Source organism: uncultured Peptoniphilus sp. (assembly GCF_946998875.1).
Classification (GTDB): domain Bacteria; phylum Bacillota; class Clostridia; order Tissierellales; family Peptoniphilaceae; genus Peptoniphilus_A.
Window position 1 is genome coordinate 1 of record NZ_CAMQAY010000012.1, and the last position, 41,246, is coordinate 41,246.

Annotated in this window: 41 protein-coding genes, 1 tRNA gene, 1 other RNA gene and 1 pseudogene; 7 read left to right on the forward strand and 37 right to left on the reverse strand. The window is 34.5% G+C overall.

From position 1 onward, the window contains the following. Positions 1-245 precede the first annotated feature (245 nt). From bioB to Q0U74_RS04935, 14 genes are all read right to left on the reverse strand, one after another. Complete coding sequence (gene bioB / locus Q0U74_RS04870; protein WP_297392985.1) at positions 246-1,211, reverse strand: biotin synthase BioB; 966 nt, start codon at positions 1,209-1,211, stop codon at positions 246-248. Between the two features lie 61 nt (positions 1,212-1,272). Continuing rightward, a complete protein-coding gene (gene trmB / locus Q0U74_RS04875) occupies positions 1,273-1,914 on the reverse strand; it encodes a tRNA (guanosine(46)-N7)-methyltransferase TrmB (protein ID WP_297392987.1) in 642 nt (213 codons plus the stop codon). A gap of 136 nt (positions 1,915-2,050) precedes the next feature. After that, complete coding sequence (locus tag Q0U74_RS04880; protein WP_297392988.1) at positions 2,051-2,794, reverse strand: DNA/RNA non-specific endonuclease; 744 nt, start codon at positions 2,792-2,794, stop codon at positions 2,051-2,053. Between the two features lie 115 nt (positions 2,795-2,909). Beyond that, positions 2,910-3,431 carry a HutD family protein gene (locus tag Q0U74_RS04885; protein ID WP_297392989.1) on the reverse strand — a complete coding sequence of 174 codons (522 nt, stop codon included), beginning with the start codon at positions 3,429-3,431 and terminating at the stop codon, positions 2,910-2,912. Beyond that, positions 3,432-4,448, reverse strand: a complete 1,017-nt coding sequence (fni, locus tag Q0U74_RS04890; RefSeq protein WP_297392990.1) for a type 2 isopentenyl-diphosphate Delta-isomerase — start codon at positions 4,446-4,448, stop codon at positions 3,432-3,434. Between the two features lie 45 nt (positions 4,449-4,493). After that, the gene (gene yvcK / locus Q0U74_RS04895) at positions 4,494-5,462 is read right to left on the reverse strand and encodes a gluconeogenesis factor YvcK family protein (RefSeq protein ID WP_297392991.1); all 969 of its coding nucleotides are present in this window, start codon (positions 5,460-5,462) and stop codon (positions 4,494-4,496) included. Next, the gene (rapZ, locus tag Q0U74_RS04900; protein ID WP_297392993.1) at positions 5,447-6,313 is read right to left on the reverse strand and encodes an RNase adapter RapZ; all 867 of its coding nucleotides are present in this window, start codon (positions 6,311-6,313) and stop codon (positions 5,447-5,449) included. Before rapZ ends, yvcK begins: the two co-directional genes overlap by 16 nt. Positions 6,314-6,325: 12 nt before the next feature. Continuing rightward, the gene (gene murB / locus Q0U74_RS04905) at positions 6,326-7,219 is read right to left on the reverse strand and encodes a UDP-N-acetylmuramate dehydrogenase (protein WP_297392994.1); all 894 of its coding nucleotides are present in this window, start codon (positions 7,217-7,219) and stop codon (positions 6,326-6,328) included. A gap of 134 nt (positions 7,220-7,353) precedes the next feature. Continuing rightward, complete coding sequence (locus tag Q0U74_RS04910; RefSeq protein ID WP_297392995.1) at positions 7,354-8,214, reverse strand: MerR family transcriptional regulator; 861 nt, start codon at positions 8,212-8,214, stop codon at positions 7,354-7,356. Between the two features lie 223 nt (positions 8,215-8,437). Further along, positions 8,438-10,303: an AbiA family abortive infection protein gene (locus Q0U74_RS04915; RefSeq protein WP_297392996.1), complete on the reverse strand. Its 1,866-nt coding sequence runs from the start codon at positions 10,301-10,303 to the stop codon at positions 8,438-8,440. A gap of 15 nt (positions 10,304-10,318) precedes the next feature. After that, the gene (locus Q0U74_RS04920; RefSeq protein ID WP_297392997.1) at positions 10,319-13,741 is read right to left on the reverse strand and encodes a type I restriction endonuclease subunit R; all 3,423 of its coding nucleotides are present in this window, start codon (positions 13,739-13,741) and stop codon (positions 10,319-10,321) included. A 3-nt stretch (positions 13,742-13,744) separates the two neighbouring features. Then, a complete protein-coding gene (locus tag Q0U74_RS04925; RefSeq protein WP_297392998.1) occupies positions 13,745-14,845 on the reverse strand; it encodes a restriction endonuclease subunit S in 1,101 nt (366 codons plus the stop codon). Continuing rightward, positions 14,832-16,490: an N-6 DNA methylase gene (locus Q0U74_RS04930; RefSeq protein ID WP_297392999.1), complete on the reverse strand. Its 1,659-nt coding sequence runs from the start codon at positions 16,488-16,490 to the stop codon at positions 14,832-14,834. Before Q0U74_RS04930 ends, Q0U74_RS04925 begins: the two co-directional genes overlap by 14 nt. 1 nt (position 16,491) lies before the next feature. Further along, positions 16,492-16,722 (reverse strand): DNA-binding transcriptional regulator, encoded by a 231-nt coding sequence (locus tag Q0U74_RS04935; protein WP_297393000.1) that lies wholly within the window; start codon positions 16,720-16,722, stop codon positions 16,492-16,494. A 376-nt stretch (positions 16,723-17,098) separates the two neighbouring features. Here Q0U74_RS04935 and Q0U74_RS04940 point away from each other — a divergent pair, with 376 nt between their 5' ends. Further along, positions 17,099-17,263 (forward strand): hypothetical protein, encoded by a 165-nt coding sequence (locus Q0U74_RS04940; RefSeq protein WP_297393001.1) that lies wholly within the window; start codon positions 17,099-17,101, stop codon positions 17,261-17,263. Beyond that, positions 17,229-17,564 (forward strand): DUF4368 domain-containing protein, encoded by a 336-nt coding sequence (locus Q0U74_RS04945; protein ID WP_297393002.1) that lies wholly within the window; start codon positions 17,229-17,231, stop codon positions 17,562-17,564. The genes Q0U74_RS04940 and Q0U74_RS04945 overlap by 35 nt, the downstream gene beginning before the upstream one ends. A gap of 97 nt (positions 17,565-17,661) precedes the next feature. On the opposite strand, the gene Q0U74_RS04950 is transcribed toward Q0U74_RS04945, so the two are convergent. The 9 genes from Q0U74_RS04950 to Q0U74_RS04990 form a co-directional block, all read right to left on the reverse strand. Next, the gene (locus tag Q0U74_RS04950) at positions 17,662-18,144 is read right to left on the reverse strand and encodes a ferritin (protein ID WP_297393003.1); all 483 of its coding nucleotides are present in this window, start codon (positions 18,142-18,144) and stop codon (positions 17,662-17,664) included. Positions 18,145-18,240: 96 nt separating this feature from the next. After that, positions 18,241-20,238 (reverse strand): S9 family peptidase, encoded by a 1,998-nt coding sequence (locus Q0U74_RS04955; RefSeq protein ID WP_297393004.1) that lies wholly within the window; start codon positions 20,236-20,238, stop codon positions 18,241-18,243. A gap of 132 nt (positions 20,239-20,370) precedes the next feature. Beyond that, positions 20,371-21,264, reverse strand: coding sequence for a stage 0 sporulation family protein (locus Q0U74_RS04960; protein WP_297393005.1), 894 nt, complete (start codon positions 21,262-21,264; stop codon positions 20,371-20,373). Further along, positions 21,261-22,199: a DNA polymerase III subunit delta' C-terminal domain-containing protein gene (locus Q0U74_RS04965; protein WP_297393006.1), complete on the reverse strand. Its 939-nt coding sequence runs from the start codon at positions 22,197-22,199 to the stop codon at positions 21,261-21,263. Before Q0U74_RS04965 ends, Q0U74_RS04960 begins: the two co-directional genes overlap by 4 nt. Then, the gene (locus Q0U74_RS04970; protein WP_297393007.1) at positions 22,199-22,489 is read right to left on the reverse strand and encodes a cyclic-di-AMP receptor; all 291 of its coding nucleotides are present in this window, start codon (positions 22,487-22,489) and stop codon (positions 22,199-22,201) included. The genes Q0U74_RS04965 and Q0U74_RS04970 overlap by 1 nt, the downstream gene beginning before the upstream one ends. An 8-nt stretch (positions 22,490-22,497) precedes the next feature. Next, complete coding sequence (locus Q0U74_RS04975; protein WP_297393008.1) at positions 22,498-22,824, reverse strand: cyclic-di-AMP receptor; 327 nt, start codon at positions 22,822-22,824, stop codon at positions 22,498-22,500. Beyond that, entirely contained in the window at positions 22,821-23,429 is a 609-nt protein-coding gene (gene tmk, locus Q0U74_RS04980) for a dTMP kinase (protein WP_297393010.1), read from the reverse strand. Before tmk ends, Q0U74_RS04975 begins: the two co-directional genes overlap by 4 nt. After that, complete coding sequence (locus Q0U74_RS04985; RefSeq protein ID WP_297393011.1) at positions 23,426-24,778, reverse strand: aminotransferase class I/II-fold pyridoxal phosphate-dependent enzyme; 1,353 nt, start codon at positions 24,776-24,778, stop codon at positions 23,426-23,428. Before Q0U74_RS04985 ends, tmk begins: the two co-directional genes overlap by 4 nt. Positions 24,779-24,830: 52 nt before the next feature. Beyond that, the gene (locus Q0U74_RS04990) at positions 24,831-25,817 is read right to left on the reverse strand and encodes a biotin--[acetyl-CoA-carboxylase] ligase (protein WP_297393012.1); all 987 of its coding nucleotides are present in this window, start codon (positions 25,815-25,817) and stop codon (positions 24,831-24,833) included. 59 nt (positions 25,818-25,876) lie between these two features. Here Q0U74_RS04990 and Q0U74_RS04995 point away from each other — a divergent pair. Both Q0U74_RS04995 and ffs read left to right on the forward strand, forming a co-directional pair. After that, positions 25,877-25,966, forward strand: a tRNA-Ser gene (locus Q0U74_RS04995). 3 nt (positions 25,967-25,969) lie between these two features. Beyond that, positions 25,970-26,234: signal recognition particle sRNA large type (ffs, locus tag Q0U74_RS05000), an RNA gene on the forward strand. Positions 26,235-26,241: 7 nt separating this feature from the next. Here ffs and Q0U74_RS05005 read toward each other — a convergent pair. From Q0U74_RS05005 to Q0U74_RS05015, 3 genes are all read right to left on the reverse strand, one after another. Then, positions 26,242-27,000, reverse strand: a complete 759-nt coding sequence (locus tag Q0U74_RS05005; RefSeq protein WP_297393013.1) for a hypothetical protein — start codon at positions 26,998-27,000, stop codon at positions 26,242-26,244. After that, positions 26,978-27,823, reverse strand: a complete 846-nt coding sequence (ispE, locus tag Q0U74_RS05010; RefSeq protein ID WP_297393014.1) for a 4-(cytidine 5'-diphospho)-2-C-methyl-D-erythritol kinase — start codon at positions 27,821-27,823, stop codon at positions 26,978-26,980. The genes Q0U74_RS05005 and ispE overlap by 23 nt, the downstream gene beginning before the upstream one ends. Positions 27,824-27,956: 133 nt before the next feature. After that, positions 27,957-28,223: a Veg family protein gene (locus Q0U74_RS05015; protein ID WP_297393015.1), complete on the reverse strand. Its 267-nt coding sequence runs from the start codon at positions 28,221-28,223 to the stop codon at positions 27,957-27,959. A 312-nt stretch (positions 28,224-28,535) separates the two neighbouring features. Here Q0U74_RS05015 and mnmA point away from each other — a divergent pair, with 312 nt between their 5' ends. Together mnmA and Q0U74_RS05025 are read left to right on the forward strand one after the other, a co-directional pair. Then, the gene (gene mnmA, locus Q0U74_RS05020; protein WP_297393016.1) at positions 28,536-29,597 is read left to right on the forward strand and encodes a tRNA 2-thiouridine(34) synthase MnmA; all 1,062 of its coding nucleotides are present in this window, start codon (positions 28,536-28,538) and stop codon (positions 29,595-29,597) included. A 15-nt stretch (positions 29,598-29,612) separates the two neighbouring features. Then, positions 29,613-30,251 carry a 50S ribosomal protein L25 gene (locus tag Q0U74_RS05025; RefSeq protein ID WP_297393017.1) on the forward strand — a complete coding sequence of 213 codons (639 nt, stop codon included), beginning with the start codon at positions 29,613-29,615 and terminating at the stop codon, positions 30,249-30,251. Positions 30,252-30,362: 111 nt separating this feature from the next. Here the strand turns inward: Q0U74_RS05025 and Q0U74_RS05030 are convergent, their stop codons facing one another. The 9 genes from Q0U74_RS05030 to Q0U74_RS05070 form a co-directional block, all read right to left on the reverse strand. Then, on the reverse strand, positions 30,363-31,067 hold the full coding sequence (locus Q0U74_RS05030) for an HAD family hydrolase (RefSeq protein WP_297393019.1): 705 nt from the start codon (positions 31,065-31,067) through the stop codon (positions 30,363-30,365). After that, positions 31,040-32,353 carry a CehA/McbA family metallohydrolase gene (locus Q0U74_RS05035; protein ID WP_297393020.1) on the reverse strand — a complete coding sequence of 438 codons (1,314 nt, stop codon included), beginning with the start codon at positions 32,351-32,353 and terminating at the stop codon, positions 31,040-31,042. The genes Q0U74_RS05030 and Q0U74_RS05035 overlap by 28 nt, the downstream gene beginning before the upstream one ends. A gap of 57 nt (positions 32,354-32,410) precedes the next feature. Continuing rightward, entirely contained in the window at positions 32,411-33,715 is a 1,305-nt protein-coding gene (locus Q0U74_RS05040; protein ID WP_297393021.1) for an ABC transporter substrate-binding protein, read from the reverse strand. 34 nt (positions 33,716-33,749) lie between these two features. Then, on the reverse strand, positions 33,750-34,571 hold the full coding sequence (locus Q0U74_RS05045) for a carbohydrate ABC transporter permease (protein ID WP_297393022.1): 822 nt from the start codon (positions 34,569-34,571) through the stop codon (positions 33,750-33,752). Further along, positions 34,568-35,461, reverse strand: coding sequence for a carbohydrate ABC transporter permease (locus Q0U74_RS05050; protein WP_297393023.1), 894 nt, complete (start codon positions 35,459-35,461; stop codon positions 34,568-34,570). The genes Q0U74_RS05045 and Q0U74_RS05050 overlap by 4 nt, the downstream gene beginning before the upstream one ends. Beyond that, positions 35,451-36,527 carry an ABC transporter ATP-binding protein gene (locus Q0U74_RS05055; protein WP_297393025.1) on the reverse strand — a complete coding sequence of 359 codons (1,077 nt, stop codon included), beginning with the start codon at positions 36,525-36,527 and terminating at the stop codon, positions 35,451-35,453. The genes Q0U74_RS05050 and Q0U74_RS05055 overlap by 11 nt, the downstream gene beginning before the upstream one ends. A 160-nt stretch (positions 36,528-36,687) precedes the next feature. Further along, positions 36,688-37,455, reverse strand: coding sequence for a hypothetical protein (locus Q0U74_RS05060; RefSeq protein ID WP_297393026.1), 768 nt, complete (start codon positions 37,453-37,455; stop codon positions 36,688-36,690). Then, complete coding sequence (locus Q0U74_RS05065; RefSeq protein ID WP_297393027.1) at positions 37,455-38,141, reverse strand: ABC transporter ATP-binding protein; 687 nt, start codon at positions 38,139-38,141, stop codon at positions 37,455-37,457. Before Q0U74_RS05065 ends, Q0U74_RS05060 begins: the two co-directional genes overlap by 1 nt. Further along, entirely contained in the window at positions 38,141-38,497 is a 357-nt protein-coding gene (locus Q0U74_RS05070) for a GntR family transcriptional regulator (RefSeq protein ID WP_297393028.1), read from the reverse strand. The genes Q0U74_RS05065 and Q0U74_RS05070 overlap by 1 nt, the downstream gene beginning before the upstream one ends. Positions 38,498-38,802: 305 nt before the next feature. On the opposite strand from Q0U74_RS05070, the gene Q0U74_RS05075 reads away from it, so the two are divergent. Then, the gene (locus Q0U74_RS05075; protein ID WP_297393029.1) at positions 38,803-39,933 is read left to right on the forward strand and encodes an antiporter; all 1,131 of its coding nucleotides are present in this window, start codon (positions 38,803-38,805) and stop codon (positions 39,931-39,933) included. A 92-nt stretch (positions 39,934-40,025) separates the two neighbouring features. Here the strand turns inward: Q0U74_RS05075 and Q0U74_RS05080 are convergent, their stop codons facing one another. Together Q0U74_RS05080 and Q0U74_RS05085 are read right to left on the reverse strand one after the other, a co-directional pair. Further along, positions 40,026-40,661 (reverse strand): V-type ATP synthase subunit D, encoded by a 636-nt coding sequence (locus Q0U74_RS05080; RefSeq protein ID WP_297393030.1) that lies wholly within the window; start codon positions 40,659-40,661, stop codon positions 40,026-40,028. Continuing rightward, positions 40,651-41,246: pseudogene (locus Q0U74_RS05085) on the reverse strand (V-type ATP synthase subunit B); the annotation flags it as partial. The pseudogene Q0U74_RS05085 and the gene Q0U74_RS05080, both read right to left, overlap by 11 nt.

Sequence of the window (41,246 nt, forward strand, 5' to 3'; positions counted from 1 at the left end):
TGTCAAGCTTTTTTTACAATTTTTTCAAATTGTTTTTACTCGACCTTTACAAAAGCCAAGCTGTCTCTGTAAGACAACTATTATAGTTTATCATCTTACTAACTTAATGTCAACTGCTTTTTATTTTTTTAATTGATTTATTCTTTTTTAAAAAAATAACAGCTGCATTTGTTACAGCTGTTTAATATTACTATTTTTATCTATCTTTGTCAAGTATTTTTTATTAAATATTTTGACGAATTTCTTTACACCGCTTTTACAGTATAGTCTAGCTTTTTAAATCTTTCCATGTCTTCTTCTATGCTTGCTCCCTTTGTTGTTAGGAGGACTCCAGATATTGCTGCATTTGCTCCTGACTTAAAGGCTGATAAGCCAAATCCTTCCATTAAAGATCTTCCTCCAGCCAGTCTTATTAGTGCTTTTGGAAGTATAAATCTAAAGCTTGCACAAGTTCTATTTACTTCTTCCATGGAAAGGGGATCGTTGTTTTCTAGGGGCGTGTTCTTTATTGGGTTTAAGAGGTTTACTGGAACTGAATGTACATCAAGTTCTCTTAGTTGTAGTGCCATGTCAATCCTATCTGTAAAGTCTTCTCCTAGTCCTATTAATCCGCCTGAGCAAATTTCCATTCCTGCTTTTTGAGCTGCCTTTATTGTGTCAATCTTTTGGTCATAAGTATGGGTAGTGCATATTTCTGGGAAGAAGTTTCTTGATGTTTCTAGGTTGTTGTGGATTCTTGTTATGCCTGCATCCTTTAATTTTTCAAAGGATTCTTCGGAGATTATTCCTCCTGATATACAAACTTTCATTTCTGGTGCTTTTTCATGAATTTTTCTAGTTATGCTGCAGATTTTGTCAATGTCTTTTGCTGTAAGGCCCTTGCCACTAGCTACCATTGAGTATCTAGGTATGCCTCTTTCGTATTTATCTAGCGCGTCCTTTACTATTGTCTCTTCATCTAAGAGGTCATATTCTTTTATATGTGTGTTGTAGTGGGCTGATTGTGCACAAAATTTGCAGTTCTCGGAACACTTTCCACTTTTTGCATTTATAATAGTACAAACATCAAAGTCATTGCCACAGAAATATTCTCTAAGTTCATCTGCAGCTTTAGTCAAGGTGTCGTAATCGCTCTTGTATAATTCTATGGCTTCCTCTCTTGTTACAGAGTAACCATTTTTTACTTTTTCTTTCAATTCAATAATATCCATGTCTTCAACTCCTGAAATAATTATATATTTCCCATGGTTTATTGTCAATCAAAAGAATATTTTAGTTAACATAGTATTCAAAGACGCCAAATTTTATTTTTTGATTTAATTTTCTAAACTTTCTCTCGTATTCCGTAACTATATTGTCTGGATAATCATCTAATTTCATGTCAAATTCTTCTACTAGCGTTGAAAAGCCGCAGTCACTAAAGTAGATCAAACTTTCCTCAAAAAGTTCTAAGTCATCAGTCTTAAAGTATATTTGTGATTTTGGCTTTAAAATGACCTTATACTTTTCTAAAAACCTTGGGAAAGTAAGCCTTCTCTTCTTATGCTTTAACTTTGGCCAAGGATTGCAAAAGTTGATGTAAATTCTACTTAACTCATTTTTGTCGAAATAATCCAAAATATTTTCCGCATTAATTGGCATTGCCCTCACATTTGTAAGCTCTTCATCTAGGATTTTTCTAGTGGCATAAATTAGTGCATTAGTTTCAATGTCTACCATAATATAATTAATATCTTTATTTCTCTTTGCTGATTCTATAGTAAAAGTGCCCTTGCCTGCGCCAATTTCAAGATAAATTGGATTGTAGTTGCCAAAAATATCCTTCCATCTTCCCTTATTTTCTTCACCATTAAAAAATACATAAGGATTTTCGCGCATTTCTGGAATTGCAAAATGTTTTTTTCTAAGCCTCATATTACTCTCCTTTTTTTGCTTTAAGCATTATAACACAAGTTGAGTAAGAGTCAACAATTCTTGTGATTTTTATTTAAAATTTATTTCAAAAAAATAAAAGCCCTTTAGCTTTTACCTTTAGCTTATTTCATTTACCTTATTTATTGAAGAAATTACCCCTATCAAGGCTAGTCCTTCCCGTTTTATAATCAATCTTAACGCCTTCTTCAATATTTCTCACAAAAACTCTGAAGTTTATCTTTTTGCCACCATCCTCAATGCTGTATGCCTCCATAATTACACCTCTTGCCACTAGCTCGTCATCAAGAAAAATTGGCGTCACCCTGTATCTCACCTTTTTGCCAGTGTCCCTAATATAGGTTGCCACAGAATTTTCAAAGGGCAGCATACCTTTGGCATTAAAAGACCTGGTGCCCGTCATTAGATTTTTCCAGTTATCATTTTCGCCAGTAAGCTGATAGGCAATGAGGTGACACCTGTTGTAGACAGCTTCGCCCTCCACAAAATCATAAAACCTTTGATGCCAACCAGTGGGATAAACCTTTGAAATGTCGCCTCTTGGCTTCTTTGGCAGGGAGTCAGGGCCAATAAGAGCATTGGCAGGACCAACCCTGTTAAGATGGTCTAAATCAGAAAAGTAGGAAAAGTCGGGCCCCATTTTCAAATCATCAGAAGAAAACTGTGGTGGATTTTTATCTATTTTATAGTAGGGACTTTTCTCAGTGACCTCATAATTATTTCCAAAAATATTTTCAATTTTATTTAAAAAGCTATTATTGTACTTATTTTTGCCATGGCTCAAAGGATCTTGACTTAATAAAAATCCAAGGCCAATGACAAAAACAAGAGCAAGCACTTTTAAACTTCTATTTCTCTTCAATAATTCCACAACCTTTTAACAGCTATAAATTTAACACTATTTACTATTATATAGGATTTACAATAAAAAAACCTCCCTACTTTTTTTAAGTAAGGAGGTCATATTCTAAATAATATTAAAATTCGCAAATTATTATTTTTCCAAGGCCTTCTATGTTAATCTTTTCTTTTTCAAGGTATAATGCTGAAAATTTTTCAAATTCTTTTCCGTCTACTTTTAAGTCAGCGTCGTAATTAAAAATCACTGCGCGAGATTTTGCAAAATATTCAAAGTTATTTATGTTAAGGGCATACATCTTTGCGTCAAGTCCCTTTTTGTAAATCAAATTGAAGTCTCTCACATCGCCAGAGGATTTTGTCTCGTCATCGCCATTAAAAAATAAAACTTCATATGGAGCTAAGACAAATTTTTCTCCTGCTGTTTCTATATTCATGACATTATTTATTGGGGCGATGTATCTGTTAAAGCCCTTGTAAGGTGTGTAGTTTGAAATTTTTTCATTGCAAGTTGCAGTAGAAATTCTAAAATCGAAGTTTTTCTCGCCAACAATTGCGCCTTCTGGATAAATAAAGACTTCTGTTGTTACTCCTGCAGACCATTTTGAATCTTTAAAGTCATCTTTTTTTATAAATTTCATTTAATCACCTAATAAATCCTTTAATTTTCCAGTGACTTTGTAGTCAATTTTTTTAAGTTCTTCTATGTTTTTGACACCTGAAAGCATCATTAGCATTTTAGTCTTTTCGATTAGTCCCTCAATGTATTTTAATGTGTATTCATAACCGCCGCGCACAATATAAGATAAGATTTCGCCGCTAATTGCTGTCATTGATGCTCCTGCTGCTATGCTCTTAACTATGTCCATAGAATTTTTTACGCCACCAGCAGAAATTATATAGAGATCCTTTAACTTTAGTCTATCTGCTTCAATCAAGGATAGGGCAGTAGGTATTCCCCAAGAAAATAAATCTGATATATCTGAGTTTGGGTCTCTAAGATTTTCTATTTCAAAAAAGTTTGTGCCGCCGTATCCTGATATGTCAACATATCTAACGCCAATGTCGTATAGTTTTTTTACAGTCTTTGGTGACATGCCAAAGCCAACTTCTTTTACTATAACTGGCACTTCAGATTTTTTTACTATTTCTTCTACATTTTTAAGTATGCCACAGAAGTTTCTCTCGCCTTCAACTTGCACAAGTTCTTGGGCAGGATTTAGGTGGATTTGAATTGCATCGGCAGACAAAAGCTCTACAGCTTTTTTTGCATCTTCAGCTGTAGAAAATCCATTTAAGTTTGAAATTACAATGCCATCTTTAATTATTTCCCTTACAATTTCAAAGGATTTTCTTGAATCTTCATCTTCAAGGGCAATTGCCTGTGAGCCAACAGCCATGGGCAAATCAAATTCCTTTGCCACATTGGCAAGATTTCTATTTATTTCCTCTGAAAGATTGCTGCCACCAGTCATGGCATTAATCATAAGTGGGAAGTTTACTTTTTTATTTAAAAAATTTACGCTTGTATCAATTTCGTCGTAATCTATTTCTGGAATAGAGTCATTATACAAAAAGATATCAGAAAAAAGTGTATCGCCAACATAAGTTGTGCGAAGAAAATTTTCTATATGCTCTGTCTTTCTATATTTCCTCATTGCATCCTCCTTTAACAAGTAAATAATATCATTTTATAAATTTTTTTACAATAAGGCTTCCTTAAAAATACTTGCTCCAATTTTATCGCCGTCATGCCTGATGAAGCCATCCTTTATGTCGATAAATTCGCCCTCTGTAAGCTTTACTTTTTTCTCTATAAAATAAGCTCTGTCTTCATCACTAACAAAAATTGGAAGGGACTCATCCTTATTGTAATAATTTTCATAGACATCATGGCTTGCCCTAAAATCATTGGCAATGACTTCGTCTATAAATTCGTAGTTTGTGTGTTTTAAAATTGCATCAAAGTGGTCTTTTAGGGAATAATTTTTGGTCTCCCCCTTTTGGGTCATGGCATTGGCAATGTAGATGACATGTGCCCTAGTATCTCTTAGGGCTTCATTTATTCCTGCTATTAAAAAATTTGGAATAATAGAAGTGTAAAGAGAACCTGGACCAATTATAACTATGTCGGCATCTAAGATTGCCCTTAGGGCATCATCATTTGCCCTTGGATAATGAGGAATCATGCTCATTTTTTCTATTTTCGTATTTAATCTATAACACATTTTTGGAATGTAGGACTCGCCAACCACCTTGTCCTTAGAGGCAAATTCTGCAACGAGATGGGTTTCATCTAAGGTTACTGGTATGATTTTTCCTGTTACATTAAAGACGCTACTCATTTCTATTAGAGCCCTGTCAAAAGACCCAAAAATATCTGTTAAGGCAGCGATTAAAATATTTCCCACGTTTTGATTTTTTAAGGTCCCTGAATTAAATCTGTAGTTTAAAAGTTCCTTTAAGGTTTCATCAGTGTTGGATAGGGCAATTAAACATCTCCTGGCATCACCTGGTGGGAGAATATTTAATTCCTTCCTGAGGATGCCGCTGCCTCCACCGTCATCGGACATGGAGACCACAGCAGAAATGTCCTTTGTGTAATTTTTTAGCCCACGCAAAATAGTGGAGATTCCCGTACCTCCACCAAGGACTGCTATCTTTTTTTCCATAAATTTTTCTCCATATCCCTGTGAGTGACATAAGTTGACTTGTATTCTTCCTTTAGAATCCTGCCAATCTCTTCGGCAATAGTCACTGACCTGTGAAAACCACCAGTGCAACCAATGCCAATAGTCAAAACTCTCTTTTGCTCTGCCATATAATTAGGAATCAAAAATTCAAGCAAATCAATGGTCTTGTCAATAAAAGTCTTTGTCACATCCCACTTCATCACATAATTTTTGACTTCTTCAGTCTTTCCATTTAAATCTTTTAGCTCCTTAATATAAAAAGGATTTGGCAAAAATCTAACATCAAAGACAAGGTCGGCATCCATTAAAATTCCGCTCTTGTAACCAAAACTTGTAACTTCAATGGCAAAATTGTCCTTCTCATCGTAGGAGACAAAGGCCATAAGTTGTGTCCTCAAATTTTTTGTAGAAAGTCCACTTGTGTCAATGACAAAATCAGCATTGTCCTTTACCTTTGAAAGAGTCTCTTCCTCAAACTTGTAGCCCTCAACTATGGAGGAATTCATTGGGTGAGGGCGTCTTAGCTCCTTGTACCTTGCCACAATAGTTTCCATGTCGGCGTAGAGAAATAAAAGTCTCGTCTTTACATTCATTCCCTTTAAATCTTCATAGCTAGAGAAAAAGGAATTGAAAAACTCGCCACTTCTTAAGTCTACAACCACAGCAACCTTGTCAAAATTTTTGCTCTTGGCATCAAGTGCCATCTCGCAAAACTTTGGAAGAAGAGCAGGCGCAAGATTGTCCATGGCATAATAGCCCAAGTCTTCAAAAACATCTAGGGCATAGGACTTGCCTGAGCCACTCATTCCAGTAATAATTATAAGTTCCATAAAATCACCAAATTAATCTCCAATAATTTTAACTTCTCTCTCTAAATTTACGCCAAACTTGTCATGGACAACCTTTTGCACAATCTCAATAGTTTCAAGGACGTCACTTGCAGTGGCCTTATTTTTATTTACAACAAAGCCGCAGTGTTTCTCGCTAATGCCTGCCCCCTTGTGAGTAAAGCCCCTAAGACCTGAGTCATCAATTAATTTGCCAGCAAAATATCCAGTGGGTCTCTTAAAGGTAGAGCCAGCAGAAGGCATATCGAGAGGTTGCTTTTCAGCTCGTCTCCTGTCAAATTCTTCATACTTTTCTCTTATTTCATCCTTATTTCCAGGATTTAAAGAAAAAGTCGCGCCAAGGACAATTAAATCTCTCTCTTGCACAAGAGAATGTCTGTAAGAAAAATTCATATCTTGGCAGGGCACTTCTATCACTTCATAATTTTCGTCTAAAAGTCTCACGCTCTTAATGACATTTTTCATCTCTCCATCATAGGCACCAGCATTCATTACAACGCCGCCGCCAAGAGAACCTGGTATGCCGTGGGTAAACTCAAGTCCAGTAAGAGAATTTTCCATGGCAAACTCGCTGACTTTCTTTAGGCTAGCACCTGCTCCTGCATAAATTTCTGTGTCAGAAACTTTTTTCACTTCATTTAATTTATTTTTAAGCTTAATAATAATTCCATCAAAGCCCTTGTCTCTCACAATAATATTTGTGCAATTGCCAAGGATATAAAAATTGTAATTATTTTTCTTAATTTCTTTTAAAATTTCAATGAGAGACTCCTCGTCCTTAGGTTTTATGAGAAGATTAGCCGGTCCACCTACGCAAAAAGAAGTGTGGTTTGTCATAAGCTCGTCATAAAAAAAATCTCCAAAATTTTCATTTATATTAAATTTCATATAACACCTCGAAATATTATTACTATAATTATATCATTAAAGGCGATAAATATTAACTTCTCTATTATTTAAAAAAATATAATAAAAAACTCCATTCTCTTAGTAAAAGAATAGAGTTTAATGTAGTTTTAAATTTAATTTTCCTTAAAATCCACTTGTCTTAAAAACTTTTCATTGCTTTCTAAAAGTTTTTTGTAATAGTCATCATAGGCTGGGCTCATTTTTCTAATTAGTGGTAAGGCAACTTCATAATAATTACTTTTTATCATATAATTTTTTATCTTGTCCCTAATTGTTTTTACTGGGCTATTTTTATACTCCTCGCTTTCTAAAAATTTTTCATAGGTTTTTACATTGTTTTCATTTTCCCTTAGCCAGTCTTCTATGTTGTAAGCTGCCCTTATTTTTTCATTATTTATTTTTTCCAAGTCTTCATTTTTAAAATCACTAGTCAAATTTTCGATATAACTCTTTTCCTCTTCTGTAAAATCAATTTCGGGAAGGCTGTCCAAAAAATTTACATACTCGTTAAAGGCTTCTTCTTCATCCTCTTTTAATTTTTCTTTTAAAAAGGGTTTGTAGGTCATAAAAAAAGCTTGACCAAAATATCCTGGAAAAATTCTTGTAAGTTTCTCGTAAATGCTCTCTTCCTTTTCCAAAGTATTTAATTGGTCGGTGATTTCTATTAAATCATCGCCCCTAATTATTCTTTCCAGCAAATTCTTTTTGCTTTTTTCTAGTTCAATTTTATAGTCTCGGTCCCTTAAAATTTTTCCAATTTCCTTATTATTAGAATCTAAAATATTTTTTATTTCACTTACATTTAGTCCAAGCCTTCTATAAAGGGAAATTTTTATAAGTCTATTAAGGTCTTCTTCTGAATAATTTCTGTAATTATTTTCCTCAATGGCAGGCGAAATCAACTCCTTCTCTTCATAATATAAAATTGCCTTCCGCCTAAGTCCAGTAATTTTTTCCACTTCGCTTCTCTTCATAATCCACCTCCACCTATAGTCTAAGCCTGTCCCTTGGGTTCAAGTCAATATAAGTTTATAAAAAAAGATACCCCTAAGGGGCGTTTAGTTAGGGATTGTAAGAAAAAAATTTTTTGAGTGACATCTTCGAGCGGTGACAAAAGAAATATCGACCATACAAGAGTAGGAATAGTCCTGTGTGGTCGTTTTCTTATGCTCAAGGGCGAAATGTTATGTGAGATTATCAGCGATGTATAGTTATATAATTATCAATGAGCGAATTCAAATCATCAATACACTTTTTTAAATCATTTGATGTAGTTGATTTATCAATTAATCCTGCTGATGAATGAGACAACGGATTTGCATTTCTTAAATAATGTGCGCGCTTAATTATTTCTTCAGAACCATCTATCTCTTTATAAAATGTTTTAAACGCTGGCTCTTTGTAAAAACCTTTGTAATTTGTTTTTTTACAAGTTGGATCATAATTATAATAAAATGCTAAATCAGCTGTAAAACGGTCAAAGTAGTTTTTATAAAATGCATATTCCGCCAATGTATTATGTCTTTTTTTCTCCACCCAATACATGAAATATAGGAAGTATGCTTTCCAGTCTTTATCAATAATGTGTAGATAATCATTAATCCTCTTATTACGAAGTGTGGATAAAAAGCTATTTTTACAACAGTAATAGTAATAATTCTTAAGATTTGTACTATTCTCATTTAGAGCATCGAGCAAATCAATATGTCTAAACTCACTCTGAATTAAATAGGATATGGCAATTGATGTGTCATATGAATTCCAAAGTCCTTTTCGATTACGTTGAAACAACTGATTAAGCAAAGCTTTGATAGCAGATGGACTTTTGGTCTTCATTATCATTATAGATAAACGTTTTGGGTCTAAACTAATAAAAGAAACATCTGTGTTAATCAATTTACATATTGTGGATATTACTTTGCTGTCTTGAATTACTTCCTCGCATTCGTAAATATAATGGTTATAAACTTCTGTTGGCGTAAACTCAATATCATCACTGCTAAAGTGATGTTCAATCAATGAATTGTAGTGTTCAACATCGATATAATCTTCTTTAAGTGATGATAATAACGAATTCAAAAACTCTTGGAACTTCCCTTCAAATAATTCCTCAATATCATGCTGAATGCCATTGAAATATTCATCATATATTGACTTTTTCAGTTCATCATTGATTTCTATTGCAGGCTTTAAACAACACTTTTTTGTATTAAGAGACAATCCATATTCTTTTAAAATAGAAGAATACTCATTTCTAATCTGGTTATAAGCATCGTGCAACATAACAATGTCATGAGAAGAATTAATCAAGATATACATATCATCAACATATCGAATAATCTTAAAATCACTTATGCAGTTGATTTTTTCTTTAATAAATTGATATATACGATTATCTATCTCATCTGTATACACGATTGTCGCTAAATATGAAGATGCAGTGCTATTTTCTATTATTGGAAATTTTCCAGCTCCGCAATACAACAACAATTCTTTGATCATCTTCAATTGAGTAGGAGTGAAGCAAATGCCTTCTAAATTACTTCTTTTATCAATTTGATTAATAAGAATATCAAGGTTTATATTGGGAAAGAAGTTAGTAACATCGGTTTTAATAAAATACTGGCAGTCTGAAATGTTAGCATTTATCAGTTTGAAAAACTCATCATAATCCTGTTTATACTTCGCACGCATATAGTCATAGTTTCCTGCATAAAAAGCATCAATATTCACATTTCTTACCGGTTGATAATGATTAGATATTTCCTTGCCTATAGCTTGTAATACTAAATACAAAATCGGTGATAAGAGACTTGAATCTCTAAAGCTCCCGTCTCCCTTTTGAAGAAAGTTTTCGGATTGATGCATTGCTTCCGGAAACAATACAAATGCAGCTTTTCTTATGTATTTTTCAAAGAACTCTTCACTAGCAATGTATTCTTCCTCATCTACAGTGATTTTTGAAAAAGGAAACCACTGCAAATAGGACTTTTTACTACCTTCACTTAACTTAAAATACATTTGGCATGTCTGCTTCCATGTATCATGTGTAATTCCAAACATACCTTACCTCTCTGCTTATTTTTTTTTCTTCCCATAAGGAGCAGGTTCTTCTGCAACCTTTAAAGTAGTATCAACAGGAGCATACTGATAGAGATTTGCATTTCCACTCGTACCAGCTGTGCCCATATCAGAATTCTCTTCGAAGTTTTCAACCTGTTCCATAACCTTATTGAATACTACAGGACTGTATTGTGGCGGATAGCCATTTTTGACAAGACAAATCTTAATGTCAAGTTTTAATTGATTACGCACATTCTGATTGTTAAGCCAATCTGCAAAAGATGATTTTGTGTCGATAATTTCTTTAACCTTCTTAGCTAAAGTCTTGCACTTGTCATTAACAACCACACCATCTATTTCCTTGTCAGTTCCATACTCAAAGTTAAACTGGTCACGCAATGAAATCAGTATGTCATAGAATGCTTTTTCTTCAAAAGTTAAACCAATTTTTCGGAAACTTTCTCGATTTTCATTCATCTGATGTAAGATTGCAAGTGCCTGTTCCGTAGCAGCCTTAATAATGTCTTCAGATGCCTGTTCTTGAGTTGCTCCGGCTTCTTCAGCAGTAAGGTGCTTACGTCTTTCGTGATATTCTTCAATGGTCTTTTCAAGCATCTCTTGGAATGTCTTTGCGGCAATCTGATTTACTTTTGCGTATTCTTTAATCTGCTTACGAAGCATTTTGATAAGAAGTTCAAGCTTTGTTGCAGGCATTTTAACATCAGACAATTTCTCGAAATATTCAGGAGAGAAGATATCTTCTTCCTCGCCACTTTCAAGAACACTTTCAACTTGATTGTATTTAAGAGCCTCTTCAACCATTTTTGATACGGCACGATTCATTGTATCTGCATCAACATCACTTGTTCCACTCATTTTGCGAACGAATCCGGCAATAGCCATAAAGCACTGTGCAAGTGCTGATTCTTCTTCTCCAAGTTCACCAGAAGGCTGACAAATATCAAAAGCAGTTCGCATTCTTTTCACAGTTTGCAAGAAATATGTCTTGAATGATACCTTTCCCTTTTCACTGCTTAATTCCTGTGTTGATGCAAATACAAATTCAGCAGCCTTTGCAAGCAACATATAACGCTCTACAGGGTCACAATCAGGGTTGAGGAATGGCGCTAAATCATAATCAGTAAAGAGCGTTTTAAGAACTTCAAGTTCTTCTCTGAAAATCATAGTAGCTTGTTCTACATCATCTGAAGTTGGAGCAACAGATGTATTGCCACCATAAATTTTCATAGCTTCACGCATATTGTCACGAATACCAATGTAGTCGATAATCATCCCATGGTCTTTTCCCGGGAATTTTCTATTAACACGGCTAATTGTCTGAATAAGCAAATGTTTCTTAAGTGGCTTATCATTATACAGAAATGTAAGCGAAGGAACATCAAATCCTGTAATCCACATATCAACAACGATAACAATGCGGAAGTTAGATTTTTCCTGTTTGAACGATGCGTCAAGTTCTTCTGAACGCTTGTCATTCTTAACACCACCAAGATAGTTGTACATTTCCGGTTCATCGTTACTTCCAACACTTGAAACCATAGCTATAAATGGCATAGGCTTTAATTTTTTTAATTCCTCATCAGACACAACAACACCATCTGGAACTTTCTTTTCTTCAAACCATTCAGGATATTTATCCTTGAATTTAAGAAGAAGTGCATAGGCAATTGCTCTGCTTGAACATACAACCATAGCTTTCTGTGTTCTGTCAGGGTCCTGGTCACATGCAGAAACATAGTGGTCATGGATATCAACAGCAAGTCTTTCAAGTCTTGATGGTTCACCAAGGATAACCTCCATAGAACTCATTGCACGTTTGCTTGCCTCAATGTCATCATATGTTGCACCATCATCGGCACATTTTTTATAGTAATTTTCAATCTCTGCTGCCTTTTTTTTGTCAAGTAATACCTTGGCAATACGAGGGTGGTACTTGATAGGCACAGTAAGTCCATCGGCAACAGCCTGATCCATTGTGTAACGGTCAATTTCTTCACCGAAGGTCTGATAGGTTTCAGCTATAGGTGTTCCTGTAAAGCCTACAAATGTAGCCTGTGGAAATGCCTCTTTTAACACTTTCGCATAAGGCTTGGACACCATAGCTTTCATATTTTCGTCAGCATCTTTGCTAAACTGAATTTTCTTTGAATGTTCAAGTTGTGTTCTATGAGCCTCATCTGAAAAACATATAATATTCTTTCGGTCATTGATGAGACCGATTTTATCATCTTCACGGTCGCAGAACTTCTGAATGGTACAGATATAGAATCCGCCACTCTGTCTTGCTCCAAGTTCTTCTCTTAATTGTTTTCTATTCTTAACAACAGATACTTCGCCAAGGTTCAAGAACTCTTTGCTCTTTGTAAAAAGTTTTGCACCTTGCTTTTGCAACTCCTCACGGTCAACGATAAGAATAATTGTTGGTGAACCAATAGCAGGTATATCAGTACAGCGAAGTGCAAGCTGGCGAGCAAGGAAAGCCATTGTGTAAGTCTTTCCACATCCTGTCGCACCGAAATAAGTACCACCTTTACCAGTTCCATCAACGATGGAATTCACAATACTTTGTTTCAATAGCTTGGATGCAAAGAACTGTGGATATCGACATACGATTTCAACCTCTTCATGGTCATAAATAGTATCCTGAAAATAAATATAATCTCTGAACAATTCAAGGAAACGTGCAGGACTATAAACTCCCTTAATCATTGTTTCTGCTTCTGCAAATGGCATAGTGGATACTTCATCACCATCATTAACTTTACGCCAAGCATAGAAATGCTCATAAGGAGTGCGAACTGTTCCAAGCCTTGTCTTTACTCCGTCAGAAATGCAAGCAAGTGGACAGTAGTGAAGTAAGTGGGGAATATCTCTCCAATAACGGATATTAATCTGCTCCCACGCATTAAATACTGTTGCATTGGCATCGCCCGGATTTTTAAGTTCAATCACACATAGAGGCATACCGTTTACAAACAGTAGTACATCAGGTCTGCGGTTTTCCTTTTGTCCATTATTTGTGTATTCAACAGTAAACTGATTTACAACTCTGAAAATATTATTATCAGGTTTTTCAAAGTCAATTAAGTTTACCATTCTTGTAAGTCCGTTTTGTGGTGTGAACTGAACACCGTCAACCATCCAGCCATATACTTTGTGAAGTGTGGCAAAGTCGCTTTCAGCACCCACAAGACGTACATTATCAAAAATTTGCGTAACCTCATCTGTAGTCAGATCATTATTTGTCTTTGATATAAATGCCTTGAAATCATCAGCAATCAATACATCATTTTTTGTTACACGATTTATTTTGTTGCCTGCAAGGTAGTTCCAACCTTCTTTTTCAAGAAAGCCAATGAAGGCATATTCAAAATCAGACTCACAATAATGACCGTTATAGTCTTTTAGTTTAGCCACAGGCTATGCCTCCTTTCTTGCCTCTTCGAGAGAGCCTTTTATCAAAATAGGACAGATATCTTTTAATTGCATTTTCAATCTTTCATTGATTTCACTTCGTTCCTGATAAACTGTGAAAATATCAACTACATCTTGTTGTATCTCCACAGAAGGAATTGGAATTGTAATTTTCCCCATATCTTCAAAAGTGAATATATCTCTTGTTGTTCCAAATGAGATGAATCCAGCATATCTTTGAGTTTCAGTTCTATTGAACCACATCAATAAATATTTGGGATTCAATTTCTTTGTATCAGTAATTTCAAAGACTTGATATGAATTCGATACAACACAATCTGGTCCTTCTCTAAGAGCAATAGGTAGCTTTGTTCGATTGGATTTCATTACTTTATTAAAAGCAAATTGCCCAGTTCTAACAACACTACCATTCTCTGAATCTTCTGCCACACGCTTTGGTTCGGTGAAAACATGATCTACATTTACACCTTGAAATAATGTAATTGCATTGCCTTCATTTTTCTCATTGCATTCACGAAGATACGGTCCAATCTCTTCACAAGGCATATTTCTTCTCAAATCTTCAATATACGCATCGCAAGTAAGTTTCAAATCTTCCAACCCACGCTCATAGCATTCCTGATTTGAAACCATGGCATTATATATATCTACATATTTTTGTTGGAGGTCAATAGGTGGGAGACTAATTTCAAATTCAGCCAAATCTCCAACTCGAAAATAATTTCGTGCAGAACCAACAGCCTCAAACCAACATTTTCTTGCAAACTCATCTCTTTTTATGAACATATTTAGATATTCAGGAAGCACGATATCTGTGCGTGTAACATAAAAAATCTCATACAAAGAAGAACAAATTGCCTTATCCCAAAATAGATTTAATGCAATTGAATTTAATTCCATTCTTGCAGGGTTAAACACAAAATCATTTCTATAATAAACATTATAAATTGAAAGGTCTGCACCATCTTGTTTTGGTGAAATGAAACCTTCACGAGAAACACCTCTTATTGGTAATTTTTCCTCGTAATTGTATTTTTCTCTTCGCTGTTCAATCAACTCTCCAAGTTTATATTTAGTCAATGCCATAACCAATCCCCCTAAATGCGTCCTCCAACATCTGCTGGGATTTCTTTTCTGCTTTCATAATATCTTGCATTTCTGCCTGAATGCGTGACATTTCCTTTTCATAGTCTATATCCAAATCGTGGTCAATGAACTCGATATATTTACTTGGCGTTAATGCCCAATCTTTACTTTCAATTTCTTTGATTCCAACACTACGATAAAGTTCTGGCATTTCATAATTTGTTCCGTCTGTGCCTTCGTTCTGCCAAGTGTGATAAATTGAAGATGCTCTTTCAATTTGACCAGTAAGGTTAATTGTTATGTCATCAGTACCCTTGGAATCATTTGAAGACAGAAATACTTTCTTTTTATTCTGACGCTTTACAGGGTTTTCAGTCCACTGACGCAAATCCATAAATAGAAATTCATGTTCACGGTTACGAAGGTTTCTGCCGTGGTAATTTCCACCTTTTTTATTCTGGTTAAGAATCCAAAGGGTAACACTGATATCAGTAGTGATAAACAATTCTCTTGGAAGAACAATAATAGCCTCAACCTTATCATTTTTAATCAATCTTTTTCTGATTTCTAAAGTATCACTATCATTTAGAGCACCATTAGCAAGCAAGAACCCTGCAACACCATTTGACTTTTTAAGATGATAAAGCATATGTAAAATCCACGCATAGTTAGCATTGCTTTCAGGTGGTGTAACATAATCTGCCCAACGAGCATCATTCTGCAAGTTTTCATCATACCAGCCTTTAAGATTGAAAGGTGGATTTGCCATAATATAATCAAAATACAAACCTTTATGTAAATCATTAATAAACGAAGAATCACTCATACCGCCAAGATGGTGACTAATACCGCGAAGTGCAAGGTTCATTTTTGCAAGTCGATATGTAGCTGGCTCTTTTTCCTGTCCGTAGACATTTACACTCGATATACTTCCTTGCTTTGATTTCACAAGTTCAGCACTCTGAATAAACATACCACCGGAACCACAGGCAGGATCATATAAAGTTCCGTCATATGGTTCAATCATAGAAGCAATAAGCTGAACAACGTCATGTGGTGTATAGAATTCTCCTTCTTCTTTTGTGGCATTAACAGCAAATTCTTTAAGGAAGTATTCATACACATGACCTATAAGGTCTTTTTCTTCACCAAAAGCCTTGTGACTGATTTTATTGACTTCATCAACAAGCTTCTTGATATCATTAGCACCAAGGTTACGAGAAGTAAATGTGCCTTCAATAAAGCAACCCTTTAGGTCTTTGGAAGTTGTACCAATACTATGAAGTGCAGTATCTAGCGCAACATTCAAATTAGGTGCAGGTGTATTTATAATTGTTGACCAGCGAGCTTCAACAGGAAGATTATATGTACCATCTGCAAAAGTAGCATCGTCAAAGAACGCTGTTCTGATATCTTCATCATCCGGGTCAAGCCCTTGTTCAATTAAAGTCTGACGTAAGTTTTCAATTCCGTCTTCGTATTTTTCTCCAATAAAACGAAGGAATACAAGTGTAAGCATCATATCTCTTTTCTCAAAGAATGAACCTGAATTTCTTGCCGCACGCAAAATATCTCGGCAATTAAATAAAATATTATCTATGTTCAAAGCTTTCTCAGCAGCTTTTTTAGTTGTCTTCTTAGCCATATTAATCTTCATCCTTTCCAGTGTTGATCCACTCTGCTTCTAATGCACTGAAATCGACATTATGCTTATCGCAGAATTCTTTCATTTTTTTCATAGCTGACATGTTTGGTTTGCTTTTTTCATTTTCCCAGCGATTTATTGTAGAAAACGAAACTCCCAATTCACGTCCAAATAATTCCTGTGTCAGGAAACATTTTTCACGAATTTTCTTTATTTCATCAGAATAAGCCATATATTTCATCTCCTTATGTATCTATGTCAGTGATATAGCATAACTATAGCATATATTTATGAATTTTTCTACCTCCTGCAGTTATCTAGTATAGTCGCAGGAGATTTTTTATGTTTTTTCGTCTCAAAATGTCCTTTTGATGCATCTTTCAAGGTTAACAGTTAGGAAGGACAGAAATTCTTTCGAATGTATCCGCTCAAACTGCAAAGCTTTCTCCAGTGGGAAGGTGTAAGGACGATACAGGCAACTGTCTTTAGGAAGGAGGTCATACAGATGTATGGATAAGAAAAACGAATAAATGAATGTGGAGGTTTTCGATTACTCCACGATACCCAAGTTCATGCATGAGCATGGCAGGTTCTGCCTTTGGAAGCTTGTGATGAAACCGGGTAAGACCAAGCCTGACAAGATACCATATCGCATCAATGGTAAAAGAGCCGATGCAACAAACCCACAGCATTATTCATCCTTTGAAGAAACTGTAGATGCATTTTCTAAAGGCGGATATGCAGGTATCGGTATCGGTTGCTTTGAAAGGTAAAATATCTGACAAAAGATTTGAAAAAATAGCTAAAGCTTACGATGAAGAAGAAATTTTACTTCAAAAAAGAATAGCTAAACTTGAAGAAACTATTAAAAAATCGCAGGAGGAAGAACTTAATGTGGAATCATTCCTAAAACTTGTAAGGAATTACACGGATATAAAAGAACTTGATCCAGAAATAATTAGAACTTTTGTAGATAAGATTTATGTAGAACAATCGGAAAAAGTTCCGGGTACAAATTTAAAGAAACAAACCATTTGGATAAATTGGAACTTTATAGGGAAAATTGACATATAAAAATCGGCACAAAGGTTAGTACCTTCATGCCGATTAAATTTTAAGGAAATAAATCCCTAATTAAGAGCCCCTCAAGGGTATCTCAATTTAATAGTTCTTATCTTCTGCCAAGTTCAGCGTCGTAGATATAAAGTCCAGCCCAGCTTTCGTTTATTCTTTCAAGTCTTTCGATAATTCCTCTGAAGTTATCTTCTTCTTCAACTTGTTCGTCAACATACCATTGTAGAAGTGAAGTTACTCTGTGGTCTTTTTCTTCTACTGAAAGTTCATAAAGATCATTAATTTTTCTTGTAACTTCTTGTTCATGTTCATAAGCTGTCTTGAAAGTTTCTGTAAATGTTCCAAATTCAACTTCTGGTTTTTCAATTGATTCAAGTTCTGGTCTAACATCTATTTCAAATAAAAATTGTCTCAATTTTTCTGCGTGTGCAAATTCTTCTTCTGCTTGTTTGTCAAAGAAGTGAGCAAATCCGTCCATTCCTTTGTCTTTTACATAGTTTGCCATTGAATAATAAATATATCCTGAAGATACTTCAAAATTATATTGTTCATTTAATCCCTTTAATAATTTACTTTCCATAATAAAAACCCCCTGTGATTTTATTTATAAATTTACTAAGCTGTAAGCTTTGTTTCTCATAATACTATGTTACCCGCAAAACTATTTTTAAAACAATTAATTTGAAATTCCTAAATTATCTATTGAGATTTCTATATTATCCATGAATTTAAATTCGATTTTATTTATTTCTTCTAAATTTAAATCCTTATTTTTATTTCTAAAATCTGCCAGTGGAATTAAAACTGTCTGTGGCACAAATCTATCAACAAAATCATCAGTTAAATAGTCAGTCTTGTAGATAAAAGCTTTTGTCATGGGACTTAAAATTTTATACTTTGATAAATTTAATGAAGCAGCATTGCCCCAAGTGTCCTGAATTTCTATTCTGAGCGCATCTCTTTTATCCTCATAAGTTAAATTTTCCATGTCAAATTGCAAAAACTTTCCTCCTGGAATTTTTTCAGTCAACCTTATTCCATAGCTTGAATCTTTTTTTGCCTTCATAAAAACTGCTGTTGTATTTGAGCTGCTTTCACCATAGTCGTGGCTGTCCTCATAAATTTCATTTAAGCCATTAAAATTTATTATTCCGCTTTTTACTGATGTAGTAGTCAAATCGTAATCTTCTTCAAAGTCTGCCAGCTTATAAAAAGTGGAATCCATATATCTATTGTAGTAATTTGTCTTTGGCAGGTCTTCATAATTATTTGGTCCTTCTCTAAAAATTTCTCTGTTGTAAGTTTTTCCAAAGGCATTTTCCAAAAAGTTGTAGGTGTAAATTGATAAAATTTCCCTTTGGTCCTCTCCATCAAGTAGCTCTTTTCTATTTAAGAAAAATCCCTCTGCTGGGTCTAAGTCGAAGTCGCCCCAAAGTGAATTGAAGTTGCCATGATTGCCATATGAAAAATAAAGAGCTGCCTTAAAGTTGTCCCTTGCTCCAGAAAAAATTACATTGTCATAGAGAAGCATTCCCTCGAAGCCATCTACATCGGCATCGTTGCTGCCGCCAATAGTGAGATAATCCACATCTTTTAAAATTATGCTCTTGTCTGAAGGCTCATATTGGTCGTAAGTCGGTGCAACAGTTATTATTCCCTTGATGTTAAACTTGTATTTGTGAGAAATATTTCCATCGTCGGGATGAAGGTTTAGCTGGTTAAAATTATAGGCAATTGCTGCTGCTTCACCGCCACGAGAGTGACCAAAAAGAGCTATGTTTTCTGGGTCGAATTTGTTATAAAGTGGGCTATCCTTAACTTTATTTCTCCCTAAAATATTTTTTATATTTTCAAGGAGGAGGACTGCCCTGGCGTCATTTTCATTTGAAAGGCCAAACTTAAAAAATCCATTTAACATATTTTCATCAACTGATACCATGGCAATACCCCTCTTTGCAAGGTAGTGACCTAGATAGTCGTAGCCCAAATAATTTTTTGTTGTAAATCTGTGGTTGCCATGAAGGACAAATAAGACTGGAGCCCTGTCCAAGTCCTTTGGCGCATAAACCCTTCCCCTTACTTCTGTTTCCTTTAGGGTCCTTCCGAAAAATTTCTCCCTAACTTTTTTTGTGTTTCCCCTGTAATTTACAAAATCCCATAGGTTCACTGGCTTCCCTTCATAATCAATTACTTCTACTTCATACTTTTCTGGCTTTGAGGCAATTTTATTTTTTTCTACGCCCAAATCATAAATTTCTCCCCTGTCAAAGCCTGGGAAGACCATAAAATAAATTGAAGCCCCTAGTATAATTGTGGTCGGAAGTAAAAATATAAGTGCCTTTTTCTTTTTATTTTTCACAAAGGAAATTAAGGACTTTGCAAAGGCGACTATGACAATAAAAGCTAGTCCTATAAAAATTATTTCAAAATAATCTATGTCCACATTATAAAGACACTCATCATAAAAATATTTTAATCCATAAATGAGTAGGGCATAGATGGCTAAATTTTTTGTCCTAATTCTTTTTAATAGAAGAAAAATAAATTTAAGCAAAAAGCCTGCCATAATATAAAAAATAAAAAATAGAAGGGCAAAAATTATAAAGGCTAGAATTTTTGGCACCTTAAAATCTTCTATGTAATAATAAAAAAATGTGGCAGAAAATAAAGACATTATCGCCACAATTATATAAGCAAAGCCACTTGCCCTTCCAAAATGTTTTTTGAAAAAACTATTTATTTTGTTTGATATTTTTATTAAAAAATTATTTATTTTCATAATAAGGGGATAAGCCCAAACTTATCCCTAATCCCTCTCTAATTCTACAAGTTCACTTTCGTCGTACTCTTCAACATTAAGTGACTTGGATTCATTTATAAAAGTTTTGTTAAACTCGCGAGTTCTCTTTATTTCATCAAGTTCAAGATAGACAATTTCCTTTTCGTCATCTACTTCATACATTACCTTTACAAGTTCTTGTATTGTGTAAGTTGAGACAACTGTTGCCTTGCCCCTATCTGTCCTTACAATTTCGCCTTCTCTTGGCATTCTCTTGTTGATGCATTCGTAGCCATCTTGTTCATATTTTAAACAGCACATAAGTCTGCCACAGATGCCAGAAATTTTTGTAGGATTTAAGCTAAGGTTTTGGTCCTTTGCCATTTTTATTGACACAGGAGAAAACTCACTTAAAAATGTGGAGCAACAAGTTGGTCTGCCGCAACAGCCTAGCCCTCCAACGAACTTTGCTTGGTCGCGAACTCCAATTTGTCTAAGCTCAATTCTTGTCTTAAAAATTGAGGCAAGATCTCTTACCAATTCTCTAAAGTCAACTCTTCCATCAGCTGTGAAATAAAATAATAATTTTGAGCGGTCAAAAGTGTACTCACATGAAATTAATTTCATGTCCAAACCGTGCTCTTCTACCTTTTGCTCACAAATTATAATTGCTTCCTTGGCCTTATTTCTATTTTCCACATTGATATTTTTATCTTCTTGGTTGGCAAGACGAATAACAGGCTTTAATTCACCCTTAATGCTTTCTTCATCTATTTCCTTTAAAAGTTCCACTGCACCAAACTCAAGTCCACGCACAGTTTCTACTATTACATAATCTCCAATTTTTATATCTATATCAACGGGATCAAAATAATAGATTTTGCCAGTTCTCTTGAACCTAATTCCAGCTATTTCTATCATCTAACTCCCCCTAATTCCATTAAAAGTGTTTCTACATTTAAATCAAAATTTATATTTTTTTCATTGCGGACAAGGGCATTTATAATTGCATCGTAGGATTTTATAGCTCTATCCACACTTATATTTTCTAATTTTAACAAGTCAATTTTATCTGTATTTACAATTTTTTCTTCTCTGCCGTTTTTCAAATAAATTAAATCCAAATACCAAGTCAGCATAAAATTTAGAATATCTGCAAAGTCTTCTCGATTGTCCTTAAAAAAAGTAAATTCATCAAAAATAAATTCAGTATTTCTAATAATTTTATCAAGAACCTTTATTAGGTCCTCTCTCTTTGACAAAAGTTCTGGGTCTTCAGAATATTTAAGGGCAAGGCTGACATTTCCATTGGAAAGACGAGAAAAAAGCCTTGCATTTTTTTCTGTAATATTTTTCTTTTTCAAAAAATCTTCTATTCTATCTCCAGTGACATCAGAAAATTTTAAAACCCTGCACCTGGAAATAATTGTTGGAAGAATTTTTTTCATAGTACTTGAAATTAAAATTAAAATCAAGTAGTCCATTGGCTCTTCCAAGGTTTTTAAAAGTGCATTTTGCCCCTCCACTGTGACCTTGTCGAAGTCGTCAATAATTACAATTTTGTGGCTGCCACTGTAGGGCTTGGAAAAAGAATTTTCAATAATTTCTTCGATTTCTTCTTTTTTTATATTGCCCTCATTTTTAACAATATAAAGATCGGCGTCTTCATAGTCATCTATGCCACTAAAAAATCTAAGAGCTTCGCTGTCATCTTTTAAAATAGCTCTGGCAAAGTTTTTTGCGTGAGAAAATTTGCCAATGCCTCTTGAACCACAAAAAAGATAGGCGTGGCTGTAAGACTTGTTGACTAAATCTCCTTCCAAGCTGTTTATAATTTCTCTATTTTCTAAAAACATTAAATTCTCTTAGACTCTTCCAAGTCAACGACAAAAATTGTGGCTCCAGAAACTTTAAAGTCTCCCTTTTCTATGTGAATATCTTCAGGCTCAGTTAGCTCCTTAAATATCTCATAAATTTTATCAAGCTCACTTTCTTCGCAGCCCAACAAAAGTGTTGTGTTTCCAGATTTGAAAAAACCACCTGTAGAAGAAAGTCTTGTAACATATATATCTTCGTCTAAAAATCTATCTATTATTGCATCAGTGTACTTTTCTTGCACTATTGCTATCATCATTTTCGTATTCATAATATCACCTAAAACTTTTTAAAATCAAATACATCTATGACAAAAATTGTCGCTCCGCCAACTTTTACAGTAATTGGCACAGGAATCATGGCTTGACCAGGAATATTTATGGGCTGAATAGTTCTCTTAACTTCTCTAGTCCTTGAGTTTTCTTCCAAAATTTCCATAAACCTGTCCTTTTCTTCATCTTCAATCCCTGAAAGAAGTGTGACATTTCCAGCTTTCAAAAATCCGCCAGTGGAACTTATTTTTGTAACTTTAAAATCGTTTTTGTTTAGGATTTTTACTAAATTATCGCTATCCTCGTCTTGAACTATTGCGATTATAAGTTTCACACAATCATCCTTTCTTTGAGAACTTTCATGCAGTCGCAAAAAACTTCTTCAATGCTTTTATTTACATCTATAAAATAATAGTTGTCTTCTTTTCCTAAATTATTGTAGTAGTCGCGAACTTTTTTGTGAAATTCGTCAGGCTCTCTTTCAAGTCTGTCGTAAATAGACTTATCCTTCCTGTGTAGGGTAACTCCACTACTTCTAAAGATAAATACTACATCGGGTTTTAGCTTTCCCGTTGCAAAATTATTTATGGAAAGAATGTCGTCTAGGTCTTGTCCCCTGGCATAGCCTTGGTAGGCAAGAGAGGAAAGTACATACCTTTCGCAGAGAACTATGGCTCCCTCCTCTAGGGCGGGGATTATTTTTTCGTAAGTATGTTGAGCCCTTGATGCAGAATATAAAAGGGCTTCTGTCCTCATGTCCATTTCCCTTAAATCTTTGTCAAGAATAAGATCTCTAATTTTTTCAGAAATTCTCGTTCCGCCAGGCTCTCTAGTCTTTATAGTTTTTTTATTATTCTTTAAAAGTTCTTCATAAACTAAATTGCAAATTGTTGATTTTCCAGACCCGTCAGGTCCTTCAAATGTAATAAATGCACTCATTTAACTACCTCAATTTTATCTTCACAAAGTCCAATTACTTCTATTCCTTCACTTAAAAATCTGTCAATATTTTCTATCATTTTATCATCAATAATTTCGCCAAAAGTCACAAGTGGCACTCCTGGTGGATAGGCTCCAATAATTTCCTTAGAAATCCTGCCAGAGGCATCTCTATAAGAAATATATTCTCCCTGACATAAGTTGGCTTCTCTTGGAGTCATTGCCATCTTTGGAATTTCAAATTTAAAGGGCAAGATTTTTTTAAAATCACAATTATCATAGGATAAAATTGCATCTCTTAACTTTTCTATTTCATCTTTAGTATTTATTGGTGAAATTATGGCAAGAGCGTAGTAGAGGTCTCCCATCTCAAGCCTTATATTTTTATTTTTTAAAAAATCTTCAAGAACCTCTTCGCCACTCATGCCCCCAATTCTAAATAAAAATTTCATGGGGTCATTGGCTATTATAGACTCGTGACTTAAGTCTATCTTATAATTTATGGCTCTCTTTAAATTTTCAAGGTCTCTCGCCCTGTTTTGAAGCTCAATTCTTCCCACTTCGTCCATATATTTTAAGCCAGCCTCAATGGAAAGCATAAATAAGTAGGATGGCGATGTGGAATTATAAATATTTACATATTTTAAAAGTTCTTGGTGAGAAAACCTATCTGTCCCCCTGTGAATTAAAGCAGTCTGTGTCAGTGATGGAATCATCTTGTGAGTTGAATTTATAACTAAGTCCGCACCTGCATCTAGGGCTGAATAATTTTTTAAATCTGAAAAATAAAGGTGGGCGCCATGAGCTTCATCAACTATGACTGCTATGTCCTTGTCATGAAGAATTTTTACAAGTTCTTTTAACTTTAAAATTCCACCAAAATAATTGGGGCTAACTAAGACGCAGGCTGCAATATTATTTTTTTCTATTTTATCAAGAAGTTCTTCTTCATCAATGCCAAAATACATGGCACGATTTTCGTCATAAATTGTATTTAAATAAATTGGCTCTAAATCATTTAAGAGAAGGGCGTTGTAAATGGACTTATGTGCATTTCTCTGAATTAAAATTTTATCCTTTGGTCTTGTTGCCATGGCTATGGCAATGTGAAGGGCACCAGTAGAGCCATTTGTAGTAATAAAGGACTCCTTTGAGCCAAATAATTTTTTTATCTCTCTGTGCAGGTCCTCTATTGCTCCCCTTGGCTTTAAAAGATTATCTGTATCTAAAATTTCCGTCAAATCATTTTTTATGTCCAAGTCAAAAAAGTCCTTGCCCTTGTGACCTGGCATGCCAAAAGAAATTAAATTTTTTACTTTGTCCACTTCATTTTTCAAAGGGGTCTTCATCTTTTCTCCTCAACTTCCTTTAATTATACTATAATTTAAAAGCATTTAAAAGTTAGCCCTTTTTATAAAAATCTCCCTTTATAGAAACTTCTCCACTGGAAAGAGTGAGCCTTTCGCTGCCAGTGTCTACAATTAAATTGCCCTTGTCGTTAATGTCCACTCCCTTGGCAGAATATTTTTTGCCATTTAATACAAAGGAAAGGTCCCTTCCAATTACTAGGGAATGCTTTTTGTAGTAGTCAATTATTTCTTTGTCACTTTTTACATAATTATTTTCGTAAAAGGCATTTAAGACGCAGGATAAAATTTCATTCCTTATGACATCAGTGCCAATGTAACCTGCAATGTCCTTTAAATCTTTAAAGCTGTCGTCCTTTGGCTTGTTTACATTTATTCCAATGCCCACTATAACAGACTTTACGCTTCTGGATTCAAAGTCTGCATCAAGTTCAGATAAAATTCCACAAATTTTTTTGCCCTTTAAAAACAAATCATTTACCCATTTTATTTGTGCTTCTTTACCTGTAGACTCCTTAATTCCCTCTAGAGTGGCTACGGCTGCCTTAACTGTAGTTAAGTCAAAATAAGAAAAATCGTAGGAGTCCTTGGGATGTAGGATTATGCTAAAGTAAACTCCGCTACCCTTAGGTGATGTGAAGCTCTTGCCAGTTCTGCCTCGTCCACCCTTTTGCATGTCAGAGACAATTACAGTAAAATCTTTGACATCACTAGAATAAAGTCTCCTCTTTGCTTCCGTGTTTGTGGAGTCAATTTCGTCATAAATAACTATATCAATGTCCTTTAATTCATCTCGAAGGCCCTTTCTTATGCCTTCGTCAGATAATTTGTCGTCCTTTTCTACAAGTTTATAACCCAACTTTGTCTGTGATTCAATTTGAAATCCACTTTCCTTTAAAGAATTAATAGCCTTCCAAATTGCAGTTCTTGAAATATTTAATCTTTCTGCCAAGTCTTGACCAGAAATATAATTTGCCCTATTTCTTTCTAATTCTCTTAATACAATATCCTTTGTTTTCAATATATCACCTTATTCTTGACATTTTTGTAAATCTACTGTAAAATAATTTTCTAGGCTGTGGAGAGATGTCCGAGAGGCTGAAGGAGCCCGCCTGGAAAGCGAGTATACATGAAAATGTATCGGGGGTTCGAATCCCCCTCTCTCCGCCATCGCCATGCTAAGCGGGAAATTAGCGATGTCCTGTACCTGCGATTCGCTACAGCAGGGCTGAATTCCCATTCGAGGACTTTAATTTTGCAGTCTGCCCCTTATAAGTGGTGTTGACGATTGGGTCCTGCGCAACAGAAACTTATGAACCGTGTCAGATCTTGATCGAAGCAGCACTAAGTAAGATCTTTTGTGTGCCGCAAGGGTCGCCTGATTTGAGCTAACTGTAAGGGTAACGTGTGAGGTTGACTTTCGACATTGGGTGCATGGCTACATATTAGTCCCATTTATTTGGGACTTTTTTATTGCTCTTTTTTAAAAATTTGGAGACATTTAAAAGTTCACCCTCCTTTAAAACTTTCTTTTCTCTCAAATATTTTTCTGCCCTGGAATAAAATCCCCTCTTTGAGCCAGTCACATAAAAATAATCTCTTATGTAATTTTCCTTTTTGTAGTCATAATCTTCTAAAATGGCATCAGTATTCGAAAAGATTTCAATATTACTAGACTTATCAGCAAAATATTTTTTGAAAAATTCTTTTTTTAGGTGAAGACCACTGGAAGCCAAGAAAATTAAGTCATACTCTCTAAAATCTTTACCATTAAAGTATTCGTCACAAATCATTTTTACTATTTCAGGGGCAAGACCATCGTTACAAGCATTAATAAGTAGGGGCAAGCTCAAGTATGATACTGGAGAATCTGTGAAATTTTCTAAAGTTTTTTCAGCTGAAGTAAGCTCTGTCCCTAGGCACAAAATTCTCTTATCCTTTAAATGTTTCTTAAGGGCTTTTTCTCCAAAGTCTGCCCTCTCATCATCCTTAAAATAATTTATGGCATCAAAGTCCATGACATAAATCTTTTTATCCTTTTTAAAAAATTTTTGTAAAAATTCTATTCTTGCGTTTACAGCTTCCCTCTTGTAAAGTCCATAGTATTCAAATCTGTCGTCAACATAATAATTTAAATAATCTCTATGGACTTCATAAAGTCCAACTATGCCAGGACCTGTGTCAAAAACTGCCAAAGCCTTCACCTACTTTCACTTTATATGTATACTTATAAATTTTTTTAAAATAATCATAAGCCTCTTCCAAGGATTTTTCATCTGCAAAGATGCCAAAAATCGTGGCGCCACTTCCGCTCATAAGAGGAGCTGAATTAAAGGCTCTTAGTTTATTTTTTATATCCAATAAATCTGGGTGCAAAGAAAAAACTACATCTTCCATTTTATTTCTGAGATAAAAATTTAATTTTTCTATGTCTAGCTCATAAAGACCCTCTAAAATTTTAGAAAAATCAATTCTCTCCTTATCAATTTTTATTTTTTGGTAGACCTCCTTAGTGGAGACGCCGTAGCCAGGGTTTATGATTAAAACATGGTCAAGCTCTATTGGGTCTACTTCCTCTAAAATATCTCCTATTCCCTTTGCAATTTTCGTTCCGCCAGTCATCATATATGTAAAATCTGCTCCAAGGCCCTTGGACATATCAATTAGTTCAGCTCTTGGAATATTTATCTTGTAAAGGTCATTTAAGGCGTAAAGAGAAGCTACTCCATTGGAAGTTCCACCAGCAAGGCCTGCTGCAATGGGAATTTTCTTTTTGATTTCAACTTTAAAGGGAAGGTCATAGCCCACCTTGTTTTTTAAAAGTTCATAGGCTTTATAAATTAAATTGCTTTTTAAGTCAAAGGAAAATTCTGGTATTATTTCTAGTTTCTCGCTTTTAGAAAAAATCATCTGGTCACATAAATCTGTCATTACCATTAAAGTTTTTATGTCGTGGTATCCACCAGCTCTTTCTCCAAGGACATCAAGAGATAAATTTAACTTGGCATGAGCATTTTTTTTAATCATAATACACCTCAAGTTAATTATAATTCATAATTTATTATTTTGCATCATTGTAAACCCCAGATTTTATATTGATAATAATTTTAATAAAATTTAAATTTGGGCAAAAAAATAAGCTGCCTAAGCAGCTCTTATTTTATGAAATCATCTTTGCGTCTTTATAAGTTACATCTTCATCTAAAACTGTAACTTTTACAGTAGAAGTAAGTACATCAGAGTAAGTGTATGATGCAGTTACAAGTTCTTCTCCGTTAAATACTTCAAGTACAAAAAGACTTGGATAAATTGCCTTTAAAACACCCTTGCGAGTGACAATTTTTTTTCTGCCTTTATTGGCCCTTACAATAACTTTTTTCCCTATATGATTCTCAAGCTCTTTCTTTATCAATTGCATTTGATTCATTCCATATCCATTCCTTCCAAAGACTTTTAATACTCGTTAATTATACTATAAAAATGGATTCCTGTCAAATAAATCTATAATTTTACTCCATAAATTTTTCTTTGTCAATAAATTTTATGCTTAATTTTTAAAATATTTTTAATAATTTTTAATTTTTTTCACAATTATTTTTATAATAATATTTTTTGGTCTTATTTTTTATTTTTTTACTTTAAAAAGCTCTAAGAACTTGCATTTTGTGAAATAAGGGTGGATTTTTCAAGGCAACTATTGTATAATTATGTATTGTTATTGAGTGGATTGGAGGTATTGATGCAAAAAAAGAAAAAAGTCATTCTCGGAATGAGTGGCGGCGTAGATTCATCTGTGTCTGCAATTCTCCTAAAGGAAGCCGGCTACGATGTCACAGCTGTTTTTATGAGAAACTGGGCTGAAGATGACGGAGCTTGCACTGCAAGAGAAGATTACATCGATGTGGTCTCTGTCTGTTCACAACTTGACATAAAATATTTTACTGTCAATTTTGAAAAGGAATATAGGGATAGAGTTTTTTCTTACTTCTTAAGTGAATACAAGAAAGGCAGAACTCCCAATCCAGATGTGATGTGCAATACTGAAATTAAATTCAAGGCCTTCCTTGACTATGCAATGGATTTTGATGCTGATTATATTGCAATGGGTCATTATGCCAGGACAAAAAATGTCAATGGAAAAACCTATCTTTTAAAGGGCGCCGATCTTAATAAAGACCAGTCTTATTTTTTGTCCAGAGTTAAATCAGAGGCACTTGCAAAAACTCTCTTCCCAGTTGGCGATTTGACCAAGGATGAAGTGAGAGCTATTGCCAAAAAGTACAAGCTCTCTACTGCTTCAAAAAAGGATTCTACTGGAATCTGTTTTATTGGCGAAAGAGATTTCAATGAATTTTTAGACCAATTTCTCTTTACTAAGCCTGGAAAAATTGTGGACGAAAAGGGCAAGGTAATAGGAGAGCATTCAGGTCTTATGCACTACACCATAGGTCAAAGGCGAGGAATAGGCATTGGCGGAGTTGGCAGCGGCGAGCCCTTCTTCGTATATGATAAAGATTTGAAAAACAATCTTTTGCTTGTGGCTCAAGGAATTAATAATCCCATCCTTTATAGAGATGAATTTGAAGTTGAAGATATTTTTTGGATTACAGAAAATCCTTCTCTTCCCCTAGATTTATCTGTTAAAATAAGATATAGGGCAAAGGATGAAGATGCAAGGCTAGAAAATGATAATGGTAAATATGTTGTTAAACTGAAAAAACCACTTAAGGGCGTAACGCCTGGTCAAGTTTGTGTTTTTTATCAAGGCGATGTATGTCTTGGTTCAGGTATTATAAAATAAATTTTGGAGGTATATATGAAATTACTTTTAAACAAAAGAGAAGCTAAGGGTAAAAACAAAGTTGATAAACTTAGAGCTAATGGTGAAGTTCCTGGAGTTCTTTACTCAAAGGGACAAGAAGCAAAATTACTTTATGGTCTAGAAAAAGATTTATTAAAGGCTTTTTCTGAAGAAGGATATTCAAACATTTTTGAAATCGAAGTTGACGGAGAAACTATTTCCGTACTTTTCAAAGAAGTTCAAATGCACCACATCAAAAATGCAATGGTTCACTTTGACTTATATGAAGTTGATATGAACTCTGAACTTACTGTTGAAGTGCCAGTAGTTCTTGAAGGTAGAGACGAAGTTAAGGTTCAACCATCTTCATTAATCCAAGTATTAAACGAAGTTCAAGTTACTTGTCTTCCAAAATATCTTCCATCTGAAGCTGTTGTAAATGTTGTTGACATGCAAATTGGCGATGTAGTAACTGTTGCTGACCTAGATATCTTCGGCGACGAAAACATCAAGATTGACATGGATGCTGAAGAAACTGTTGCAACTCTTGTTGAACCAACAGAAGAAAAAGAACCAGAAGAAGGAGCAGAAGAAGTTTCTGCAGAAGTTCCTACTGTTTCTGAAACTGAAGCAAAAGAAGAAACTGAAGAATAATTTGTATTTAAAAAATATTTAAGGGCTCCAAGAGCCCTTATTTTTTTACAAATTTTTATTTTTATTTCATCTTTTAATTTTTATTTTTTAAAAATTATTATCCAATAAATTTTAAAGAAATTTTAAAACTCCCCTGGGGTCTTCAGCTATATTTTCTGTGTATCTTTCAAGCATTTCTCTCGACCCTGTGCCACACAAGACGCCAAGCTTTAGGGTGTCCTTTCCAAAAATCATGTCAACCTTGGAGTCGCCAACAATAATAATTTCCTGGTCCCTTAGAGAATATTTTTTCTTAAAAATTTCTAGGCTCTCTGTGCTTGGTTTCTTTTCGTATAAATCTGCAGCTGCATAAAAATCTATAAAACTGTCTAAGTTCAAGTATTCCATAGAGTATTTTGCTTGCCTATAATTATCTGAAGTGAAAAGTCCTATAATTATGTCTCTATTTTTTAGGTCCGTAAATAAACTTTTAAGGTCGCAAGTTTCTTTTATTTCCCTATTATTTTCCTTTAAAAATTCTAGGAGGAAGTCGTCTATATCTTTATAGATTTCTTCTACACTTTCATCCATAAATTCAGAAAAAATAAGTGCCAAGTCCTCCACAGTCTCCGATGACAAGATGGAGTTTTCCTCCACTTCATTATTTTCCTTTACGCCAATTTTTTTAAATAATTTTTTCTTTCCATCATGGTTTAAATTTTTTTTACTTAAATACTTTACAATTGAGTCCACCCAAATATCTGAAAATTTCAGTAGAGTTCCATCTTTATCAAATAAAATTGCCTTAATCATAGTAAGTCTTGAAGTTCCTTCCAAGTTTTTATTTTTTTCTCACTTTTGTCCAAATTGTAGAAGTGCGGATTGGTAAAGCCGTAGAGCTCTCCGTCTTCACACCTCACATTTGCCCTGACATAGTGATAATTTTCGTCAAAATTTAATTTTACCTGCAAACTATTTTCGCAAGCCTTATAAACTTCGCCATCTACTATTAATTCTATATGAAGTTTTTTGCCGTGAAAAGTATTTTTTTCTAAGTTCATGGAAAATTCACTGTCCCCAATTTTTTTAAGGTCAAGTAAATTTTCCCGAGAGACAGAAATTTTCCCTGCCAGCATGGCTTTTTTTATTTCATCCTTGGAAAGATTTTTTGCAAAAACAAAGGTCTTTGGATCTCCAAGTAAAGATGGATAGTCTGCATTTTCGTATCTTTCATAAGGGTAGAGGTGAGAGTCGCTGCCGCCAAGTCCATAGACCACATAACCATTTTGAAGGAGGATGTCCCATGCCCTTAGGGCCTTTTCCATGGCATCAAGGGAAGTCATGTAAGTTGGGTCATTTATAATTTCCATAAATTTTAAGTCCTCTAATTCATAATCGCCAACTAAAAATTCATAAGTATCCATAAAGGGGTGGTTGATGGAATAAATTTCTCCCCTTAATTCTCTCAAAACTTCTAGCATCCAGTCTTCTGTGTTAAGTCCCTTAACTGAATGTTTTTCAAAAACAGATTCATTGGTGAAAAATAAATTTACATGGCCAAACTTTGATGTGATTTCTGTGCCTTCAATAATCAATAAATCTGTGTCAGGGAATTTCGTCTGATTAAAATTGTGGTCCGTTGGAGAAAAAAAGTCTAGTCCCCTCTTTTTTGCAACTTCAATATTTTCTTCTGGCGATAATTTTCCATCAGAGTAAAAAGTGTGAGTGTGAAAGTCACCTGAGTACCAGCTTTCTTCCCTGCACTTGACCTCATCTTTTTTTATGTCCACTTCTCCCTTAGAATCTATGGGACTTTTAGCCTCATGAATTTTTAAAATGACATCTCCACTTTTGTAAAGAAGATAGGCTATCCTATAGTCGCCATCTTCTAAATTTTTAAAACCATTGGAAGACTTTTCCATGTCCACAGCCATAAATCTTTCTGCCTCCCTATTTGCAGTGATGCTTCCCACAATTTTATCTTCCTTATAGACAAAGAGACTTATAAAAAAACTTTCTCCACTAATGGAAAATCTTAGTGAGTCTTCCCTTAAATCCTTTAAATTTATTTTTAAATTAATTTCATTAAAGCCTTCTTTTAAATTTTCTATAATATTTTTCATATTTCTCCTTAAAAAAAGCTCTGGGCATTACCCAAAGCTTGCTTTTAAAAAATTTTCTTACTTGTTTATTTGGTCAAGTGCTGCTTGGGCAGTCTTAGCTGCTTCGTCAAGGGCAGTCTTTGCATCTACATTTTGAAGCTCAACTTTATCTGCTGCAATGGAAAGTGCATCTGTGATTTTTCCATCTGTTGGGTCTATAAAGGCAGGAGATGCGTGCATTGCTTGTTCATAAGGAACTCCTGCGTAAGGATTTTCTTCTATGAATTTTTTGTATTCAGCAACATCTGCTGCAGATTTTCTAACTGGAATGTAGCCAATTTTTTCTGACCACTTGGCAGAAACTTCTGGGCTTGTGAAGTAGGCTATCCATTCATAGGCTGCCCTTTGTTGTTCTTCACTTGCTGCTGCAGGAACAAGTAGTGAGTGAGCATTTGCCACTGGCTTTCCTGGGTTGCCATTTAGTCCTGGTTGTGGAAGAGAAGAAATTTTTGTAAAGTCAAGGTCTCCCTTGTCTCCTGATGAACCAGTGTAGGACATTGCGTCGCCATTCATTACATTGTCAATAGTTCTGTACCAGTATTCCCAGCCTTGTCCACCAGATTCGATTTTTGTAGTTTTGTTGTCAAAAATTTGTTGTCTGACAAAGTTCCATGAGTCAACCCATTCCTTGCTGTTAATTAAAACTTTTTTCCCATCATCAGATAAAATTTTGCCGCCATTAGATAGGGCAATATCCATTAGGTTTTCGTGGTTATACATTACAAGGTGTCCCCACTTTGCTATGCCCTTATCTTGGATTTCCTTTGAATATTTAAAAGTATTTTCCCAAGTGCTGTAAACTTCCTTTGGATCAAGACCTGCCTTTTCAAGTAAGTCCTTTCTGTAATAAATTACTTGAGTTGTGCCATAAGCTGGGAAGCCATAAACCTTGTCGTCTACAATGGCTGGGTTCATAAATACATCAAGGTAATCGTCAAGAGGAGTTCTGTCATCCATGTACTTTGTCAAATCTGCAAGCATGCCATCCTTAACTCTAAGTTCAATGTTTGAGCCGATGTAAACTGCTGGTGGTTCTTTGGCTGCAATAGCTGCTTGAACCTTTTGGAAAGTTTCATTATAGTCAGCTTGTTGAACGCCAACAACCTTTACCTTGTCTTGTGATTCGTTAAATTCTTTGATAATTTCTTCCATAGTTTCGCCAGCAACTGAACCAAGTCCATACCAAAATTGAATTTCAGTTTTTCCCTTTGAATCTGCTGTTTTTTCTTCTGTCTTCATTGCATCTTTTGCAGAGCTAGAGCAACCTGTCAAAAGCATAAGTCCGCATAGCATAAGTAATGCTGTTTTGAATAGTTTTTTCATTTTTTCTCCTTTAAATTTTTTATGTTAATAAATATTAACCCTTAATACCGCTATCAGAAATTCCCTTTATAAACCACTTTTGTAAAACAATAAATAGAATTAAGAGAGGAAGGACTGATATAGTGTTGCCCGCCATTAAAAGGGGCAAGTTTTCTCCAAAATTACCCTGTGAGGTAAAAAATTTATTTAAACCCACGCTTATTAAATACTTTGATTTTGAATTTGTAATAAGTGAAGGCCACATGTAGTTGTTATACATTGTCACAAATTGGATCAGTGCATTTGTAAGGATAGTTGATTTTGAAATTGGAAGAACAACCTTTAAAAGTATGTCCAAATCACTTGCACCATCCATTTCCGCTGCCTCTATTAACTCCTTTGGCACTTCTTTAAAGGTGCTGTATAGCATATAAATTGTAAAAACTGCAACTGCATTGGAAATAATAATCCCAGATAGGGTGTCGATTAAATTTAATTTTGCAATTATTACATAACTTGGCACATAGGTTGTGGCAGCTGGTAGCATATAAGTCAATAGGATTCCCTTAAACATAAGTCCTCTCAGTTTAAAAGAAAATCTGTACATACCATAGGCGAGCATTACTCCAGTTACAATTTGAAGAATTACAATTACAATTGATGTGACAATTGAATTTAAGATGTATAAATCAAAGGGGGCTAAATTTAAGGCTCCCATAAAATTTCTAAAATCTAAAAAATCTGGCATAAAGCTAAGAGGCTTACGCATAATAGATTCTGTAGTCTTAAAAGAATTTGACATCATCCACATTAGTGGAAAAAATGTGATTATGGATAAAATTATGAGGACAAGGTGTCTTCCTATTTTTTTTATCATGACTGAACCTTCTTTCTCATAAAAATTATAAGAAGCGATAGAATTGCCGTTATTATTACTATAATAAGTGACACTGCACTTGCTTTTCCCATATTAAACTCTTCAAAGGCCATTTGATAAAACAGATATAAAAGTGTCCTTGTGGAGCCAGCAGGTCCACCTCTTGTTAAAACTGAAAACTGATCATAGGCTTGAATTGATGTAATAAGATTCATAATTAATAGAAAAAAAGTTGTCCTCTTTGTCATTGGAAAATAAATATATTTTATTTTTTCAAAAATATTTATTCCTTCAAGCTTTCCCACTTCAAATAAACTATTGGGAATCTTACTCATGGCATCGGTGTAAAAAAGCATTGCCCAGCCAGAATTTTTCCATATAGTTACCATTATTACTGCTGCCATGGCTGTATTTTCGTTAGACAACCAGTCAGGTCCGTTTATGCCAAAGTTGGCAAGACACCTATTTATGAGGCCAACATCTCCTCTTAACATCCAAGACCAGACAATTGACATGGCAACCATGGGAGTTACCCAGGGCGAAAACAAAAAGCCCTGATAAATTAACTTTCCCCTAAATTTCCCCTGCAAGAATAGGGCAAAAACAAAACCAAAAAATAGGACAGGCACTACTGTGCCAAGACCAAAGACAAGAGTGTTCTTTAAAGCCTGCCAAAAAAAATCATCTTGCAAGATGTACTTGTAATTTTCCACTCCAACTAAATCGAAGTTGGGGCTTACATAATTCCAGTTGGTAAAGGAAATGAGTAGTGATGCAAGCATTGGCAGAAACCAAAAAATTATTAGTGGAGCCAAGGGAAGGAAAAAATAAATAAAAAATTCTTTAGGTCCAAGCCTTCTCTCATAGGATTTTCTTGCCCTAGTCTTCATAGCTTTCACCTATAAAAATTCGATCTCCACAATCCCTGTCAAAGAAATAAGCCTTGTCCCTTGGAATTTTTACAAAGAGTTCACCCTTGTCCCTTGGATTTTTTTCAAGGTCGCACTTTAAAATTATTTTATTGTCAAATAACTTGCCAGAAATGTTGTAATCAGACCCCAAAAGTTCAATTAAATTGACGCTAAAGGGCAGTCCTTCTTCTGTTGAAAGTTCAAGAGCTTCCGCTCTTATGCCAAGAGTAAGAGGTCTATCTTCTAAACATATTCCACTTAAAATTTTATTGCCTTTATCATCATAAAAGGCGCCGGATCTTACTTCTCCATTGATAAAATTCATTGCAGGAGACCCTAAAAATCCTGCCACAAAGGCGTTAATTGGATTAGTATAAAGTTCTCTTGGACTGCCAATTTGTTGAATGATTCCATCATTTAAGCAGACAATTCTCGTTGCCATAGTCATTGCCTCAGTTTGGTCGTGAGTTACATAAATAACTGTGGAACCCAACTTGTTTTTTAAATTTACAATTTCCTCTCTCATTTCAACTCTTAGTTTTGCATCTAAGTTTGACAGAGGTTCATCCATTAAAAATATGTCAGATTCCTTAACGATGGCTCTTCCCAGAGCAACTCTTTGCCTTTGACCACCAGAAAGATCCTTGGGCTTTCTATTTAAATAATTTGTAAGATTTAAAATTTCAGCAGTGCTTCTAACCTTGTCGTCAATTATTTTCTTGTCCAGTTTTCTGATTTTCAATCCAAATCCTATGTTGTCGTAGACAGACAAATGAGGATAAAGGGCGTAGGACTGAAAGACCATGGCAATGTTTCTGTCCTTTGGCGCAAGGTCGTTAGATAATTTTCCATCAATATAAAGTTCTCCACTGGTAATATCTTCAAGACCTGCAATCATTCTTAGGCTTGTGGACTTGCCACAGCCAGAAGGACCAACAAAGACGATAAATTCATTCTCCTCTATTTCAATGGAAAAATCCTTTACAGAATAATCCTCATTCTCCTCATACTTTTTGCATATATTATTTAAGCTAATTTTGGACAATTGCCCTCCTCCTTTCACCTCAACTATTCTACTTATTAATTAAATAGAAACAATATATAAAAGGTAAAGAATTTGTAAAGTGAAGAAAATTATTTTAAATTTTTTGCAAAATAAAAAGAGTCCACTAAAAAATTAGTGAACTCTAAATTTACTTTAAATTTTAATTTACAGAAATTCTATTTTTGTGCATGTAATAAACTGCAAAGAGTAGTAAAGGTATTTCAATAATCATTAAGACTAAACCTGTAATGCCAAAGCCTCTCATAAATACTGTTCCATCTGTCAGCCTAAGTTCTACTTCTGAAAATAGATTTAAAAGACCTAAGACATAGACTATTGTGCTTTCAATAAAGCCCATGATTATATATACGATAACAGGACCGCCAAAGCCAAATCTTCTGAATTTTTTTCCGCCACCAAGAGTAACTGCAAAGATGACACTTACTATTGAGCTTAGTATTCCTAGAACTACCCAAGAAACTAGCATAAATATATTTTTAATTCCAAGTTGATTTAAGGACTGTGAAATTTCTTGCCAGAAGGAAGTCATTTCCCCTTCTGTAACAGCAACATTTGTTACCAATAAGAAAAATAAAAATATGCCAGCAAATAGGGAGTAAATTAAAAGCATGATGAAGTAATACAAAAGTCTCGAAAAAGTTTTTGCTGATGGACTAATTGGTGTTGACTCATAAAAGAGTGCACTGTCTCCAAAAAACATATTGTAGTCGCCAACTATTATTGTAATAGCTGCTGCCATGTAGCCAAATACTACAGCCAAGCCAGCAAGTCCAAAGGCAACGCCTCCATAATTAACATTAACCCTTCCAAGTGCCAAGCCTGATAGCATAAAAATTATTGGCAAAATTGGAATGAACCAATTATATCTAAAGTGATTTTTTATTTGATGTCCAAGTAATTTTCCCATTAAAATACCTCCGTAAAGTAGTCTTCTATGCTCATATTTTCTTCACTTCTTATCTCATCAACTGTTTTATTCACTGTGATTTTTCCATCTGATAGGAATAAAACTCTGTCGAGAAGGGGCTCGATTTGATTTATAAGATGAGTTGAAACTATGATGAGATTGTCCTCTTCAAAATTATTTAAGATAGTCTCAATTATTGCCTTTCTAGCAGAAGGATCCACGCCAGAAATTGGCTCGTCAAGTAAAAATATTTCTGCTTTTCTTGAAAGGCTAAGGGCGATTTGCATTTTTTCTCTCATGCCCTTACTCATTTCCTTGACCTTTGCCTTTTCTGGCAAGTTAAATTCCCTGAAAAGTTTATAAAATTTATCTTCATCAAAATCCTTGAAAAATAATTTATAAGTTTTAACAACTTCTTTTACAGAAAGTTTTTCACTTAAGGCAAATTTATCTGGCTGATAAGATAAAATTTCTCCCGTTTTATAAGAAATTTCCTCGCCATTAATTTTTACGCTGCCATTATAAGTCATCTCTAGTCCTGCAAGGATTCTCAAAAGTGTTGACTTGCCTGCTCCATTGGGACCAACTAGTCCAACGATTTGTCCCTTTTCAAGTTCTAAGTTTAAATCGTCAAGGACCTTATGCTTGTAGCCCATAGATAAATTTTTTATTTCTAATTTGCTCATTACTGCCTCCAATATTCCTCTAAAAGTTTAAGTGATTTTTCCTTTGTGAGCTTAAGTTCATCTGCCACACTGATTAAATCGTCGCAGGACCTATAAAAAGCTCCCTTAGCAATCTCATCGATTAAATCATTATCATCAGTGATAAATCTTCCGCTAGTCCTATTTGATTTGGCAAGGCCTTCTCTTTCTAGTTCTTGCAGTGCCCTTTGCACAGTGTTGGGATTTACCCCATAGATAGTGGCAAGATTCCTAACAGTGTCCATCTTCTCTCCACTTTTCCACTGACCACTAGAAATTTTTAGCTTGAAATCTTCGAGAAGCTGTAGATAAATGGGTCTGTTATTATCAAATTCCATAAAAACCTCCTTATATGTAAGATTTTATTTTTTGTTTTTGCTTTTGCTTTCGCTTTCGGCTTTATTTAAGGTTTAAAGACACAATTAAAGCTAAATTTTGTATTGTTGTATCAATCCCTTAATACAATAATTATTATAAACCTAATTTTAAAAAATGCAAGAGAAAATAAAAATTTTTTGTAAAATATTTTTTTAAAATTTTACTAAAAAATGTTTTCTTGTGAAAGATTGTATTTATTTTGTACAAGTTAGCTTTACTTTATCATCTGTAAATGTTATTATTAATTACCTCAAGGAGGTTTTTTATGAATGAATTACTAATAATATTTTTAATAATGGTCCTTGGCTACGCCTTTGGACATATTAATTTTTTTGGAATAAAATTTGGCGCCTCAGCAATTCTAATAGTTGCTCTTTTCTTTGGACACTTTGGTTTTGAAGTTCCAAAATTTTTAGCAAAGTTAGGACTCGTCCTATTCCTTGCACCAATAGGACTAATGGCTGGACCAAGTTTTATGGCAAATATAAAGAAGAATGGAATTTCCTTTTTGGCAATTTCCTTTATCACAACAGCAATAGGTGGTGTCTTAATAGTTTTAATTTCAAAATTATTTAACATCGAGCTCTCCCTTTCCATGGGTCTTGCCACTGGAGCAATGACATCTACATCTATGCTTGGAACTGTAAAGAGTCTTACAAATTCAAACTTGCCAGGAGTTGGCTACGGCATTGCCTATGCCTTTGGAGTCGTGGGCGTTGTATTAATCGTTCAACTCCTTCCAAGAATTTTAAAGGTTGATGTTGATGAAGAAAACAAAAAACTAATTCTTCCAGTGGACAAAGGCACAAAGGAAAGTCTTGAAGTAAAAGATTTAATAAATTTTGAGAAAAATGGACTTTTTGCAGTTGCACTTGCTTCAGTTCTTGGTGTTTTACTTGGATCAATAAAAATACCTGTTGGCGATAGTGTTAATCTATCCCTTGGTGCAGGTGGTGGATCCCTAATTATGGGTTTAGTACTTGGACATTATGGAAGAATTGGAAAAGTTAATTTAACTGTTTCTAAAGAAAGACTTTCACTTGTTCGTGACCTTGGCCTTGCCTTTTTCCTTTTGGAATCAGGTGTAAGTGCTGGCACTGGATTTGTTGAAGTTGTAACACAATATGGGGCAAAATTATTTTTAGCAGGAGTTATTATGACTCTTGTTCCTGCTCTTGTATCCTTATTTATTTCCTACAAAGTTTTCAAGTTGCCACTATTTGCAGCACTTGGTGCAACAACTGGCTCAATGACATCAGCACCATCTCTTGGAGCCCTACTTCAAGTTACAAATGATGACAAAGTTTCATCTTTTTATGCAGCTACACAACCAACTGCAACAGTAATGATGGTCTTCTTGCCACAAATTATAAATGTATTTTTCCCAGTTAGCTAAAATTTAAAAAACTAAAAAGTTAAATTTGTAGAAATTTTCTACACGAAAAAATCCTAAAGCTTAAATAGCTCTAGGATTTTTTATTTTCTATCTTATTTATTTTCTTTAACTTTTCTATTCTTTTTATTTTTTACTTTTTTAAGTCTAAAAAAGTCTTCTCTTTCTTTTTCTGCCAAAATATCTTCAATTTCCCTAATAATGTGCTTGTACTTAGGAATTTGAATTTTATCTAGGGCATTTGCTCTCTTGGCAGTCTTTTTTATTTCGTTGGCAAGTCTAAAGACAGATGTCTCAATCTCTGCAAGTTCATAAATGACTGGAAGGATTTCAGAAATATTTATCTTTGCCCTGTCAAAAGCTGCATTAGATTGATGCAGAGAATAATCTGCCTTCACTTCCGCCTTGTCGTATTTAATCTTAGGAAGTTCAAGACCCATTACTGAACGAGAAATTATTTGGTATTCTTTTTCATGAGGAGCTGCTTCTCCCATTTCCTTTAGAGAAAGGGCGCCCATAGAAATTGTGGCTTCAACCAGTTCTCCATAGGATGCTGCAAATTTTTCTTCTATTTCAGATTGAAGCTTCTTGGCATTTTTATTTAAGTCCATCATTTCCTTAATGAGGACTGTCCTCTTCTTATCAAGGAGATCATAACCCTTCTCTGCAAGGAGGAGGGCATTTTTTGATGCTATTAGATTTGCCTTAGTAGGAGTTACCTTAATTGCCATTCTTATCACCTAAATATTTTTCTTTTAACTTAGGATCAATTCTATCAATCATTTGAGTTGGAAGTATCTTTAATAATTCCCAACCTAAATCTAGGGTTTCTTCTATATCTCTATTTTCATTTTGGTCTTGTGTCAAAAATCTCTTTTCAAACTCATTTCCAAATTTTAAAATTAATTTTTCATCATCAGAAATATCATCTTCACCAATAATTTGTGCAAGGGCTCTAGTTTCTTGTACCTTTGAGTAGGATGCAAAAAGTTGAGAAGATAGGTCTGGGTGGTCTTCTCTTGTGTAGCCTTCACCAATGCCGTCCTTCATAAGTCTTGATAGAGATGGAAGAACATCTATTGGTGGATAAACTCCCTTGGAGAATAAATCACGACTTACTACAATTTGACCTTCTGTAATATAACCAGTTAAGTCAGGGATTGGGTGAGTGATGTCGTCATTAGGCATAGTTAAAATTGGAATAAGAGTTACAGAACCAGAGCTGTCCTTAATCATACCTGCCCTTTCATAAAGAGCTGCTAAATCAGAATAAAGGTGTCCTGGATAGCCCTTTCTTGAAGGCACTTCTTCTCTTG

Coding starts and splice junctions, on each gene's coding strand:
- Q0U74_RS05035 (WP_297393020.1), bottom strand. CDS start 32,353: ATGAAAAATATTATAGAAAATTTAAAAGAAGGCTTTAATGAAATTAAT.
- Q0U74_RS04935 (WP_297393000.1), bottom strand. CDS start 16,722: ATGGCTTATTCTGATGAAATAAAGAAAATTCGTGAAAAATGTTTCCTG.
- yvcK (WP_297392991.1), bottom strand. CDS start 5,462: ATGGAAAAAAAGATAGCAGTCCTTGGTGGAGGTACGGGAATCTCCACT.
- Q0U74_RS05080 (WP_297393030.1), bottom strand. CDS start 40,661: ATGGCAATTAAGGTAACTCCTACTAAGGCAAATCTAATAGCATCAAAA.
- Q0U74_RS05075 (WP_297393029.1), top strand. CDS start 38,803: ATGAATGAATTACTAATAATATTTTTAATAATGGTCCTTGGCTACGCC.
- Q0U74_RS04960 (WP_297393005.1), bottom strand. CDS start 21,264: ATGATAGAAATAGCTGGAATTAGGTTCAAGAGAACTGGCAAAATCTAT.
- Q0U74_RS04915 (WP_297392996.1), bottom strand. CDS start 10,303: ATGTTTGGAATTACACATGATACATGGAAGCAGACATGCCAAATGTAT.
- Q0U74_RS04885 (WP_297392989.1), bottom strand. CDS start 3,431: ATGAAATTTATAAAAAAAGATGACTTTAAAGATTCAAAATGGTCTGCA.
- Q0U74_RS05045 (WP_297393022.1), bottom strand. CDS start 34,571: ATGATAAAAAAAATAGGAAGACACCTTGTCCTCATAATTTTATCCATA.
- ispE (WP_297393014.1), bottom strand. CDS start 27,823: ATGATTAAAAAAAATGCTCATGCCAAGTTAAATTTATCTCTTGATGTC.
- Q0U74_RS04930 (WP_297392999.1), bottom strand. CDS start 16,490: ATGGCTAAGAAGACAACTAAAAAAGCTGCTGAGAAAGCTTTGAACATA.
- Q0U74_RS04910 (WP_297392995.1), bottom strand. CDS start 8,214: ATGAAGAGAAGCGAAGTGGAAAAAATTACTGGACTTAGGCGGAAGGCA.
- Q0U74_RS05015 (WP_297393015.1), bottom strand. CDS start 28,223: ATGAATCAAATGCAATTGATAAAGAAAGAGCTTGAGAATCATATAGGG.
- Q0U74_RS05025 (WP_297393017.1), top strand. CDS start 29,613: ATGAAATTACTTTTAAACAAAAGAGAAGCTAAGGGTAAAAACAAAGTT.
- Q0U74_RS05070 (WP_297393028.1), bottom strand. CDS start 38,497: ATGGAATTTGATAATAACAGACCCATTTATCTACAGCTTCTCGAAGAT.
- Q0U74_RS04985 (WP_297393011.1), bottom strand. CDS start 24,778: ATGAAGACCCCTTTGAAAAATGAAGTGGACAAAGTAAAAAATTTAATT.
- Q0U74_RS04950 (WP_297393003.1), bottom strand. CDS start 18,144: ATGGAAAGTAAATTATTAAAGGGATTAAATGAACAATATAATTTTGAA.
- Q0U74_RS04955 (WP_297393004.1), bottom strand. CDS start 20,238: ATGTCTTTATTTTCTGCCACATTTTTTTATTATTACATAGAAGATTTT.
- Q0U74_RS05065 (WP_297393027.1), bottom strand. CDS start 38,141: ATGAGCAAATTAGAAATAAAAAATTTATCTATGGGCTACAAGCATAAG.
- Q0U74_RS05050 (WP_297393023.1), bottom strand. CDS start 35,461: ATGAAGACTAGGGCAAGAAAATCCTATGAGAGAAGGCTTGGACCTAAA.
- rapZ (WP_297392993.1), bottom strand. CDS start 6,313: ATGGAACTTATAATTATTACTGGAATGAGTGGCTCAGGCAAGTCCTAT.
- Q0U74_RS05060 (WP_297393026.1), bottom strand. CDS start 37,455: ATGGGAAAATTACTTGGACATCAAATAAAAAATCACTTTAGATATAAT.
- trmB (WP_297392987.1), bottom strand. CDS start 1,914: ATGAGGCTTAGAAAAAAACATTTTGCAATTCCAGAAATGCGCGAAAAT.
- bioB (WP_297392985.1), bottom strand. CDS start 1,211: ATGGATATTATTGAATTGAAAGAAAAAGTAAAAAATGGTTACTCTGTA.
- Q0U74_RS04965 (WP_297393006.1), bottom strand. CDS start 22,199: ATGTTTTTAGAAAATAGAGAAATTATAAACAGCTTGGAAGGAGATTTA.
- tmk (WP_297393010.1), bottom strand. CDS start 23,429: ATGAGTGCATTTATTACATTTGAAGGACCTGACGGGTCTGGAAAATCA.
- Q0U74_RS05040 (WP_297393021.1), bottom strand. CDS start 33,715: ATGAAAAAACTATTCAAAACAGCATTACTTATGCTATGCGGACTTATG.
- murB (WP_297392994.1), bottom strand. CDS start 7,219: ATGAAATTTAATATAAATGAAAATTTTGGAGATTTTTTTTATGACGAG.
- fni (WP_297392990.1), bottom strand. CDS start 4,448: ATGAGGAAATATAGAAAGACAGAGCATATAGAAAATTTTCTTCGCACA.
- mnmA (WP_297393016.1), top strand. CDS start 28,536: ATGCAAAAAAAGAAAAAAGTCATTCTCGGAATGAGTGGCGGCGTAGAT.
- Q0U74_RS04925 (WP_297392998.1), bottom strand. CDS start 14,845: ATGGCATTGACTAAATATAAACTTGGAGAGTTGATTGAACAGCGAAGA.
- Q0U74_RS04945 (WP_297393002.1), top strand. CDS start 17,229: ATGCAGGTATCGGTATCGGTTGCTTTGAAAGGTAAAATATCTGACAAA.
- Q0U74_RS04970 (WP_297393007.1), bottom strand. CDS start 22,489: ATGAATACGAAAATGATGATAGCAATAGTGCAAGAAAAGTACACTGAT.